Origin of the sequence: uncultured Capnocytophaga sp. (assembly GCF_963525585.1) — a bacterium.
Classification (GTDB): domain Bacteria; phylum Bacteroidota; class Bacteroidia; order Flavobacteriales; family Flavobacteriaceae; genus Capnocytophaga.
The window spans coordinates 1-57671 of the sequence record NZ_CAURLX010000007.1 but is presented as its reverse complement, the minus strand read 5'-3'; the positions used below and the strand labels follow the sequence as shown (position 1 = coordinate 57671).

Sequence of the window (57671 nt, the reverse complement as noted above, 5' to 3'; positions counted from 1 at the left end):
TATCTTCTTGCAATTTTTTTCTTTTTTTATTTTCTTTATTATTGGAATGAGTCATTTGCAGGTGTATGGAGTGCTCATAGGCAATATTCTTTTGGATTATTCCTATCTTGGCTTGTTTTTATGACACTTATATCTATCTTTTTTCTGGGAGAAACATTTATTAGGTTATTATTAGTTCCTTTCCGCACTAAGAAAGAGAAAAAAATTCCATCTCGGCGTAGGTTTGTGAGCCTTATAGGCTTGGGAATTGCAGCGATTCCTTTTGCTGGAATGTTATATGGAATGCTTAAGGGAAAATATGATTTTAGAGTAGTAAAGCATACACTTTATTTTGATGATCTTCCTGAGGCATTTGAGGGTTATCGCCTGATACATATTTCGGATATTCACTCAGGGAGCTTTGATAATCCTGAAAAAGTACAGTATGGGATAGATATGATAAATGCACAAAAGCCTGATATTATTTTCTTTACAGGTGATTTAGTAAATAATAAAGCAGAAGAAATGCTTCCTTGGATATCGCATTTTAAGCAACTTCAAGCTAAAGATGGTATTTATTCAGTGCTCGGGAATCACGATTATGGTGATTATGTGAAATGGAACACCCAACAAGAAAAGGAAAAAAACTTACAGGAACTCAAGAAAATACACCACGAAGTAGGGTTTCAGTTGTTAAATAATGAATCAGCATATGTGTCACGGGAGGGACAAAGAATAGCTGTTCTAGGAGTAGAGAATTGGGGTAAAGGATTTATACAAAGAGGTGATCTTAAGCAAGCTTTGGAAGGAGTACCTAAATCTGATTTTAAGATATTGCTTTCTCACGATCCTACTCATTGGCAATATCAAGTAATTGAGGATCCTACATTTATCCATTTAACTTTAAGTGGTCATACTCACGGAATGCAATTTGGAATAGAAATCCCTGGGATAATTAAGTGGAGTCCTGCAGGATGGCGTTATAAATATTGGGGAGGTATTTATCAAGAAAAAAATAGATATATTAATGTCAATCGAGGTTTTGGATACTTGGCTTTTCCAGGACGTGTAGGGATGCCTCCTGAAATTACAGTTATAGAGCTGAGAAAGAAACATAAAGAATCTCAATTAGGTAACTAATCGGATTCAATAAAAAAGTTTTTATACTTTAAAAAAAGGATTTTTATTTGAATTTTCCGGAAAAAATAAGTATCTTTGTCGTTAATAAATAAAAAAATAACAAGAAATGCAAAAGACATTTAGAAAAATTACACTTACATTATTAACAATGATGTCTGTGGTAGCTTTCGCTCAAAAACCTAAAGTACGTATTATTGCAACAGGTGGTACTATTGCAGGGGTTAGTAAGTCTGCTACTGAGACCAACTATAAAGCAGGAGAATTAGGAATATATCAGTTATTGGAAGCTGTTCCAGAGGTTAAGAATCTAGCAGATGTATCAGGAGAACAATTAGTAAAGATAGGTTCTCAGGATATGAATGATGATGTATGGCTGAAACTAGCAAAACGAATTAATGAACTACTTAATAAGGAAGGATATGATGGAGTTGTAATTACTCACGGTACAGATACGATGGAAGAAACAGCTTACTTCCTTAATCTTACAGTTCATAGCTCAAAACCAGTGGTGCTTGTTGGAGCTATGCGTCCCGCTACAGGAATGAGTGCAGATGGTCCTTTGAACTTATACAATGCAGTAGCTGTAGCTGCTGATAAAGAAGCCACAGGAAAGGGTGTTTTAGTGTGTATGAATGATATTGTCCTTGATGCTAAGGATGTTATAAAAACAAATACTACTTCTGTAGATACTTTTAAAGGAGCTGTTTATGGACCTTTGGCTTATATTCATAATGGTAAGGTTTTCTTCTCTCGTACTCCTACCAACAAACACACAACACAATCCGTTTTCAACGTGGATAACCTTAAGTCTTTACCCAAAGTAGGAATAGTTTATAGCTATTCCAATGTATCAGAACTTCCAATGAAAGCTTTTATTGATGCAAAATTTGATGGTATTGTACATGCAGGGGTAGGAAATGGTAATTTTTATCATACAATATTTGACCTAGCCGTGAAAGCACAGCAAAAAGGAATCCAGATAGTTCGTTCTTCACGTGTTCCTACAGGAGCTACTACTCTTGATGCCGAAGTAGATGATGCTAAATATCAATTTGTAGCTTCTCAGGCACTCAATCCTCAAAAAGCACGAGTGTTACTTATGTTATCACTTACAAAAACAAAAGATTGGAAGCAAATACAGCAATTTTTTAACGAATATTAATTGCAGATGCCAATAATGACTAATAATTATTATTGGTATTTATTATTTTATAAAAAATCAGAAAGATGAAAAAGATATTTACATCAGCAATATTTCTATTCTCTATAGGAGCTTTCGCTCAAGAGGATTTACAAGGGCAAATTGACCAATTAAAAGCAGAATTGCAACAAATAAAGAATACCCAAGTTACTGAAAATATACAAAAAGAGGAGCCCTTACAAAAGTTTAATGTATTCTTTAACTTCCAATCTAGCTTTGATGGAATTAATATGCAAAAATATACTTCAATAGGTTCCAACACCAACAAAGTAGAATTCCGTGCGCGTCAGTTGCGTTTGTAAATAAAAGGAAATCTCACAGAACGTATTTTCTATCGCTTTCGACATAGATTGAACAGACCTACTTCTGCAGCAGGATTGGATAATCTAGCCAGAGCTACCGATATGCTTTATGCTCGTTTCCACCTGAATGATAAGTTTTCCGTCACAGCAGGGAAAATGTGTCAGGCTTGGGGAGGATTTGAATTTGATATTAACCCTATGAATATCTATGAATATTCAGATTTTATAGATAATATGGATAATTTTATGCTTGGAGGAATGCTTACTTATCATCCTAATGAAAATCACGAGTTTAATATCCAAATAACAGATGTTCGTAATAATACCTTCCAAGAGCTCTATGGAGATAATACTCTTGGAATTAAGGAGAGCAAAAGTCCTTTGGCATATATATTCAATTGGAATGGTAGCTTTTTTGATAATGTATTACAAACACGTTGGGCTTGGGGAATGCAACAAGAAGCAGAGAACAAACTCAATACAATGCTAACCTTGGGGACTCGCCTGAATTTGCCTAAGTTTCAAGCTTTTTTTGATTATATGAGAGCAGATGAAAGCCTTGACAGATTGCGATATGCTTCTGTATATACCTTGGGAACTACACCTAAATACTTGGAAGATACCTCCTATAATACATTTGTTCTTAAAGGAGAATATCAGCCAGCAGAGCAAATAAATCTATTTGTACAAGGGATGTATGAGACTGCCAATGCAAAAGAGACTAAGCTCCCTACAGCAACTTATGATAATGAGAGAAAATCCTTTGGTTATTATGCTGGAGTGGAGTATTTACCTTTTAAAGACCAAGATTTACGTTTTTTCTTGGCTTATATAGGAAGAAAATATGATTATAAATATAATATTGATAGCAATATCACTGTTACCAATAGAATTAGTATAGGAATGATGTATCGTATTAAGGCATTTTAATGTTATAAAATAAATATAGTAATGAGAAAAATATATAATAATCTACTATTTAGAGTGTTCTGTGGTGTTCTGATAGGAATTTTGCTTGGGAAAATAGCTCCAGAGTGGTTCTATAGAATACTTCTTACATTCAGGAATCTATTTGGGAGTTTTCTTAATTTTTCTATTCCACTTATTATAATGGGGCTTGTAATGCCTTCAATAAGTGATCTAGGGAAAAGTGCAGGGAAACTATTACTTATTACTATAGGAATAGCTTATTCTTTTACTCTTTTTTCAGGATTTTCTACTTACTTCACAGCGGAATCTATTTTTCCTTATCTACTTAAGGGACAGCATATTAGTGAAATTGGGGAAAGAGTTCCTCTAGCTCCTTATTTTTCTATAGAATTGCCTCCTATATTGGGAGTGATGAGTGCTCTGATACTTTCATTTATATTAGGAATAGGTCTTTCTTTAAGAGAAAAATCAATACTATCAGAGATGATAAAAGAGTTTGGAGATATCATTAATTGGCTTATCAGTAGGGCTATTATTCCCATATTACCTTATTATATTATGGCTTTTTTTGCTGAGATTACCTTTGATGGAAAAGTAGTTTCAATAATAACTGTATTCTTCAAGCTTATAGGGGTACTCTTTATAATGCATTTCGTTCTTCTGATAGTACAGTTCTTAATTGCGGGAGGTATAGCGCGCCGGAATCCTTTTAAAGCCTTATGGAGGATGCTTCCAGCTTATGCCACAGCACTAGGAACTCAGTCGTCAGCAGCAACTATTCCTATAACAATGAGGCAAGTGGTAAAAATGGGTGTTTCAGAACGAATAGCTGGTTTTGTAGTTCCTCTTTGTGCTACGATACATCTTTCAGGAAGCACTATGAAAATTACAGCTTGTGCAATGGCTTTGATGCTTATAGAAGGAATGCCTTTTGATATAGAACTATTTGCAGGTTTTATTATGATGTTAGGAGTTATTATGATTGCAGCTCCAGGAGTACCAGGAGGAGCCATAATGGCATCATTGGGGCTTCTTAATTCTATGTTAGGTTTCTCTGAAGCGCAACAAACATTGATGATAGCACTTTATGTAGCTATGGATAGTTTTGGGACAGCTTGTAATGTAACAGGAGATGGAGCAGTAACTCTTATTGTAGATAAGATAGAAAAGTCTTAAAAAAATAATTGTAATAAAGAAGGCTACTTGAAAGAGTAGCCTTCTTTTATTATATAAATATCTAAAAGGAAATTCCTATGCTAGTAAATATATTTCTACCCATTCTGGGAATATTTCCCCAATCAGCATAGGTGCTATAGTAAGTATCCATTATATTTTCAACCCCAGCTTCCGCTTGTAAGTGGATTTTCCCGATAGGAAAGTGATAATTAGCTGATAAATTATATACGATATAAGCTGGTGTCTTATCCTCTCCATATTGAGGGCTATAAGCGGTTTGTGTAAAATCACCATTGACGGCAAAAGTACATCCAAACTGATTCTTTCTATAATTGATACTGGACTGATAACTTAAAGGACGTATAAAAGGCAGATTTTCATTATTGAAATCAATTCCTTTGGCATAATTAAGGCTACCTTTCCATTGAAAATCCTCAAGGAAGGAATAACGGAAGTTTAGTGAGCTGTTGAATATTTTAGCATATTCTAGGGCTTCATATTTTTTCACTCCTACTGAAGCGGCATTCATAGGGAAAGCAACATTGAGAATTTTCCCTAGAATATAATTTTCAATATAAAAATAATTACATTTAAGTTCCATTATGAAAGCTTCTTTCTCAAAAGAAATTCCTCCATTAATTTCATAAGAAATTTCGTTTTTCAGATTAGGCGTTCCTATGTAATCATATCTATCGAAGCTATTATATATATAATATCCGTAAGCCTCAGAAACAGAGGGAGCTCTATGCCCATAGCCCATTCCTAAGGAAAATGTAATGGGAGTTAGCTTTATTTGATAGGAAGAATGTAAGCTGGGGAGAAATCGTACTCGTTGTTCAGGAGAATCAGCTGTATTTTGGTTAAATACACGAATAAAATCTAAATATTCTATGTGATTATGATGAACTCCAATAGTTCCTCCAAAGATAAGTTGTTCTCTTTCACTCATATCCCATTGGTTAGATACAGAAATTCCTCCATAGTTGGTAGTTACCCCAGGCCAAGTGAAAGCAAATCCTTTTACCTTACTTCTGTCTCTTGGATACATTGTCATTTCTGCTAAGGAATAATTTGAGTATCCATTAAGCTGAATATCAGTAGTATGGCTATCTGTTTTGAAAAGAAGTTTAGAAGTAAGTCCATAAGTGGTACTCCAGCCGGGCATATCCATATGCACAAGATTCTCAGGACGAGTAGTATCATCCATATAATGTTCTATTGCATTGAAGTAGAATTTTGAATCCCATACTTTTAATGATTTTTCTTCAAAAAGTTGCTTGAAAGAAACAGAAGAAATTAATGCACGGGCAAGCCATGTATCCATAGGTAAAGCGGGATATCCTACATCTTTAGCTACATCAAAAATGGCATCTGCTTTTACAGCTGAGAGGTCTCCTGTTTTATAAGCTAATCCTAAGGAAGTATTATATTTTTCGAAATGAGAATGTTTCACTCTATTTCCTCTTCCATCTTTATAGTTTTCGGCTTTACGATAGGCGGCAGTTCCATCAGCTACAAATTTAGAAGATGAATAATGAATATCCGCTAAGGCAAACCGATGATTATTATTCTCTTGAAAGCCTAATTGGGTATTTCCGCCAAGCTTAGGTTCTTCAGAAAAAGCAATTTGCTTGCGTCTCAAGTCGATACCTCCTGCAATTGTAGCTCCATGCATACCTCCTTCTTGTCCTGAATGAATATCAATTTTGGAGAGATTATTAGTTTCTACATAAGAAGTTACAGGGTCCATTTTGTCAGTACAAGCTCCAAATACGTGCATTCCTTCAATAGTAATAGTAGAGCGTTCCGTATTCATATTATTAAGCATAGGCTCCCAAGCATAGGCTCCTCTTTTGATAAAGCTGATATTATTAGAAGTTGCCAGATATTCATCTACAGAGCAAGCAAGTTTTACTTCCGACTGAATACGTTCCTTACGTAATTTCTCTTCGATGACAACCTCTTTAAGGCTTACAATAGTATCTTTCTTTCTTGTTTGACCAAAGGAAAATATACTTGATAATAGAAAAATATATATCGTGATTTTTTTCATATCTCTAAGAATTAAAACAAGATATCAATATGAAGTTCGCTTTGTTCTCCAAACACTCCCATTTGGACTCTTCTAGAAACTTCAGTTCCTTTTATTACATTCCTCAGATGGTTCTTAAGGATAAAATTCAGTGTCCAATACCCAGTCATCGTATAATTAACTCTTCCATGATAGAACCCATCTTCTTTCTGTGTAAGGTGTTCATTATTAGGCGAAGAATGATTTCCCATATCTTCACCAGGCATACGAGGATCAAGTTCTAGGATATAATTATTAGCTACGGAATAAATAAATTTATTAGGATTAGGTTTTCCGTTAATAAGCTCAGGAAGAGAGGAAGTTTCCTCTTGTACCCATATTCCTGCAATCAAGTTATTGATGGCAACTTTAGGAAGCTCAGGTGCTATAAGAGCAATATAATATTGCTTTCCATCATTTCCTACAAACTGTGTCATATTCAGGTTAGGATTACGAGTATCCAAAACTTCTATCTCTTTCTCTGCTTTATAGGTTATGTTATCAATGACATAATTCAAATAAATATGCCAATTTGTCTTGATTCCAGAATGAGTACCATTCAGTACGGAATAGTTTTTTGGAGTGTCAAAGACAGCAAAACCCTTGAAAATAAGATTATCATCTTCATTACTGAGTACCCGACTATGAGGAGCAGAAGTGAGCCTACCATTCTCATCAGTACGAGTAACTAAAAGCTCTACTCTCTGGACGTTTAACCGTTCAAAAGTGTTAGCAGTAACTATTTTTACAGAAAGCTCATTGTAACCACGTAAGAACTCTCCATCAGAGGCTTCTATAGAGATAAGGTGGTTATTATTGTTGATGTGTGTAGCTTCTTCTTGGATACCACGAGCTCTAAAATTAAGGCGATTACCAAAAGGCGTTTTTTCTACAGTACAAGAAAAAAACAGAAGAACTATAAAAAAAGGAATAAATTTTACAAATTTCATTTTATTTATATTAATAATTAAATATTATAAAAATGCATATTTCTAGCTTGATGAATAAGCTAAAAAATTAGAAATTGAAATACTTTTGAAAATTTGTAAAATTATATGATAGGAGGCTGTTGAATTTTTACAGGAATAGACTCCCAAATTGGATATTTATAATAAAAATTAGGTGTAATATCAGAAATACCACTAATAAAAGGCTTGAATGTAGGAAATTCTATAATAAAAAACTCTGTTTGTAGTTTGGTAAAGTCAAATTTGAAATCATTTTGCTCAGAAGTATTCTCGGAAGAAACCTTCGCTAAGAAACATTTTCCATCACAATGTTCTTTTACATTGTATTTATTTTCACAAAAAATTGAAATAAAGTGATTAGGATTGATTAAGTAATAAGAGAAAAAAAGCCCTCCTCGAATAGCACTAAATAGTGTTATACAAGTGAAAAATAAAATAAAAAAGCGAGAGCATTTTTTCATTATTAATCTTACCTTATTTAAAGAAAGAATCTACAAACTCATATTTGTTAAATACTTGTAAATCATTAATACCTTCTCCAACACCAATATACTTCACTGGAATTTGGAATTGATCAGAGATACCAATAACAACGCCTCCCTTAGCTGTTCCATCTAACTTAGTGATTGCAAGTGCTGTAACTTCAGTTGCTTTTGTAAATTGCTTAGCTTGTTCGAATGCATTTTGCCCAGTAGACCCATCAAGGACTAAGAGAACTTCGTGAGGAGCATCTGAAAGGAGCTTTTGCATAACACGTTTTACCTTCGTAAGCTCATTCATTAGGTTTATTTTGTTATGCAATCTTCCTGCTGTGTCAATGATAACTACATCAGCTCCTTGAGAGATGGCAGAAGATAGAGTGTCATAGGCTACAGAAGCTGGATCACTTCCTGTTTGTTGCTTGATAATAGGGACTTGAACTCGGTCTGCCCATACTTGTAATTGATCAATAGCAGCTGCTCGGAAAGTATCGGCAGCTCCTAGGATAACTTTTAATCCTTTTTGCTTTAATTGATAAGCAAGTTTTCCTATAGTTGTGGTCTTTCCAGCACCATTTACTCCAACAACCATAATTACATAAGGTTTTTTGTTGGTAGGAATAGAAAAATCAGTTTCCTCACCCAAATGTGTTTCAGAAAGAAGATTTGCAATTTCTTCTCTTAGGATTTTATTTAGTTCATTAGTTCCCAGATATTTATCTCTTGAAACTCGTTTTTCTATACGGTCAATAATTTTCAGGGTAGTATCAACTCCTACATCACTACTGACCAAGATACCTTCTAATTCATCTAAAACATCATCATCAACTTTTGATTTTCCTGCAATAGCACGGGTTAATTTATCAAAAAAAGAAGTTTTGGACTTTTCTAATCCTTTATCAAGGCTTTCCTTCTTCTCAGAAGAAAATAATTTTTTGAAAAAATTCATAACTTTTGATTTATTTAAAACCTATTTTAGGGCTATTATCCTCTTCTTTGAAACTTTTTGTTTCCATATTGGTAAGTTCTGCTAGCGAACAAGGTTGTGTAATATTGGGTTGCTTACCTATAGAACGTAAATAATTATTACACTTTTCTACAGAAAGTTCCTTGAACTTATATTCAGCAATGAGTCTTCCTTTTCTAAGGAGAGCAGAATCTATTTTAGAAATATCAGAGTTAAAAGTGCATATGAGCTGACATTCTAGAATATCAGAAAGCATACCATCAGCAATATTCAGAATAGATGATACTACATCAGTATTACTATTGTATGCAGTACGCTCAGCAATATAGTTTTCGCAATCCTCTAGTACTAATACAGAATTTTTGTGATCAATTAACACACCTATAAAAGATGGATCTGTCAAAGAAGCTATCATAGATGTAGGAACAAAAATGAATTTCTTATTAGGAATCTGACTAGTGAGCCATTTTATATAATTAGTTTTACCAGATCCTGCAATTCCGTGGAAGAGTACAATTCCTTTGTTCTCATCCGTGATGCTTTGTTTTACACGATTATGTACTTCGATGAAATCATCATTATACATTTTATCAAAATCAATACGAAAAGGTTTTATGGTATGTGTTTTTACATCAAATCCTTGTTGTGTTCTTAGTAAAATAGATACTTTGGCTTTCTTGGGAAGATATTTTTCTAGATATTCAGCAAAGAACATCTTTAAATTCTCCCGAATATTAGGGTCTGTATTATTATAAAATACATAATTTACCTTATAAAGTCCTTCTTCAAACATTTCTGAGTCATAATCATTAGAAAGATTATGAGAAATGAGGATAAAAACGTCTAATTTGGGATGAAAGTAACATTCTTCATCTTCATAAAGTTTATTATTCTTAGAAGAATAGTCTAAGGTATGAAAATCGGTACATTTTATAAAATGTTGTAACTTATCTCGATGAATAATAAGATCTTCATTTGCTAGATAAACATCACACAATATATCAGACAGAAGATAACGGAAAGGAGCTTTAGAGGTTAGGTAACGATTCTTATCCATTAACTGGACTTGATCATCACCATTAAGTTCTAAAACTCTTATTTCTCTATAGAATCTGGATTCTTTTATTTTCATTAATTATTTATAATTTTTAGTTTTTTAACAAATCTGGACGCATTTTTTCTGTACGTATATAGGCTTGTTCCTCCCGCCAATTTTCAATAAGAGGAGTGTTTCCACTGAGCAGGATTTCAGGTACTTGCCATCCTTTGTACTCAGCAGGACGCGTATAGATAGGAGGGGCTAACAAGTTATCCTGAAAGGAATCTGTAAGAGCTGAAGTTTCATCAGAAAGAACTCCAGGAATGAGCCGAACGATGGCATCACTCAGAACAGCTGCAGCCAATTCTCCTCCAGAGAGAACATAATCACCAATGGATATTTCCTTGGTTATGAAATGTTCTCGGACACGCTCATCTACTCCTTTATAATGCCCACAAAGAATAATGATGTTCTCTTGTAAAGACAAATAATTAGCCATAGGCTGATTCAGAGTTTCTCCATCAGGAGTAAGGTAGATAACTTCACTATAAGTACGCTCCGCCTTAAGAGAAGAAATACAAGCATCTATGGGCTCTATCATTAATACCATTCCTGCTCCTCCTCCAAAAGCATAATCATCAATTTGCTTATAGTTTCCTAATCCATATTCTCGTAAATCGTGAAAATGAACAGAGGCAAGACCCTTTTCTACAGCACGCTTGAAAATGGAATGCTCAAAAGGACTTCGGAGTAATTCAGGGACAACAGCTATAATATCAATCCGCATTATGAACGATGTTTGTTAATTTCATCCTGTAATTGCCTACGTACCTTTTGTTCTCTTTCTATGGATTTTGTTCGGTATTCTTCATATTCATTCTGAAGATCTTCAAAGTCCTTTAAGGTACTTCTGGTAGTACTGTTGGATTTTGCAAATTTAGAAATAAAAACTATTAAAAGAACTCCTAGAACAAGAATAATGCCCCATACAATAGAAGAATAAATATCTTTTTCTAAAGGAATTCCAAAGAAATTTATACTATTTTTTTGAGTAACTTCTTTTTCAAGATTTTCTTCAAGAGATTCAATTTTAGATTTTAATTCTCCAATATGGTTAGATTGCTTATAGATTGTATCTAACTTTTCTTGTAATAAATTTCTTTGTTGGTATATACTATCAAGCATATTTTTTTTGATAGCATAGAGGCTTTCTTTCTTTACAATTTTGTATTTTTCCCAATTTCCTGATTTCTCAATTAGTTGGTCAAATTGCCCTTCAATGGTTGTAGGATATTGTTTTTCCTCTTGAGGAGTTTCCTTAGGTTCATTCTGAGCAGAAATAAGTAAAGGTAAAAATAAGTTAAAACTTATAATTAAAAATCTTCGTGTCATTCCAATTAAATTTTTTACATTTTTATTCAACGGCAAAAATACTATTTTTTTTGATAACAAGTACAGGTTTTCTTTCATATTAACAAATTAATATGGAAGGTTTCTATTTTTAGTAAATAATATAAGAGAAAATCAACTATTCTTTTCCAGAAAGAATAAGGACAAACTCTCCTTTGGGAGGATTTTTTGTGAAATAATCTAGCACTTCAGACAATTCTCCTCTTACGGTTTCTTCATATATTTTAGTAAGTTCACGACTGATGCTAGCCTTTCGGGAGCCACCAAATAAAGCTATAAATTCATTCAGAGTTTTTGTTAATTTGTGAGGAGAAACATAAAAAATCATTGTTTTAGTTTCTTCCTTGAGGTTTTGTAGTCTCGTATTTCTTCCCTTTTTGTCTGGTAGAAAGCCTTCAAATACAAATCGGTCATTAGGAAAACCACTATTTATGAGAGCTGGGACAAAAGCCGTTGCCCCAGGGAGTGATTCCACAGGAATATTTTCTAGAATACATTCACGAACTAATAAAAAACCAGGGTCAGCAATAGCTGGAGTTCCAGCATCACTTATTAAGGCTATTTGTTTGCCTTCCTTTAATTGCTTAATAAAATTCTGCAGATTCTGATGCTCATTGAATTTGTGATATGATAGCATAGGAGTATTTATTACATAATGTTGTAATAATTTCTTACTCGTACGGGTATCTTCAGCTAAGATGATATCTACCTCTTGGAGAATACGCAGAGCTCTTAGTGTGATATCTTCCAAATTACCTATGGGAGTTGGAACAATATATAGCTTTCCCATTATCCAAATCGTTTAGAAATAATTAAGAAAAATCGATCTTCATATTCTTCCTTACCTTGCCAGTTATTAAAAGAAGGTTTTACTTTATTAAGGATAAAATCCCAACATTCATCAGGAGAATGAAGATTATTAAGCATTTCAATAGCTCTATTATAGGCATCAGTATTTCCGTTAAAAAGATGAGAAATAAACGCAATACGATCATTCAGCCCTATCTGGAGTTGCTTGACAGAGATACTGTCATTCAGAGTCTTCTGATGAGATTCTTTGTAGGGTGCTTTTTGTTCAAAAACGATTTCTTTTTCAGGTGCTTGAGCACGAATTTGTTCCCAATCATTAGAAGAAGGCTTCTCCTCTCTTGGTTTTTCAGAAATTTTCTCCTGAGGAAGAGAATTTTCTCGGTTAGGCTTAAGGGTTTCAGGAAGATTTTTTTCTAAAAAGTGAAAGATTAAAGCACGCTCATAGAGCCTATGCAATTCTTTAACTAAAAGACCTGAATCATCTAAGAAAGCAGGATTGGTTAATATTTTCTGAGCAATTTGCACAACCTCCATTTGAATTTCTTCTTTCATACAGCAGATTGAATTTTATATTGAAGATAATTTTAATTGGTGCAAAGATACAAAAATAATTATAGATAAGTGGCTCTGGATAGTATTTTCTCTTTATTCTTAAATTATTGCCAAAATTTAATTGGTTTCAACACAAATAATTTACGAACAGAATTTCTTTTCTAAGAAGAAAAAATTATATTTTTTTATTTTTATAGTTGATAAATACTAAAAAATATGTACTTTTGCACACAAATACACTGCTACTTAAACAAATTGTAAAATGAAAATAACAGAACACATCGCTCAAGCAAAAGGTAAAACTCTTTTCTCCTTTGAAATTGTTCCTCCTAAGAAAGGAAATAATATAGAAGATTTGTATAAAAATATAGAACCTCTATTAGAGTTCAAACCTCCTTTTATTGATGTGACTACTGCACGAGAGGAATATTATTATAAAGAACATCCTAACGGATTACTAGAAAAAAAGCTCACTCGTATGCGCCCAGGGACTGTTGGTATTTGCTCTGCAATACAGCATAAGTATGATGTAGATACTGTTCCACACGTATTATGTGGAGGTTTTACCAAGGAGGAAACTGAAGACTTACTTGTGGATTGTTTCTACTTAGGGATTGATAATGTTATGGCTCTGAGGGGAGATGCAATGAAAGAGGAAAGATATTTTCGTCCTACAAAGAATGGAAATGCCTATGCTCTTGATTTAGTAAAACAAATAGACAATTTAAGAAAAGGAATTTACCTCCACGATGACGTTGAGGCAAATACAAAAATGGACTTTTGTATAGGAGTGGCAGGATATCCTGAAAAACATATTGAATCTCCATCAAAAGTGTTTGATTTAGAAAAGCTTAAGGAGAAAGTAGATAATGGAGCAGATTATATTGTTACTCAGATGTTTTTTGACAATAAAAAATACTTTGAATTTGTAGAAAAGGCTAAACAAATGGGCATAAATGTTCCTATTATTCCAGGAATTAAACCTATTAGTGTAAAAAAACATCTTAATATTATTCCACAAGCTTTTTTCTTAGACTTTCCAGAAGAGCTTGTTAAGGAAATAGAAAAATGTAAAAATAATGCAGAGGTAAAACAAGTAGGAGTGGAGTGGGCTATTCAGCAAAGTATTGAGCTAAAACAAGCAGGAGTTCCTTCTTTGCATTATTATTCTATGGGAAAATCAGAGAATATTATTCAGATTATATCAAAAGTTTTTTAATTACAGAGAAGTCTATTTTCTCTATTGCAAATAAATCATAATGAGAAAGATACTGTTTTTTTTCTTATACTCTTCTGCTATATTCTCACAGAAAAATAATGTAGAAGGATTCTATAATACAAATGAAAATAACTATGATACAGCCATTAAGCTTAATAGTGATTACACCTATGATTTTATAAATTCATCAGGATATTATACTGTAGAAGGAAATGAAATAACACTTATACCCAAATTTTCATTTGAAATAGAAAAAAAACAAGGAAAATCCTCGCTTTTGCAACTTACATTCAAGAAAAAAGAAGATGATTTTGATCCAACAAACCCTTTCTATTTGTATGTCGGTTATGAAAATGATAAAGGTGAAATAGAATACCTTTGGGTTGCTAAAAAATATTCTCCAGGACGAGAAATATCAATAGAAATTCCTCGTACAAAAAATCTTTACTTAGTAGATGCTAAGCGAAAATACTATTCTTCAGCTCAACAGAATAGGCAGGTAACTATTGAAAAATTTGTTATAGGAGAAGAAACGAATGCTATAGATGTTTTCTATATTGGAGGGGCTATTTATACAAAAGCTTTCTATAATGAAGAGGATCAGTATCTTATTATAAAAGATAATGATATTAATCGCTATGATAGGGTAATTCCTAACAGCTACCAGAAGCCTGTATCAAGCAAGAAAGTATCTGGATGGGAACACCTTGTTGAGGTTCCTGGTATAACTGTTCCCTTTGAAAGAGAAACCAAAACTTTAGAAAAAAAGGTTGATGAGGAACTTCCTATTCAAGCTGAATCCATTCAAAAAGCGATACAATTGGCTTCAGAACAAAATAAGCTTTTAGCAGTTTTTTATCAGCCTAAAGTTGCTTTAGCATCAAAGCTGTACAAATGGTTTCTTATAAAAAATCCTGAACCCAAATACCCTCACGGAGTGCTTTATTATCAATTCTATCTAGCTTCTGCAGATGACTATAATAAGTGGCTTAAGAAAAGAGGAATTCCCAATGATAATGTTTTAGTTTTTTTGGATAGTGATGGAGAAAAAGTCTTTTATGATAAGTTTAATATAGAAAAAGATGAGGAAGATAGCCGAATAATGGATGAAGAGTACCAAAAATACTTCTGTAGCTTATCTTTGGCTAGGAAATTAGATAAAATATTAGGCAATCCTTCCTCTCCTTTGAAAGAAGTGGAGAAAGTTCTTTATCAAGCTACTGATGGTTATGAGTTAAATGCCTATCTATTTGCAAGAGAACGACCAGATGTAAAGGAAAAAGAAGGCTCACATCTTACAAAAAAGAATCTGGAAACACATAGGTATAGTAGTAATTTATACAGAAATCGTATAGCAATGTATGATTTGAAATTAACTCCAAAACAATTTCTTTTTCAGTGGAAAAGACTCATAGATAGCCATAAAGAAGATAAAATTCTAGATACTGATTATGCAAGATTATTATCAAAGGCTGAAAATGAACGGCTTTTTGCAGCTATTTTTTATTCAGGTTCTATTCCTAATAGAGCTGACTTAGATGCTGTTGCCTATCAAGTAAAGTTTTATCAAGCAATTGAAGATTACAATGAACAACAAATAAAAGCAGAGCTGTATGGAAAAATTCCCTCTAGTAAGTCTCATATGGAAAACACACTTCATAAGATAGCTTCATCTGGTATTGTACCAATAAAAAAAATTAGTCAAGTATATGCTCAAGGGGTTCAGAAAGGAGTTTTTTCAGAGAGTAATTATATTGATTTTCTTTATAAATATGATTTATCCGAAGCAATTAATATTTTTGAAAAATACTATAACAATCTTACCTCAACAGAAACACATATTATTGTAGCTCTAGATAAGGCATATACACAAAATCCTTCTAATAATTGGCATTTTTTCAAAAAAAATTTTGCCAACAGAGCTAATAATATAGCTTGGAGCATATATCAGGCAAAGATTAGTGATAAAGAAACCATTCAAAAAGCAATTCTTTGGGTAGAGACCGCTCTTTCTCTCTTTCCTGATGATAAATATTATCAGGATACATTAGAAAAATTACTCGAATTTAAAGAAAAAACAAATGTTAATTGACACACATACACACTTATACGTAGAAGATTTTGATACAGATTATAAAGAAGTAATACAACGAGCTATGCAGCAAGGTGTAGAATATTTCTTTCTACCTGCTATCGATGCTCAGTATACAGAAAGAATGTTTCGTTTAAAAAGAGAATATCCTCAGCAGATGTTCTTGATGAATGGTTTGCATCCTTGTAGTGTAAAGGAGAATTGGAAAGAGGAACTTTCCCACGTAATATCTTTGATGAAAACTCATAGGAAAGATATTTATGCCATAGGAGAGATAGGAATAGATTTCTATTGGGATAAAACTTTTTTAGAGGAACAAAAAACAGCCTTTCGATTACAGATAGCTCTTGCAAAAGAACATTTCTTACCCATTGTAATTCATTGTCGCGAAGCCTTTGAGGAAGTCTTTGAAGTATTGGAATCTGAAAAGGATAAGCAATTATTTGGTATATTTCACTGTTTTTCAGGGAATAAAGAACAAGCAGAAAGAGCTATTTCCTTTGGGTTAAAATTAGGTATAGGAGGAGTTGTAACTTTTAAGAATGGAAAACTAGATACTTTTCTTAACGAGATTCCTTTGGAAAATATTGTTCTGGAAACAGATGCTCCTTATTTGGCTCCTGTTCCTTTTCGAGGAAAACGCAATGAAAGTAGCTATCTTACTTATATTGTAAAGAAACTAGCAGAGATATATAACCTCTCTGAAAATGAAATTATTAAGCAAACTACAAAAAATGCAAAGGAAATTTTCAGCATTTAATCTTTCTAAATTAGGAAATTTTATGTAACTTTGCAAAGTTATTCAACATAGAACATTTTGACAGATTTTTCTCAGATACGTCCTTTTCACGATAGTGAGATTTCGGAGATATTGAATTATATAAAAGATAATCCCACTATTCTTCAGCTATTGCAGTTTGGCTTCCCTGAACTAGACAATCAGGAACAGATGCAATTGTTACTTTCTTGTAGGAAAATTCGAGATTTTCAGTCAAGAATAATGTATCCCATTATCAAGAGAGCCATTAGTAAGAGCGTAACAGAATTCTCTGATCAAGGTTTTGATAGGTTGAATACTTCTAATGCCTATTTATTTATATCCAATCATCGTGATATTATCTTGGATACCTCTTTTCTTAATGTATTATTATACGAAAAAGGATTCAAGATGACAGCTTCCGCAATAGGGAGTAATTTGGTAAAAACCCCATTTTTATCCGCTTTTGCTAGAATTAATAGAAATTTCATTATACATAGGGGGCTTCCTGCTAGAGAAACTTTACAGAAATCACAAATCGTTTCTCAATTTATAGCTCGTTGCCTTTTAGAAAAAAATCGTTCTGTATGGATTGCCCAACGTGAAGGGAGAACTAAGGATGGTAATGATAGGACGCAACAGGGAGTTATAAAAATGCTTTCTATGAATTGTCCTAAGAATGTCTCTCTGATGAATTATTTCAAGCAACTCCATATCGTTCCTATGGCTATCTCCTATGAGCTGGATCCTACAGATGTACTCAAGATGCCAGCGTTGTTGGCTCAGCATCACGGTAAAGAGTATGTAAAGAGTGAAAATGAAGATTTCAATAATATCGTACAAGGATTTGTAGGGCAGAAGGGCTGTGTCCATATCTCTGTAGGAACTCCTTTGTATGAGGAATTGGATATTATAGAAAAAGAAGAAGAACATATAAACAAACAGATTCAAGCCGTCGTAGAGCTTTTGGATACTAAAATTCATTCTCAATATAGATTATTTCCAACAAACTATATTGCCTATGATATTCTTACTAATCAACAACAGTTCAAAGAACAATATACAGATAAAGAAGTAAGACAATTTGAAAGACGATTGGAAAATAGGAGTAATGTGGAGGAAGATATTTCTAGAACAAAATTCTTAGAAATGTATGCTAATCCTGTTATTAATAAGCTAAAGCTATGACTAACAAAACAAAAATTCTCCTCATCTATACAGGAGGTACCATAGGTATGGTAAAGGATTATGAAACAGGAGTCTTACGTCCCTTTCGATTTGAAAAAATAAAGGAGAGACTTCCTGAGTTATCACAATTGGATAGTGATATAGAACATATTTCTTTTGAGCCTCCAATTGATTCATCTGATATGAATATTGAATATTGGAAGCGAATTGCTTATAGTATAGAAAAAAACTATCACAAATTTGACGGATTTGTTGTCTTACACGGAAGTGATACAATGAGTTATTCTGCTTCTGCATTAAGTTTTATGTTAGAAAATTTGGCAAAACCTGTTATTTTTACAGGTTCTCAGTTACCAATAGGAGACTTAAGGACAGATGCTAGAGAGAACTTGATTACCTCCATTCGATTAGCAAGTCTAAAAGAGAATGGTAAATCTGTAATTCAGGAAGTTTGTTTGTATTTTGAGTATAAGCTCTACAGGGGCAATAGGACTATGAAAATAGATGCTGAAAATTTCCAAGCCTTTGACTCACCTAATTATCCTGTTCTTGCTGAAAGTGGAGTTCATCTAAAGGTGTATAAAGAATATCTGAAGCAAACTCAAGAAGAGGAGCAATTAAAGATTTTCACAGAATTTAATCCTAATGTAGCATTCCTAAAGATTTTTCCTAATATTACAGAGTCTTTTTTAGAAGGTATTTTGAATATTCCAGCTCTTGAAGGAGTGATAATGGAGACTTTTGGTTCAGGGAATGCCCCTACGTCAAGTTGGTTCCTGAATACTATAGAAAAGGCTATTAATAGAGGCGTTGCAATTGTAAATATTACTCAATGTATGAGAGGATTTGTGCTTCCTAATAAGTATGAAGCAGGTTCTCATTTTGAGAATATAGGAGTAATCAATGGAAAAGATATTACAAGTGAAGCTGCAATTACTAAGCTGATGTATTTATTAGGCAAAGGGAAAAATAGTAAAGAATTGAAAATCAGTTATGAAAAAGCTATTCAAGGAGAGATATCATAAAATTTTACTAAAAAATGTGTCAATTGAATTTTTTGTTGTAATTTAGCGACTTGTAAAACAATACTTTTAGAGAGGTGTCCGAGTGGTTGAAGGAGCACGCCTGGAAAGTGTGTATACGTCAAAAGCGTATCGAGGGTTCGAATCCCTTCCTCTCTGCTTTATTTAATGCATAATCATAATATTTAAAAAAATAAAAATGAAGAAAGTATATTTAAAGTTTGTGTTAGCAGCACTGTTTTTTATAAACATTACTACTACTTTTGCTGCAGAAAATGATGTTCCTCATCAAGGTTTTAAAGAGTATTTTATTAAGGGAGGTCCTGCGTATATGGCACCTATCTTATTGTGCTTAATTATTGGATTAGCCGTGGCTATTGAGCGAGTTATTTATCTAACAATGGCTACTACAAATACAAAAAAATTATTAGAAAATGTAGAAGATGCTTTAAAGAATGGAGGGGTAGAAGCTGCTAAAGAAGTTTGTAGAAACACAGCTGGTCCTGTTGCTTCTATTTTTTATCAAGGGCTTGATCGTGCTAATGAAGGTATTGATATAGTTGAGAAATCTGTAGTTTCCTATGGAGGTGTTCAGATGGGACAATTAGAAAAGAATATATCTTGGATTTCTTTATTTATTTCAATTGCACCTATGTTAGGATTTATGGGAACTGTAATAGGGATGATTCAAGCTTTTGAAAAAATTAGTTTAGCAGGAGGGCTTGATGCATCATTAATTGCAGGGGATATTCAAGTAGCATTGCTTACTACAGTATTTGGGCTTATTGTAGCTATGATTTTGCAGGTGTTTTATAACTATATAGTAGCCAAGGTAGATAGCCTAGTAAATGATATGGAAGATGCTTCTATCTCTCTTGTAGACCTATTAGTTACCTACAAAAAATAAATTCTAATCCCTTTTAAAATTTAATCTATGTACAAAATAGCTAAAATAATTGTTTTTATTTTAGGCATTTTGGGGCTTATATTTTGTTTTTGGTTAATGTTAAGCTCTGAAGATGTTAAGAATGATAAAACAAATATTCCAATGAATGGAATGTTCATTACTGATTATGTGTTACTTGCTATTTCAATAATAGCAGTACTTGTTTCAGCAACAATTAATATACTCACTTCTCCTAAATCAATCAAAAAAACATTGATCTATTCAGGGGTGTTTTTGGGAGTACTTCTTATATCTTATCCTTTGTCTTTTGTATTGTTTGGTACAGATAAAGTTTATCAATGGATAAGTGCTGGAATTACAGCTACTTACTTACTTTTAATAGGTTCCTTAATTGCTGTAATTTTTTCTGTTGTTAAAAGAACTTAAAAAAAACAAATGGCAAGACGATCAATACCCGAAGTAAATGCTGGTTCAATGGCAGATATCGCATTTTTATTGTTGATATTCTTCTTAGTAACCACAGATATAACCTCCAATGCTGGTATCGCTGCGAAACTACCTCCTAAAATTCCACCTCAAGAACAACAAGAACCTCCTATAAATGAGCGAAACTTATTTGTTGTATTAGTAAATAAACAAAATCAGTTATTGGTAGAGGATAAGCTGTTAGATATCAAAGATTTGAGACAAACAGCAAAAGATTTTTTGGATAATGGAGGAGGTCAAGGTAGTGATGGATGTAGTTATTGTCAAGGGAAAAAGGATATTTCTTCTTCTGATAACCCAACTAAAGCTGTAATTTCTTTGCAAAATGATAGGGAGACAAATTATGAAACCTATATAGCTGTGCAAAATGAGCTTGTAGCAGCTTATAATGAGCTAAGAGAAAGAGAAAGAAAAAGGCTATTCCCTAATGAGGTTACCTATGCAGAGATGGATGCTGAATTTAATGCTGCAAAAACTTCTGATGCAAGAAAAAATGAATTGAGACCAAAACTAGAGAAATTACAAGAATTATTTCCTAGAAAGTTGGTTGAGGCAAGTGTTAAGAGAGATAAAAATTAATAGTATGGCAAAGTTCAATAAGAAAAAAACAGATGGGGTTCCTCCTATATCAACAGCATCTCTGCCTGATATTATCTTTATGCTTTTATTTTTCTTTATGACAGTTACACAATCTAAAGATGGAGAAATAAAGGTAGTTAATGATGTTCCTACTGCTAATCAAGTACAAAAACTAGATAAAAAAGATCCTGTAATATATGTATATGCAGGAGAGCCTTTGGCTAGGTATCAAGATAAGTTTGGTAAAAATGCAAAACTTCAGATAAATGATGTTTTTGTAGATGTAGATAAGGTAGGTACTCCTATCCTTAAATATAGGGAAGGACTTCAGGAAAGATATAAAGAAATTTTTATTACATCTCTAAAAATTGATAAACATACAAAAATGGGAATCATAGGAGATTTAAAAGAAAAATTGAGAGAAATCAATGCCTTGAAAATAAATTATATCACAAAAGAAGGAACTCCAAGTATTCTAAGTGATTAGGAATATAAAAATAATTATTTTGTAAAATCATAATTCATTAATCCGTAAAATAAATATTTTGCGGATTATTTTTTATAAATAGAACAATGAAAATTCTTCATACTGCCGACTGGCATTTAGGAAAGAAAATAGATAGGTTTTCTCGAATAGAGGAACAATGCTTAGTTATGGAGGAGATAGTACAAATAGCAGACCAACACAAAGTTGATGCAGTTATTATTGCTGGAGATCTATTTGATAATTTTACTCCTAATATAGAAGCTATAGAGCTTTTCTATAAGACACTTAAAAGGTTATCATTAGGTGGAGTACGTCCAGTAATTGCCATTGCAGGAAATCACGATGCTCCAAAACTTATTGATGCTCCAGATCCTTTAGCCCGTGAATGTGGAATAATTCTTATAGGCTATCCTAATGCAATAGTTAAGAATACTGATTCTTCTTATTTTAGAATATCATTTTCGAAAGAGGGCTTCTTTGAAATTACATTTTCTCAATATAATTATCCCTTAAGGATTATTCATACTCCTTATGCGAATGAGTCACGTATGAGAGAAGAACTCAAGGGAGATAAGCAAGAGAGTATTAATCAGATTTTATCAGAAAAATGGAGTGCTTTGGCAGAAGAATTTTGTGATACAAAGGGAGTGAATATACTTACAGCTCATTTATTTATGAATCCGAGAGGAGGAGAAGTATTAGAGGAACCAGAAGGAGAACGTCCTATAAAAATAGGCAATGCAGATATGATTTATACAGATATTATTCCTCCTCAGATACAATACACAGCTCTAGGACATTTACACGGATTCAAAAACATAGGAAGTAAAGAAAAACCTATTGTATATGCCTCATCTCCATTATGTTATAGCTTTAGTGAGGCAGGACAACAAAAATATGTTGCTATAATAGAAGCAGAACCTAATAGAGAAATAAAGTTAGAGAAAATACCTCTTAAAAATGGTAAAGCACTTGTCCGGAAAACATTTGATTCTATTAATAAAGCTACTAATTGGTTAGAGAGAAACCCTGATACTTGGGTAGAATTGACAATTGAGATGGAGCAGTTTTTAAAAAAGGAAGAACAAAACCAGCTTTATAATGTTCATCAAGGAATTGTTTATTTGATTCCAAAATTAAAATATAAAGATGATACTAAATATACTCATCAATTAGTTCAGCAAGACATTAATTTTGAGAATGTTATCCCTTTATTTGAGAACTATTTCAAGTATAAAAATAGAGGTATCGCTCCTAATAAAGAGATTTTAGAATTATTTAATGAAATTCTTACTATAGAATAATGTTACCACTACGACTCACAATAGAAGGAATTTATTCCTATCAGGAAAGACAAACTATTGATTTTTCGGCTCTTACTCAAGCAGGCTTATTTGGAATCTTTGGAATTGTGGGTTCCGGAAAATCATCCATTCTTGAGGCAATAACTTTTGCTCTCTATGGAGAGACTGAACGACTGAATAGTAGAGATAGAAGAAGTTATAATATGCTGAACCTCAAGTCAAATCATTTTTATCTTGAATTTGAATTTCTAAACTTTGAAGACAGACATTTCCGAGTGATTAGGGAATTCAAACGAAGTAATAAAAAGTTTGATGACGTGAAACCCACTGTAGTACAATATTATGAGAAAAAAGGAGAAAATTGGCTACCTTTAGAACAGGCTTTTCCTCAGAAAATAATAGGACTGAGTTATGATAATTTTAAAAGGACAATCATTATTCCCCAAGGTCAATTCAAAGAATTTCTAGAACTTGGAGCTAAGGATAGAACCGAGATGATGAAGGAGATATTTAATTTGCACAAATTTGATTTATCAGATAATATAGCAAAAATTAAAAAGGAAAATGGGGAAAAACTGAGTTTTAAAGAAGGTTTATTGAAAGGATTTGAGCTAGTAGATGAGAACATTATTGGGCTGCAAAAGAAAAAATTCTTAGAAGAAAAGGAGAAGCTGAAATATATAGAAAAAGAATTTATACAACTAAAAAAAGAATATGAACAATTAAAAACACTAAAAAATGATTATGAACTACTGAATATCAAGAAGAAAGATTTATTAAATTTCCAAAAACAAGAACCTGAAATACAAAATTTACAAGAAAAAATAAATATTTACGAAAAAATAGAGAAATTATTTAAAAATTTATTAGAGAATAAATTAAAAATACAAAAAGAAGTTCATTTATATCAATCTAGAAAAGAAATAGAAGAAAGAAAACTTCAGGAAATAGAGGAACAACTTACAAATCTTACTCAAAAAATTGATTCTATACAAGGAAAATATGATCAACTTCCTCAGACAAAAATAATAGAAGAGGATTTGAGACAAATACTATCTATAATTCCCCTAAAAAATCAGATTATCACAGAGGAGAAAAGGACTAAAGAAGGAAGTGCTAAAATAAAAGAGGAAGAGAAAAAGTTTAAAGATCAGAAAAGAATATTAGCAGAACTTGAAACTGATATAGATAACCTTAAAAAACAACGTATAAATCACAAACTTTTACTAGAAATAGGTAATTGGTATGAAAAATATAGTATTTTCAGAGAAAATGAGAGTAATCAACGTGCTAAAATAATCAAAATAGAAGAAGAATTAGAATCTATATTAGGTAAACTAGAAGAAATTATGACTTCAAAAGGGCTTCTTTTAATAGATTATAATAAAAAAATTATATTAGAGAAAGAAAAATTTGAAAAAGAAAAACAAAGTCTTAATCAAAGGATAAATCAGCTTGAAGTACAAAGCCAATTAGCTCGTTATTCACAAGCTTTGCATCAGGGAAAGGCTTGCCCTTTATGTGGATCCTTGGAGCATCCTCATATTACTCATTTTGAGGATGTTAGTAGAGAAATGGATGCTATAAAGGAAACAATAAAGAATATTGATACAGAGCAGGAAGAACTCCGCCAGACGATCTCTCTGATAGAAAAATACATTGAAAAAAAACAAATCTTTGAAGCTCAACTCTCTTTAGAAAAGAATATATTAAAGCGCATAGAGGAGGATTTATCAGGGCATCGTGCGGGCTTCGTATGGAAAGAATTTTCTTTGGAAGATAATACTCTTTTTCTTGAACAACAGAAGTTTGCTACAGAGCTTGAAATTCAGATAGATGAAAAAGAAAAATCATATAAAAAATTATTTAAAGAAACAGAAGAGCTTCAGCAAAAAATAGAAAAATATAGAATTTTGCTTAATGATATTTATAATAATATAGCTTCTTTGCAAGGGAATATTTTGAGTAAGAAAGAAAGTATAAAAGTCCTTGATTATGAAGAATATGGAGAGAGGGAATATAACTCTCTTGAAGAAGAATTTAAGGAAATAGCATTTTTAAATATACAAATAGAGCAAGATTATCAAGAACTTATAGAAAATAAGAATAAAATAAATCTTTTATATTCCCAAAATAAAGTCCAATTGAAAAACACTTTGGAACTTCTCGAGAAAAATAGAAAAGAATATTCTATTATAGAGGAACAAATTAAAAAAGAACTTGAAGAGGGGGGACTAGAGATAGAGAGAGTAGAGGAAATTTTAAAAAATCCTATTTCAGTTGAAGAAAATCGCTTGAAGATACAGGAATTTTATGTTCATTATAAAGTAATTCAAGAACATATTGCACAATTAGAGAGAAAATTCTCCGAAAATCCATTTAATATTGATATTTATCTTAAAATAGAAGAGGATTTCATTTCTAAAGAAGGAGAAATGAAATCGGCTAATGAAATTTGTATAAAATTAGATACTGAGCTTCGGCAACTGGAGAAATCCTTTGAAGAGAAGAAGGAAATTATAAAAGAAGTGGAATTCTACAGACAAAAAAATGAAAATATAAAACTTCTTGATAATATTTTCAGAGGACAAGGATTCATACAATATATTTCATCTATTTATATGCAACAGTTGTGTGAATATGCTAATGAACGTTTTCGCCAAATGACTAGAGGACAATTGAGTTTGCAAGTAAATGAAAATAATGAATTTGAAGTAATTGATTATCTTAATGAAGGGAAGACAAGGAGTGTAAAAACGCTTTCAGGAGGGCAGGCTTTTCAGGTTTCTTTAAGTTTAGCTCTAGCCCTAGCCGAAAGTGTGCAGAGTGAAGCCATAACTAAGAGAAATTTCTTTTTCATTGATGAAGGATTCGGTACTCAGGATTTGGATTCTGTAAATATTGTCTTTGAGTCAATTACAAAACTACTGAAAGAGAATCGGATAGTAGGGATTATCTCTCACGTGGAGGAACTAAAAGAACGTATCCCAATTTCTCTTACTATTACGAAAGATATTGAGCGTGGAAGTTTGATAAATATGTCATAAAATTATTGATAACTGACATATTTGTAGAAAAATTGTCAGCTTAGAAGTATTTAAGAGTGTCTTTCTAATATAAATATGAAATTAGTTCTATTTTTAGGTACAAAGAAGAGGAATAATGACTAAAAGGATGTAAAATACTATATTTTATAGTAGAAAAAAGAGATATTCTACAAATATTATAGATAATGTAAAAGTAAAGAAAGCTGACAAAATGACATATTTTAAAAAATGGCATACTTTGTGAGTATATAGAAGTAAATTTATAAAAGATATAAAATGAGCGTAAAATTAAAACCTTTAGCTGATAGAGTGCTTGTAGAACCAGCACCAGCTGAAACTACCACAGCCTCAGGTATTATTATCCCTGATACTGCACAAGAAAAACCTCAAAAAGGGAAAATAGTTGCTGTAGGAGCAGGAACCAAAGAGAATCCTATTACTGTAAAAGTAGGGGATACTGTCCTCTATGGAAAATATGCTGGTACAGAGCTAAAATTGGAAGGTAAAACTTACCTTATAATGAAAGAAAACGATTTGTTAGGAATCTTAGAATAGTCTAATATAATCGTTATGTTCTACACTTTACAGTTAAATGCAAAATTACAACCTTTTCATAGACACGATCTGGAGGATCTCATAGACGAATTTCTCTCTGAAGAAGGTTTAGGAAGTACCTCAGGAGGGGGAACCCTAATGTCCAAAGAGGGAGAGATAGAGTACTGTGATATAGAAATTGAACTCAATAATACCTTTCAGGCAGTAGAAAAATTACTACAAAAATTAGAAGAAGTTGGTATTCCTAAAGGATCTAAACTATATAATGAAGACTTCTCTCAGGAGGTAGGTACATTAGAAGGGTTAGCTATTTATGTGAATGGAACAGATTTGCCTAAGGAAGTGTATGAAACTTCTGATGTTAATGTAGTTTTTGACTCTGTTAGTGAAATTTTGAAAGATGTCTTGGTATTTACTTCCTATCATGAAGGAAGTAACGATACAGCTTTATATTTCTATGTAAAAAGAAGTTTTATGGAGGCTAAGGAACAAATCAAGGATTTTATTGCTTCTTATCCCTTGTGTGAAAAGTGTAGAATTATTCAAATCGCTTAAACAAATAATAAAAAAAATTAAAAAATAAAAAACATGGCAAAAGATATAAAATTTGATATTGATGCACGTGATGGCTTAAAAAGAGGGGTAGATGCCCTTGCCAATGCTGTAAAAGTAACTTTAGGACCTAAAGGACGTAATGTTATTATTAGTAAATCATTTGGAGCACCTACAGTTACTAAAGATGGGGTAACTGTAGCTAAAGAGGTAGAACTAGCTGATTCTCTCGAAAATATGGGAGCACAGATGGTTAAAGAAGTAGCTTCAAAAACCAATGACCTCGCTGGAGATGGTACTACTACCGCTACTGTTCTTGCTCAAGCTATTGTGCGTGAGGGACTTAAAAATGTAGCTGCTGGAGCCAATCCTATGGACTTAAAGCGTGGTATAGATAAAGCTGTAAAAGCTATTGTAAATGAACTAGCTAAGCAAAGTCAAAAAGTAGGAGATTCTATAGATAAAATCCGTCAAGTAGCTGCTATTTCAGCAAATAACGATGATACAGTAGGTGAACTTATTGCTGATGCATTCAAAAAAGTAGGTAAAGAAGGTGTTATCACTGTAGAAGAAGCTAAAGGTACCGATACTTATGTAGATATTGTAGAAGGTATGCAGTTTGACCGTGGTTATCTTTCTCCTTACTTTGTGACCAACTCAGAAAAAATGATTGCAGAGCTCGACAATCCTTTTATTCTTCTATATGACAAGAAGATATCAACAATGAAGGATTTGTTACCTGTACTTGAGCCTGTAGCTCAATCTGGAAAATCTCTTCTTATCATTGCTGAAGATATTGATGGCGAGGCTTTGGCTACTTTAGTTGTGAATAAGCTTCGTGGAGCGTTGCGTATTGCAGCAGTAAAAGCTCCTGGTTTTGGAGACCGTCGTAAAGCTATGCTTGAGGATATAGCTATCCTTACCGGAGGTACTGTTATCGCCGAAGAAAGAGGCTTTACTCTTGAAAATGCAACAATAGATATGCTTGGTCGTGCAGAGCGTGTGGCTATCGACAAAGATAACACCACCATTGTAAATGGAGCTGGTAAGAGCGAAGATATCCAAGCTCGAGTAGGGCAAATTAAAGCTCAAATGGAAGTAACAACTTCTGATTATGACAAAGAAAAACTTCAAGAACGCTTAGCTAAATTGGCTGGAGGAGTAGCTGTTCTTTATGTGGGAGCTCCTTCTGAAGTAGAAATGAAAGAGAAGAAAGACCGTGTAGATGATGCACTTCACGCAACTCGTGCTGCGGTAGAAGAAGGTATTGTTCCAGGAGGTGGTGTTGCTTTATTACGTGCAAGAGCAGTACTTAGCAAAATTAAAACAGATAATAGTGATGAAATCACAGGTATCCAGATTGTTAATAAAGCAGTTGAGGCTCCACTTCGTACAATTGTTGAAAATGCAGGAGGCGAAGGCTCTGTAGTGATTGCTAAGGTTTTAGAAAGCAGAAATTCTTTCGGTTACAATGCCAAAACAGAGAAGTATGTGGATATGTATCGCGCAGGAATCATTGATCCTAAGAAAGTTACTCGTGTAGCTCTTGAAAATGCTGCATCAGTAGCAGGAATGATTCTTACAACAGAATGTGCCTTGGTAGATATCAAAGAAGATACTCCAGCAATGCCTCCTATGGGAGGTGGTGGAATGCCAGGTATGATGTAATAATTAATTTAGATAAACTTACCCCCAGAAATTTACTTCTTGGGGGTAAGTTTTAATATTTTTATGAGGATTAAAAAATAATAAAAATCCTTCACTCCTAAAATAAATTTTGTAATTTTGCCCTCGTAGTATTTATTTTAAATTTAAATATTATTACAGATAATAAAAAGCTATGATATAGCTTTAAGGAATTTTATAAACATAGGTCTTATTCAATATTAGTCTTATGTAAATCATATCACTACAGATAATGTCTCAACAAAAAACTAAAAACAACGATATCAATATCTTAAGGAAACTCTTTGGCTATGCTAAACCTTACAAATGGATATTTGCCTTGGTGGCATTCCTATCCATCTATATATCAGGAGCAAGTTCCCTGAGAGCTTATATATCCAAGGAAATTATCAATAATTATATCGTACCCAAGGACTACGAAGGCTTATTATATGCCAGTTTACTCTTGGTAGGGATTCTCCTATCAGAAATTATCTCTCAGATTTCCTTTGCTTACTACTCAGGATGGATAGGACAAATGGTAATTTATGATATCCGGAAGAAGTTATTCTCAATGATGCTTCGTTTTAATATGAAGTATCACAACCAATCCTCTGTTGGGGTATTGATTACTCGTGCAGTGAATGACTTGGAGCGTATTGGAGAGATTTTTAGCGCAGGATTCTTTGAGATTATTTCGGATATACTCAAAATGCTACTGATTATGTCCTTGATGTTGCTCACCGATTGGAAATTATCACTCCTCACCTTCCTGACCTTACCAATTATTATTTATGCTACCCATCTCTTCCAGAAGGCGAGCAAAGCTGCCTTTACAGACATTCGTCGAGAGGTAGCTAACTTAAATTCTTTTGTACAGGAGCGCATCACAGGAATCAAAGTAGTCCAACTATTCACCCGAGAGGAGCAGGAGTACAAAGCCTTTCAAGAGATTAATGAAAAACATAAAAAAGCGTGGTTGCGCAATATCCTCCAGAACTCTATTTACTTTCCTATTGCTGAAATATTAAGTTCTATTGCTATTGCTTTGGTTATATGGTATGGAGGATTACAAGTTGTCCATCATGAAATGGCTAGCTTAGGGGTGATCTTTATGTTTGTTCAATTAGTTCAGGAGTTGTATCGTCCATTGCGCCATATTGCAGACAAATTTACTGTCCTACAAATGGGGATGGTCGCCTCCGGACGTGTTTTTGATATTATGGACGAAGGCAAGGAAACTCAAGAAGATGCTCAAGGAGGCATCTGCCGAGATATAGAAGGAAATATTCAATTTGACAAGGTTACCTTTGGTTACAAAAAAGAAGAAGAAATACTTCACGGAATCAGTTTCTCTGCCCAACAAGGAGAAACTATAGCCATTGTCGGGGCTACTGGAGCAGGAAAATCCACTGTGATACAGCTTCTCTCTCGTTTTTACAAAGCCAATTCTGGAAAAATACTCATAGATGGGGTGGATTGCAACGACTATAATTTAGAAAACTACCGCAAACAGATAAGCGTTGTCCTCCAAGATGTGTTTTTATTTGCTGATAGTATCTTCTACAACATCACTTTAGGAGATGAAAATATCTCTTTAGAGCAAGTGAAGGAAGCGGCTAAGGAGATAGGCATCCACGACTTCATAGAGCAACTACCTAACGGATATTTCTTTGATGTGAAGGAGCGGGGAGCCGTACTTTCTGCCGGACAACGACAGCTGATTTCCTTTCTACGTGCATACGTACACAAGCCAAAAATACTTATTCTTGACGAGGCTACAGCTTCGGTAGACTCTCATTCGGAAAAACTTCTACAGCAAGCCACAGAGAAAATTACTCAAGGACGCACCTCTATTATCATTGCTCATCGCCTCTCCACCATACGCAAATCCGATAAAATTATCGTGATGAACAAAGGAAATATCGTAGAAGAAGGCTCCCACGAACAACTACTTCAAGTAACCAATGGTTATTATAAAAACCTATATGATATGCAGTTTTCAGTTTAAGTAAATATTTTATTAATTAATTCACTCTCTACAGCCCTTTTTTTTCGAAATAGAAAAATTACTACCCTAATAAGCATTTCATTTAGTGAGTAAACAGTAAAATAATCAATCATCTAACATTCCAAATTTTAATATTTTATATTTGGCAGCAAGGAAAATAGTTAGTACTTTTGGGGCGTTAAACTAAAACATCACGAATGTATGAATAATACCTTTTTTAAAAAGAAAGAATTTACAGAATTCTTACCTAAAAATGGAGTAAAGAGTATTGATAGTTACGTTAATTACGTAAACAATGCTGACAAACAATTCAGACATAGACTTTTTGAGTTAGTTGAAAATATCTACAATGCAAAAAGTTTAGATGCCCTTGATGAGTTGAGAGAAATAGGAGAAGAGCTTTTTGAAATTATAGAAGTTACTTCTAAAACTCATTATCGTGCAGGGTTTATGAAGTACCTTGATTTCATTGAAGAGAAAATCTGCCTTTCTGATGAAGTTTCAGTTGCAACTATCTCTTTAAATGATATAAAGAAAGAAGTAGAAGAAGAAAAAACATATAATACCAACAGTGCTTATATACACTATTCTTCTACTTTTGTTAGAGACACTCTATTTCGTAGGCTAATTTCACAAGACCGTTATAATAACAATGGTCATCTTATTTTCCCTATTCGTTTTATAAAACAATACTTTTATAAAACGGGACACGGACAAACTTTTGACAAAATACTTAATCATCAAATAGATAACATTATCTATTTTGTAGGGACTACCGCTAAAAAAGTCAAAGATTTAAAAGACTTAGAAATTGAGTATAGTAATGGACAGGTCTTTATAAATAAGGAAAAGGTTTCTACTAAAACAGAAGTTGATAATTTAGTAACTCTATTTGTAAAATCAGGTAAACTTAAAGAAATTGTTATCGATCACATTGAGCCTATTAGTCTCTTATTAGAGTCTTTAGATAAAAACGAATTTCCTCAACTATCACTTATCACAGATGAATTTAGAAAACGAGTGAAAGGGGGAAATCTAGATAGAGATTCAGTACGCCTATTATCTACTAGAATTGCAGATGACGAGTCTTTTAGAAATAGGATTCATTTTGACAAGTTAGAAGAAGAATTTCAGAAAATTAATGCAAAAATGAATTTACAGCTAATGCATAGTAGTTATAATAGTAAGAAAGGAGTAAAATAAGTAACATTACTTATTTAACTAAAAAAGAGTGCCAAAACAATTTTTGGCACTCTTTTTTTACTATAGTATCACAAAATGATACAGCCTCTATATTATCTTTGCCCTCAATAAGTTATAATATCACACAATATGAAAACCTTTCAAGAACTTTTGCAAGTTAGTGTTCCCCAAAAAATGAAGCTTCCCGTGCCTTTAGGCATATCTGTTGAAAAAGTGAAATTCGTAGATATTGCTAAAATAAGTCCTATACTTATTGAGGGAAATAACCCTGATGAAAGACAACTATTAGTACAAGAAATATGCTGGACAATGCTCTACCATAAGCATTCTAAAAATGTACAAATATTCTCTATCAATGCGCAAGATGAACAAAAAATGTTCAAAATACTTGCTATTTTACAAAAAAATAGCAAAACGATATAAAAAACAGCATAGTAAGTGCTATAAAGCTCCTCACATCATTGTATTTATAGAAAATATAGAGAACTTTGTCATTACTCACTTTGAGACTTTAAAAAACATCTTCGAAATAAGTCAGAAAGTAGGGGTTTACTTTGTATTATCAATCGCTAAAATAGAAAGGAAACACTATTTGTGCATTATTTTGAGTTATTAGGACTGTGTAACTATCTTCTAATAGTCGCTGATAACTTAGTTCTAGATCAGATGTTTGGGGAGCTCTTCTCTGATAATTTTAGAGTTTATTCTGGAAGAAATCAGATAATAATCCAATAATTTTTTATAACTTTGCTCTAAGTTGTTTGTTGTATTCATCTATTTAAAAATCAATTAAATATATAATTTTTTAATCAAATAAATAATCTTTTATTTTTTTCTTAATAATTAATAATGGGTTATAATAAAAAATAATGAGTCAGATTTTTAATAAACAAAATAATTTTCTCTTTGCTTTGATATCTATGATTGTTTTAGCAAAGATTATACCTTATAGGGAAGCTTATAATACTGTTTTTGACCTTAATAAATTTATTGATTGGGGAATTTGTATTATATTCTTACTATATGGATTGAAGTTAAATATTAAGGAAATTCTTCGAGATATAAGGAATTGGAAACTTCATCTGGTGGTACAGTTTGGTACATTTTTGTTATTTCCACTATTAGTATTTCTCTTATATCCCTTTTTTAAGGGAACAAATTATCAATTGGTTTGGCTTTCTATTTTCTTTTTAGCGAGCTTGCCCTCTACAGTATCCTCTTCAGTGGTGATGGTTTCTATAGCCAAGGGGAATATAACTTCAGCTATTTTTAATGCTTCTATATCAGGGCTTATAGGAATTATAGTAACTCCTCTTCTGATGGGGGCTTTCTTAAAACATACAACTGCAGATGTAGATCAGATGACAATTATTCAGCAATTATTATTGAAGGTATTGTTGCCCATTATATTAGGGTTACTTCTGAATCCTACATTAAAAAAAATAGTAGATAAATATAGTAAATGGATAGGGCAATTTGATAAGTTTATTATATTGCTAATTGTATATGAAAGCTTTTCCAATGCCTTTGTTGAGCAGATATTTCTTTCTGTTCCACCTATTATTTTTGTTATTATTTCTTTTATTTCAATAGGTTTGTTCTTTGTGGTATATGCTGTACTTAAGTATATTTCTCAGATATTGCATTTTAATCAAGAAGATATAATTACAGCTACTTTCTGTGGCTCTAAAAAATCTTTGGTACACGGAAGTTTATTTGTAATGGTCTTGGGAATTCCTGAGTCAGAAAAAGTGATTTATTTACTTCCGATAATGCTTTATCATAGTTTTCAGCTTTTTTATGTAAGCTGGCTTGCTAACCGATTGGCACAAAGGAAATAACTTTTATAAGAATAATATTACATTTTTTGTTATATGAACCGGATTGATTTTATAAAAACCTTAGGGCTTGCTTCTACAGGACTTATTTTACCTAAAAATTTGCTAGGGAAAAGCTTAGTGAAGATTTATGATAACTATATTCGAGGAATGCAATATTATCATTATTCAAAAGTTAAAGAATCTCTTAAAGAAGGGGATATATTGCGCCTTAAGCACGAGGAAGGAAACATATACGATGCATTTGCTGTTGAAGTTTATTATCAAGAGTATAAATTGGGATATTTGCCTGCTTATGAGAATATAGTAATAGCTAATATGCTTAATGCAGGAGTAGAGCTAACAGCTCAGATAAGTAAACATAGTCCTAAGAATGACTATTATGAATATGAATCTCTGGCTGTAGAGGTATTTGCAGAACTTATTACGCCTACTCCTCAGTTAATCACAGCTTTACAAAACGCACGAGCTAGTGATGTTGAGGATATTTATAGACAGGGATATTTCTCATAATTAATCTTAAATAATATTCTTATATACTTTAGAATTATATGTAATTTCTACTTTTAATAAAAAAAGCCCCGAAGATAGTCGAGGCACTAAATGTTTTCACAACGGAATAATCCTTATTGTGAGTTACTTTCAAAATCTAACGCAAAGGTACAACTTTTTTTGGAAAAACAAAAATAAATTCCTAATTTTTTTATTGTATTAATTCCACTCCTAAGTGAGATTAGTAGATATTTATTTTCGAAGAAATTTGATAATATTTCAAGAATTTTTTTATAACTTTGCCACAAGAAGTTTACTGTATTTAGTTGTTTGGATATCAATCAAATATATCTTTTTGGTTAAATAAGTAACTTTTTTCTTTTTCTAGTCAAAATATACAATTGAAGTAATATATTAGGTAGTAATAGTTTTTGAATAAATTCTTGATAATTAAGTATAGATGTTTTGAAAAAAATGATTACCTTTGCTTCCTGAAAAAACAAACAAAATATAAAATTATGGCAAACATAAAAAAAATAGCTGTACTTACCTCTGGAGGTGATGCTCCAGGGATGAATGCAGCTATACGCTCAGTAGTACGTACTTGTGCCTATCATAATGTAGAAGTATTAGGAGTATACCGAGGTTACCAAGGAATGATTGAAAATGATTTTACACCATTAGATGCTCGTAGCGTACGAAACTTAATCAATCGAGGAGGAACTTTTCTTAAATCAGCACGTTCCAAAGACTTCCGTACCCCTGAAGGACGTAAAAAAGCCTATGAGAACCTTGTTGCAGCAGGTGCAGATGCTTTGGTTGTTATTGGAGGAGATGGCTCTTTTACAGGGGCTTTGCTTTTTAATCAAGAATTTGGATTTCCTGTAATAGGGATTCCAGGTACCATTGATAATGATATCTATGGGACAACTTATACTCTTGGCTATGATACAGCTCTTAATACAGTTGTGGAAGCAATTGATAAAATTCGTGATACAGCTAGTTCTCATAACCGAATGTTTTTTATTGAGGTGATGGGGCGTGATGCAGGTTTTCTTGCTCTTAATTCAGGTATAGGAGGAGGAGCTGAGAAAATTCTTATTCCAGAACATCATAGCACCTTGGAAGAATTGGTGAATGAAATAGAAATCAATCACAACAAAGGGAAGATGTCCAATATTATTGTAGTAGCGGAAGGAGATACAACAGGGAAAAATGTATTTGAACTTAAAAGATATGTAGAAAAACAGAATCCAGATTATGATATACGGGTATCTGTATTGGGACATATTCAGAGAGGGGGAGCTCCTACTTGCTTTGATCGTGTATTGGCAAGTCGTATGGGCGTAAAAGCCGTGGAATCTCTTCTTGAAGGCAAATCTAACTATATGGTAGGAATCAATAATGACAAGATAGACCTTACCCCACTGGAGAAAGCCATAAAAGGAGGTGAAAGTAAACTTGATCCTGATTTGATCCGTATTGCAGAAATTATGAGTGTATAAATTAAATTTTTAATTTTGCAAAAAATAAATAGAAACTTTTTTATTAGCTTTACCTCAACAAATAGAATCATTTTTTAATGAAAATAGCTGTTATTGGCACTGGATATGTTGGTTTAGTTTCAGGGACTTGCTTTGCAGAAGTAGGGAATACAGTTACTTGTGTAGATGTTAATGAAGATAAAATAGAAAAACTCAAACAAGGGATTATTCCAATCTATGAACCAGGGCTTGAAACAATGGTGCTGAATAATATAGCTAATAAAAACCTTCTTTTTACAACAGATATAGCTCAGGCTATTAAGCAAGTGGAGATTGTTTTTATAGCAGTGGGAACCCCTATGGGAGAGGATGGTTCTGCAGATTTGCAATATGTTCTCTCTGTAGCTCAATCTATTGGAGAAGCTATGGAGAATCATCTAATTATAGTGAATAAATCTACGGTTCCAATAGGAACAGCTGATAAAGTAAAGGAAGTTATTCATAATGTTTTAGAAAAAAGAAAAATTTCAATTGATTTTGATATTGTTTCTAATCCTGAATTTCTTAAAGAAGGAAAAGCAATTCAAGATTTTATGAAGCCAGATAGAGTAGTTATAGGAGCTGAAAGTGCTTATGCTTTTGAAAAAATGAAAGCTCTTTACTCTTCTTTTTTCTTACAACACGAACGCTTTATCACTATGGATATTCGTTCAGCTGAGATGACAAAATATGCTGCTAATGCAATGTTAGCTACCAAGATATCATTTATGAATGAAATAGCCAATATCTGTGAGCGTGTAGGTGCTGATGTGAACAAGGTTCGCTTGGGAATTGGTTCTGATACTCGTATAGGATATAGCTTTATCTACCCAGGCTGTGGATATGGTGGTTCTTGTTTCCCAAAGGATGTGTTAGCTCTGAAAAAATTAGCAGAAGAGGTAGATTACAAAGCTGAGCTTATAGAATCGGTAGACAATGTTAATAATCGCCAAAAATATGTTGTTGCTAATAAGGTAATAAAGAAATATGGAGAGGATCTTTCAGGGAAAACATTTGCTGTATGGGGATTGGCGTTCAAACCTGAAACAGATGATATGAGAGAAGCCCCATCTATTTATATTATCAAAGAACTTATAAAAAGAGGAGCTAAAATACAAGCTTATGATCCAAAAGCAGTATATGAAGCTAAGAGTTTTTATTTGAAAGATTATGATATTGAATATGTAGATGGTAAATATGAAGCTCTCAAAGGAGCAAATGCTCTACTTTTACTTACCGAATGGAAGGAGTTTCGTTCTCCTGATTTTGAAGAAATAGGCAAACAGCTTCTTGAAAAAGTAATTTTTGATGGTCGAAATCAATATAATGCTTTCGATTTGCCTAATAAAGGATTTGAATATATACAAATAGGAGTCTAAGATATGAAGATATTAGTAACAGGAGGTGCAGGGTTTGTTGGTTCAAATCTTTGTGAAGCCTTAGCTAAAGACCCTAATAACGAAGTCTATTCATTGGATAACTATTTTACAGGAAGTCGTGAAAACCATATAGAAGGAGTAACTTATATAGAAGGAAGCACAGAACATATTTTTGAACTCATAGACTTTACACCCGATTTGGTATATCACTTAGGGGAATATTCACGAGTAGAGCAAAGTTTTGAGGATATAGACAAAGTTCTACTTTTCAATAAAATAGGAACTCTTAAAGTATTAGAGTTTTGTAGAAAACATCATTGCAAACTAGTATATGCGGGAAGCAGTACTAAGTTCGGTGATGGAGGATTAGGAAAAGACCAGAGTCCGTATGCGTGGAGCAAGTCGTCCAATACTGAACTGATTATCAATTATGGCAATTGGTACAACTTAGATTATGCTATTGTATATTTCTATAATGTATATGGTAAGGGAGAGATAAGTACAGGCAAATATGCGACCCTTATTGCGCTTTTCATTGAAAAGAAGAAGAAAGGTGAACCTCTAACAGTAGTAAGCCCCGGTACGCAACAACGTAATTTTACTCATATAGATGATATAGTATCAGGTCTACTAATTGTAGGAGAAAAAGGCAGTGGTGATGGGTATGGCATAGGTAGTCCTGAGACTTATACCGTATTAGAAATTGCTCATTTATTTGGTGGTGAGATACAGATGCTACCAGAGCGAAAAGGCAACCGTATGACTGCCGAAGTTATTACCCAAAAAACAGAAGAACTTGGCTGGAAAGCTAAGAAACATATAAAAGAATTTATTGAAGAGAAAAAACATTGTTTATAATATATTTTGAACCAGCATACTATATATCTAAAAAATAATAAGTCTTATACTTGCGATGAGAATACCTCTTTGCTAAAAGCCGCTTTAGATAATGATATTAGCTTAGAGTATTCGTGTTTTGAGGCGCGTTGTAGGAGTTGTAGAGTGAAAGTGCTTGAAGGAGAGGTAGAGAACCTACAAGATGAACAAGTACTTACCACTGAAGAGAAAGCTGCAGGCTATGTGCTGTCGTGCAATGTAATACCCCGCTCTGATATAAAATTAGCGGTAGAGGATTTAGGAGTAAAGCTACCTAAACCCCAAGTGAGTCCTTGTAAAATAAGCAGTATTGCAATTGTTACCCCTAATATTGTAGAGGTAGTGTTGCGTTTGCCTCCTAAGGTAGATTTTCAGTTTTTAGCGGGGCAATATCTAGATATTATCAGAAATGGACATAAGCGCAGCTATTCTATTAGTCATAGTCAGTATGAAGGCAGCCAGCTGAAACTCTTTATTCGCAATTATGAAGGGGGACTATTTAGCAACTATTGGTTTAATGAGGCTAAGCCTAATGATTTGCTTAGAGTAGAGGGACCTTTGGGTACTTTCTTTTACCGACATAATGAAGTATGCACCGATATTGTATTATTAGCTACAGGTACTGGTATTGCACCTATAAAAGCCATTTTAGAACAGCTGCAAGCCAGTCCGGAATTATTAGTTAATAAAAAAGTGTGGCTTTTGTGGGGAGGAAGAAAAAAAGAAGACTTATTTTGGAAGCCTGATTTTACCTTTGCTCATTTTGAGTATATACCAGTATTGACTCGTGAGGACGATTGGCAAGGAGCAAAAGGGTATGTGCAAGAGATAGCTTCAGCACAGGCTATCAGTTGGCCTACAGCACAAGTGTATGCTTGTGGTAGTGAGGCAATGATACAAAGCGCTCAAGAACTTCTCACTAAACAAGGATTGAAAGAAGAAAACTTTTTTGCTGATGCATTTGTTGCAGGCAAATAAGTGATTAATTTTCAAGCAATAAGTAGATTAATTTTTATGAAAGCAGTAATTTTAGCAGGAGGTCTCGGCACACGATTGAGTGAGGAAACAGCCTTGAGACCTAAACCAATGGTAGAAATAGGAGGAATGCCTATTTTATGGCATATTCTCAAAATATATTCGCACTACGGCATTAATGAATTTATCATTTGTTGTGGTTATAAAGGCTATATCATCAAGGAATATTTTGCTAATTATTTTTTACATCAATCGGATATTACTTTTGATATGGCAAACAATGAGATGCACGTACACCAAAAACGCGCTGAACCTTGGAAAGTTACTCTTATAGATACAGGTGAGCACTCTATGACGGGAGGGCGCCTTAGAAGGGTATTGCCTTATATAGCTAATGAGGAGGCTTTTTGCTTTACTTATGGCGACGGAGTAGCTGATATTGATATTGCTAAATTAGTAGCTTTTCATAAAGCACACGGTAAGGAAGCAACCCTTACAGCAGTCTATCCCCCAGGTAGATTTGGAGCTTTGGATATAGTAAATAATCAGATTATGAAGTTCCAAGAAAAGCCGAAAGGAGATGGAGCGCTTATTAATGGAGGGTTCTTTGTACTATCACCTAAAGTAATAGAGCGCATAAAAGGTGATAGCACTATTTGGGAACAAGAACCACTAAAAGGCTTAGCCACAGACGGACAGTTGATGTGCTATAAGCACGAAGGTTTTTGGCAACCAATGGATACGCTCCGTGATAAAACGCTTTTGGAAGAATTATGGCAAAACAACAAAGCACCTTGGAAGGTATGGCAATAGGAAAAGTAGATACTCATTTTTGGAAAGGTAAGCGTGTATTTATCACAGGGCATACGGGCTTTAAAGGTTCGTGGCTATCGCTGTGGCTACAGCAGATGGGTGCTGAAGTAAAGGGATTTTCCTTAACTCCACCAACAAATCCGTCTCTTTTTGTTGAGGCTAAAGTAGCACAGCAGATGCAGAGTGAGATAGGTGATATTCGCGATTTTAGCAAACTCTCGGAGAGCATACGTACTTTTAACCCCGATATATTACTACACTTAGCAGCACAGCCTTTGGTAAGGCTTTCGTATAAAGAGCCTATTGAGACTTATAGCACTAATGTGATGGGGACTGTGAATGTACTTGAAGCTTCGCGCTATGCCTCGCACTTAAAAGCAATAGTGGTAATTACTACTGACAAATGTTATGAAAACCGCGAATGGGAATGGGGCTATCGTGAAAACGAACCTATGGGTGGTCACGACCCTTATAGTAACAGTAAAGGTTGTGCCGAATTGGTAGTTTCGGCTTACCAACGGTCGTTTTTTCACACCCCTGATACAGCAGCCGTAGCCTCAGCACGTGCAGGTAATGTGATAGGAGGCGGAGACTGGGCTGAAGATAGATTGATACCTGATATTCTGCGCGCTTTTGAGAAACAGCAATCGGTAATTATCCGCAATCCGCTATCTACTCGTCCGTGGCAACACGTATTGGAACCTCTTTCAGGCTACTTAGTGCTAGCACAACGCTTGTGGCAAGACGGGAAGGCCTTTGCTGAAGGTTGGAATTTTGGTCCTAAAGACGATGACTGCCAGCCTGTGCAGTGGATACTTGATAAAATGGTACATTTCTGGGGAGATGGAGCGCACTATGAAATAGACAAAAGTGAACAACCCCACGAAGCTAACTTTCTAAAACTCGACTGTTCGAAAGCTGCAATGTGCCTAAAATGGCACCCAAAATGGCGATTAGAGCAAACCTTGGAGCAAATAGTGCATTGGCACCGTGCGTGGCTAGAAGGAGCTGATATGCAATTAAAATGTTTGCAAGAAATAGAGAAATACAACAATTAAAACTAACAACAAAAAACACTATAATATAAATGAGTTTAGATACAATTAGGCAAGAAATAGCTCAATTAGTTGAAAAATACGCCCAAGAGGCTTACAAATCGAAATCTTTTGAGGCAGGAACTACTATTATACCGCCTTCAGGTAAGGTATTAGGAGCCCAAGAACTAAAAAATATGGTAGATGCATCGCTTGATGCTTGGCTCACCACAGGACGTTTTAATACAGCTTTTGAACAGAAATTGGCTGCTTTTTTAGGGGTAAAATATTGTATTACGGTAAATTCTGGTTCTTCAGCTAATTTAGTAGCCTTTAGTGCACTTACTTCACCTAAATTAGGCGAACGTGCTATTAAAAAAGGTGATGAGGTAATAGGTGTAGCAGCAGGCTTCCCTACGACAGTGAACCCTATTATTCAGTTTGGGGCCATACCAGTGTTTGTAGATGTAGACCTACACACACATAATGTAAATGCTGACCTTATAGAACAAGCCATTACCCCTAAAACAAAGGCGATTATGCTCGCCCATACCTTGGGGAACCCTTTCAACCTAGAGAAAATAAAAGCTCTTTGTGATAAATATAGCCTTTGGCTTGTAGAAGATTGCTGCGATGCTTTGGGTGCTACCTATAACGGACAAAAAGTAGGTACTTTTGGCGATATTGCTACCTTGAGTTTCTATCCAGCTCACCATATCACTATGGGCGAGGGAGGAGCCGTTTTCACTAATAATGCAGAGCTAAAAACCATCGCCGAGTCTTTCCGCGATTGGGGTCGTGATTGCTATTGCGCACCTGGGAAAGATAACACTTGCAACTGTCGCTTCTCACAACAACACGGCGATTTGCCTTTTGGTTACGACCATAAATACGTGTATTCACACATAGGTTACAACCTAAAAATTAGCGATATGCAAGCAGCCTGTGGCTTGGCTCAGTTAGACCGAGTAGAGGAGTTTATAGAAAAACGCCGTAAGAATTTTGCTTATCTAAAAAATAGATTGCAAACACTTACTGACTTTTTATATCTGCCAGAGGCAACTCCCAATAGCGACCCTTCGTGGTTTGGCTTCCCTATAACCCTTAAAGAAGAATCTGGTACTGCACGGGTAGATTTGCTCCGTTTCTTAGACCAGCATAAGATAGGTACGCGTTTGTTATTTGCAGGTAACCTTACTAAGCAGCCTTATTTCAAAGGAGTGGAATTCCGTGTAGTGGGAGACCTTACTAATACTGATATTACGATGAACCAAACCTTTTGGGTAGGTATTTATCCTGCTTTAGGGGAAGAACATTTAGAGTATATCGCTGAGAAGTTAGAAGAATATTTTGGGGTGAATTTTTAGCAGTTACGGCAGGTAAGCAGATTATGAGAGTACTTTTAACAGGAGCGACAGGTTTTTTGGGGAGCCACTTGCTAAAAGCATTGGTAAGTAAGGGTTATGAAGTAGTAGTACTCAAACGTTCTACCTCTGATATGTGGCGTTTAAAAGGTTTTGAAAACGCTTTTAAAAGCTATGATATAGATCGTGTGCCCTTGCAAACGGCTTTTGAAGAGCAGGCTATAGATATTGTTATTCATACAGCTTGTGCGTATGGTAAAAAAGGAGAAAGCATGCAAGAAATACTAGAAACAAATTTAATGTTTGGTGTCAAATTGCTAAACACTAGTATTTCTTTTAATTCTAAGTCTTTTTTTAATACTGGCACTTTTTTTAATATTGGAGCTTTATCATATAAATATTTAAATTATTATGCTTTATCTAAAAAGCAATTTGAAGAGTGGCTGCAAGTAGCTTCTGATAAGATACAAGTAATAAACCTAAAATTAGAACATATGTTTGGCGAGCAAGATGGTAATGATAAATTCACTACTTGGATCTTGAATGAACTCAAACAACAAAAACCAACCATACCGCTCACAGCTGGCACACAAAAGCGTGATTTTATATATATAGATGATGTGGTAAGTGCTTATCTTACTTGTTTAGAACAAGCGACACAATTAAAAGCCTTTAATGATATAGAAGTAGGTACTGGAGTACTTACCCCTGTAAAAACTTTTGTAACACTAGTAAAAAGTACATTAGAAAAACTAAAAGGTAGTCCTATTGAAACCCAATTGAATTTTGGAGCACTTCCTTACCGAGAGGGAGAAATTATGGAACCTCAAGTAGATAATAGTGTATTATGCTCTTTAGGGTGGCAACCTAAAAGGACTCTAGAAGAAAATATAGAAATATTTGTAAAAAAAGAAATTAAATAGAATATCTCACAAAATTATTATGTTTTTATAGATAAAAGTAATTATATTGGTTAACTAAATACTCTGGAGATTTTACTACTTTCATTTTTTAGAAGAAGTAAATAACATAATTACTAATAACATTTAATCAGTTCCCTAAGATTCATTAAAAATCTAATATTCAATTACAATTTCTATTATTGGGTATAAAATCTCTATCAGACTTTTGTTTTGTAAAAAACAAATTAGACATCAAAACTCATTTCTTTAGAGATGGTAAAATAAATTTATCAAAATATTACAAAACTATCAATACATAGAGAAAAAAGATGAATATAAAAAGAATACGAGAGACAGTCTTTGATAAATTAGGAATAGATGGAGCTATACTCTACACCACCTCTGCAAGGATTATCCAAGCAGGAGGAGGTATTGTTACCGTTTTTCTGATTGCTAAGTTTCTTTCAAAAGAGGAACAAGGATTCTATTTTACTTTTGCTTCTGTATTGGCTATTCAAATATTTTTTGAGTTAGGTTTAGGAGGTATCCTTACCCAATTTGTAGCTCACGAAATGGCTCATATAAGAATAAAAAATAATACTTTTGAAGGGGATAAAAAGCACATTTCTCGATTGGCTTCTATTTTACATTTTTCAGTAAAGTGGTATGCCGTTTTTGCTTTCTTATTGCTATTAGCACTTACTTTTGGAGGAGGTTATTTTTTTTATAGAAACACTGTGGCTATCGAATATATCCAATGGAAGGCTCCTTGGCTAATAGTAGCTTTTTTTGCTGGAAGTAATCTATTGCTATCTCCTATAATGGCAATTTTACAAGGGATGCATAAAGTAAAGGAAATGGCTCGGTTAGCACTCATTCAGCAAATTACAGTAATGAGTATTTCTTGGTTGAGTTTAGTATTAGGGGCGAAATTATATGTGGTGGCGATTAATGCAATGGTAGGGTTTATAGTACTTGTAAGTTTATATTTAGGAGGAGGCTATGCTAAGATCTTATATACATTGTGGAAGCAACCTCTCGTTGAAAAAATAAGTTATTGGCAAGAAATATTTCCATTGCAGTGGAAAATAGCTCTTAGTTGGGCAAGTGGCTATTTTATTTTTCAGGCTTTTAACCCTATTGTATTTGCTTTTTATGGACCAGTAGTAGCGGGACAAGTAGGTATGACACTTACTATTTTAAATGCTATTCTCTCGTTAGTAGTAAGTTGGACATCTACTAAAATACCTTTGTGGTCTTCTTTGATTGCTAAAAGAGAATATAAAGAATTAGATAATTCTGTAGAGAGTACTCTTACCAAATCGAGTTTAGTGGCTGTGTTAGTAATCTTAGGAGCGCTTGCATTTATTATGGGACTACAATATTTTGATTTCAGCTTAGGAAATCGTTTTTTGCCCTTACCGTTATGTGCCGTATTTTTTCTATCAGTACCTTTTAACAATATCATCAATACGTGGGCAACAGCATTGCGGTGTTTTAAGAGGGAGCCTTTTTTGTTCCAAGCCTTTTTTATTGGGCTCTGTTGTGTATTTGAAATGTATATTACTGCCAAATATTTTACTATTGAGACGCTTATTTGTGGATATCTCATAATAGTAACTTGTGTGAGTTTGCCTATGAGTTACTATATCTTTAAAACTAAAAAACAGAAGTACTATGAGTCAATATAAAAAAATATTGAGTATCTGTATTCCTACTTATAATAGGGCAAAAATATTAGACAACGCTCTAAAAGCTATACAAAAAGAGCTGAAAACAATTGATTGTAATGAAATAGAACTTATTGTATCTGATAACTGTTCTCCTGATAACACTGAGGAGGTAGTACAGAACTATATTCAAACGGGAATGCCTATTGTTTATAGCAAAAATCCTACTAATTTAGGTATGGATGGTAACTTTGTACAATGTTTTAAGAAAGCAACAGCTCAATATGTTTGGGTTTTAGGGGATGATGATTTTTTAAAAGAAGGAGCTTTATCTTTCTTATTGGCTAAACTTAAGAATACTGATTATGGATTGATTCACCTCAAAGTTTTCCCTAAAAGAGATGAAGAAATACAAATATATCAAACTATTGAAGAATATTTGAGTGATATCAGCTATTGGATAACTTTTATAAGTTCCAATATTATTACTACTAAATTTGTAGATAAAATTAATTATAAAAAATATATAGGTACTCATTTTATACAAATACCATTTTATATAGCAGCAGCTAAAGAAAGTCAGAAAAATTTAATGATTAATAGACGGATTTTTGAAGATGCTGCTGATGGAGCTACTAATGGTGGTTATAACTTTTTTGAAGTATTTGTGGTGAATTACCTCACCATTCGCCGAGAAATGTTGGCAGACACTAAAAATGAGGTTTTTTATTATAAGAAAGAAAAAAAACGTTTTTTTAATGAATTCTTATTAGATTTTATAAATAAGATATATTTCAAAAAAGATAAAGGAAGATTCAAGACAGAAGGAGGTTGGAGAATACTATTCCAATATTTTGGAGGAAATATCTATTTCTATAAAGGAATACTGAAATTGTTATTAAAAAGAATACTGAGGAGATGAAAATACTTGACTATTTAAGGATTATCAGAAGTATGTTGGGTGATATCAAGCGTTCTTTTCAAGAAAAAAAACGTGCCTATCAATGGAGATATAATAATAAGCATAATTATACAATAATCAGAAACATATTAGGAGGAAATCCTATTATTACAATAGGAGAGGGAACATATGGAGAACTTAATATACTCTCTTATGAAAATAAAGAAGAAGGCTTAGAAATAGGGAATTTTGTGAGTATAGCCTCTAATGTATGGTTCATATTAGGAGGTAATCATCAAATGAATACATATTCTAATTATCCTATAGCATCTAAGTTTATAGAACTTTGCCCTGAAAAGGATGCCCTAACTAAGGGAAAGATAATAATAGAAGATGAAGTTTGGATTGGGGCGAATGTTACTATTTTATCTGGAATAACTATAGCAAAAGGAGCTATAGTAGCTGCTGGCAGTGTAGTGACTAAAGATGTCGCTCCTTATAGTATAATAGGAGGAAATCCTGCAAAAATTATAAGATATAGAAATAATAAGGAACTTAGACTTATGCTACCTAGTTTAATAGATATTCCAAAAAAGGTAGTATTAGAAAATATTGATTTATTCTATAAAGAACTCTCAGAAGAAGTTGTACAACAAATAAAAAAAATATCTAACAGATAAAAAATAGTTATTTTATTAAACTATACTATTATAATACTTAATATAATCAGAGAAAATGAAAAAAGTAGTTTTTACAATCTGTGCAAAAAACTATTTAGCACAAGCATTAACTTTGAAAGAATCTTGTTTAAAACATAATAAAGATGTAGACTTTCAAATTTTTTTAGCTGATAAAGTAGAAGAAGAAGACATTCCTAAAGAATCTTTAGTATTGCTTGATGAAAATTGGATTTCTTATTGGAAACAAATGGCTTTTAAATATAATGTTATTGAGTTTTCTACTTCAATAAAACCTTTTTGTTTTAATAAGTTATTTAAAGAAGGTTATGATAAAGTGATTTATTTAGATCCTGATATTTATGTTACAGACTCGTTAGATACTATTTTTGATTACTTAGATCATAAATCTATAGTATTATCTCCTCATTATTGCCATATTCAAGAGAATTATACAGGTTCAGTACCAGAAGAAGAGTTATTATTTGTTGGTATATATAATTTGGGTTTTGGTGCAATTAAAAATGATTTAATAGGTAAAAAAATTATAAAGTGGTGGATGAATCGTTTAGAAGATAAATGTTATGCCGATAAGATAGATGCTTTACATGTAGACCAACGTTGGATGGATTTTATTCCTGCCTTTTTCCCAAATGATACCTATATAACACAACATCCAGGAATCAACCCTGCTATATGGAATCTGCATGAAAGAGAACTTTTAATACATGAAAATAAGTATTATATCAAAGATTTGATAACAAAACAAGAGTTCCCTTTATTATTCTTCCATTTCTCAGGATTTGATCCTTTCAATGAAAAAGTTCTAAATAGGAGGCATCCTAAATATAATACAGACATTTTTCCATCTTATATCCCTCTTATAAAAGAATATATTGAGGCTGAATACAAAAATGGATATGAACTATATTCAAAAATGACATATTCTTTCAATGCCTTTAATGATGGAGAAAATATAATGCCAATACATCGTAGATTATTTAGAGTAATAAATGATTCTACTGTAGAAGATCCATTCCAACAGAATAGTAATTTTAGAAATATATTAAAAAAGAATCGATTATTATCTAATCGCAAAACTTATGCTTTTTCTTCTCTATCTCCTACTGAAAAAAAGAAAAAAGGGAAAGTTGAATCTACTATGAAAACAATATTTTATTTGATTAAAAAAATAGTAGGAATACGATTTTATAGTAGCTTCATTAGTTTCTTAGGTCAATTTGTCCGATTTGAAAATCAAATATTTTTAATAAAGAAGAAATGAATGTATCAGATAAAAATATTGTGATATGTATGTTAGCAAGAGATTGTGCTACATCCATTACAAAGAATATTCCTAAGCTAGAGAGACTACGTTCTTTTTTCAAAAATACAGCCGTTGTTATTATTGAGAATGACAGCAAGGACAATACAAAGGAAGTATTAAGAAACTGGGAACAAAACTCAGTTGGAGTGAAAAGTATTCTCCAGGATTTTGGCACATTAACTATAGCTTCTTCTGAAGATAAGGAGATGAGAAGTTATAATAGAATAGAAAAAATGGCCTCCTATAGAAATATGTATATAGAATACATAGAGAATAATATTAATTTTCCTATTGATTATGTTATCGTCATAGATATTGATATCTTAGACTTTGATATAATGGGAATAATAAAAACAATAGAAGAAGCTCCTAATGATTGGGGAGGACTTTTTGCAAATGGTACTCAGAAACTTTGTTTATTTGGAAAAATTATTTGCAGAAGACAATATGATTTATTTGCTTTTAAAGAAAAAGAAGATAGTATCATTACACCTTATGAAATGTTCCTACAGAAGAGAAAATTAGATAGAATGATAGACAAAACCTCCTATTTAAATTGTTTTTCAGCTTTTGGAGGAATTGGAATATATAAGTACGAGGCCATCAAAGGATTAATATATGCTGCTGAAAAAAACCCCAACTCAGAAGGGGAATATATAGCAGAACATATTCCTTTTCATAAAGGAATCATAAATAGAGGATATTCAAATTATATATCAAAAAAGCTAAAAGTTGATTATGGAGAAGGTCCTTTGAAAATGTTTATTAGAGTTCTTTTCCCTTAAATTTTATATTATGAATAGTAACCTCGAGGCTGAAAAAGCAATTCGATTTACATTAATCTTAAATATTATATATATCACTATAAGCTACCTATATGCCGTAATAAAAAAAGAATATAATGGAGATTTTCTTGAATATGATGTTAGACTAAGTGAGCTAGTATTAACCATTATTTGGATAGTTTCTACATTTCCTTTTTTATTTCTATGGAAAATTTACAAATCATACAAGAGGAAAAGTAATAAAATAAAGAAAGTTTATATAAATATAAAGACAATACAAATATTTGTTTTCTTTTTGCTCATATCTCATATTTTTATTAGTTGGTTTTTTGGGGTTGGTAAAGCTCTTGCTCCGATTTATGAAGCGCCTCCTTTATTTAAGCTTTTCATACAAATCATTTTACGTTTTGATCCCAATATTTGGGCGACTTTTCTAATCTTTGTCATTCCAAAGCAAAAATATAAATCCATTATTATTACTATTCTATTATTAATTCTATTAGGAATTGTAAAAGCTTTTATAGGAGTTGTATATTCTTGTCTAATTCTTTTAGTAGTGAAATACTATGCTGAACTAAGTTTTTTTTTAAAAAAATATCTTTTTTTCTGTATTATAGGTTTTATAATATTTCCTACCTTAATAGAATATGCTTATAATCAAAGAGATGTGTTAAGAGGTGTTGGTGAAGGAAATATTAAGTATGAAACAAATACGCTCATTGCTGGTAAATTTGCTGGTCGTTTATCAAGTTTTTCTAACACAGCAATTCTGATAGATAGAGCCGCTTTTTATTATGTTGCAGCACAACAATATAACACTTTTTTTTATGTAAAAAGAATGTTAGCAACTATAGATAGTGCTAAATTTGGAAAAGAAAAATCACCTGAACAAATCTTAAAAGAGGACACGCCTGAAAATGTTTCTTTTATGCTAGGGACTATTGGTATTTTAATTTTTTCATTATACAGTTCTCCTGTAACATTAATAATCAATATTATTGCAATAATATTGATTTGTTTCTCTGTTTTTACAATAATAAGAAGAATAAACTTTTCTATGAATCTCGAATTTGGATTTTTAATACTATCAGGACCTTGTGTTAGTGGTGTTTCCATCGAATTTTTCAATTGTTTATTAGTATGTATTATCATGTTCTTTACATTATTAATACTTAGAACTTTACACCTAATCTTTTCAACCAATATTTATAAACAAAATGCAAATTAAATATATAGATACTCTTTGTACAGATGGTAATCATCTATTATTTAACGCTTCATTGTTAGCAATGTTACAAAAAAAAATTAATAAAATTATTTTGTATGGCGAAAAATGTAATGCTAATGATGAAATAAATATATTAAAAGAAAATCAGATTGATACTAATAATATTGATGTAAAGAATATTTGGCTACCTATTGCAAAATCACGACTTTCAAATTTTCTGTTATATCTATGTAGTTTTTTTTATAACTTATGGTTTATTATAATTGCTAAGAAAACTGATATATTAGTTTTTAATTATAATAATATGTTAGCTGTTAGAGCTATGAATATACTTAATAAAATATTTCATAGAAAAATCCTTATTTTTTGTCATGGAGAGATGGAATATTTAATTGCAGATTATTCTTTTTTTGGTCCTTTTAATAGACTCCTATTTAAATTAGGGCGATCTTTTTTCTTAAATAAAAAAATACATATAGAGAAAAATATAAAATTTGTTGTCTTAGGAGATTCTATTTTAAAAAATATAAAGAAAACGACCCCATCCAATATTTCAAATAGCTTCATTACAATAGATCACTCTTATTTTTTTAAAAAAGATATCAAAAATAAAGACACCTTTTCTGATTCTATAAAAATAGGTACTGTTGGATTATTTTATAAAAAAAAAGGAGCTGATGAGTTTTGTTATTTAGTATCATTAGTTAATAATAATAAAATAAAATTTTCCATCACAGGTAAAATTTTTTATGCTTTAGATAAACTTAAAAAATTAAATATTGATTTGCCTAATAATTTAGGGAAAGGAATTGTTCCAAGAGATGAATTAGAAGCAAGAGTAAAGAAATTGGACTTTATTCTATATTTATATCCTACAGACTCTTATCAACTAATGGCTAGTGGCGCTATACTAGACGCCTTAAGTTTACAAAAACCTATTATAGCCTTAAAAAATGATTATTTTGATTATATTTTTAAAAAGTTTGGAGAATTTGGGTTTCTTTTTGAGTCCGTAGAAAAAATAGCAGATTTTTTAAATCATAATAACTTAAAATCAACTCAAAATTCATTCGATTATCAATCTATACAAAATAGACTTTCCATAAGTACTATTTCTGAGGAATTAAATGAATCCCTAAAAAAAATAAAATTTATTACCAATGATTGATTATAAAGTATCTATTATTATACCTATATATAAAGCTGAAAAATTTATAGAGCGTTGTGCGAAATCTCTATTGAATCAAGACTTTAATTCTATAGAGTATATCTTTATCAATGATGCTACACCTGATGATAGTTTTAAAATTCTTAAAAAAATTGTGGATCAGTGTGATAGAAAGGGAGATATAAAATTATTAGAGAATGAGTATAATTTAGGAGTAGCAAAAACCCGCAAAAAAGGAATGTTAGAGGCATCAGGAGAATATGTAATTCAAATAGACTCTGACGATTGGATAGAATCTAATATGATTAGTATCCTATATAACAAAGGTAAAAAGGAGAATGCTGATATTGTTGCATGTGATTATTATGTTAGCTTTATCACAGGAAAAAAAACATATAGAAAAGAGGAATATAAATCTAATATTGATTTCAATATAAAGAATATAATGTTGGGGCGAGTACATCCCTCTTTCTGCAATACACTTATAAGAAAAGATTTTTACTTAAATAATAATATTTTACCTCAAGGTAAAGTAAATATGGGAGAGGATTACGAAATGATGTTAAAACTTTTTTTGAGCACAGAAAAAGTGTCATATATTCCTAAAGCTTTTCTATACTACACACAATATAATGAAAACTCTATTACCAAAACAATGAATAAAGAATATATTAATGATACAATTCATTGTATTAAGGTTTTTGAGGAAATACTAAAACCAACAAAAAATAGGTATATTGAGGAATTTAGAACTATGTTAGTTTTTTGGAAAAAAATGTTTATTTTAGATAAAAAATATACAAAGTACTTTTATTTAATTCATCCAGAGGTAAATAAATTTAAATATATATTTAACAACAATGGATATGGGATATTTCAAAAAATAACAATAAGTTTTATGTTATTGAAAATGCCTTTTATTACAAGAGGTATTTATAAAAGCTATAGATGGTTAAAAAAGAAATATAAAGTATAATAAAATGAAACAAGGTTTAATATCTATTATTACTCCTATGTATAATGCTGAAAAATACATAGGACTAACTATACAGTCAGTTCTTTCACAAACATATAAGAACTGGGAGATGATTATTGTAAATGATGGTTCAAAAGATAGTTCGGCTAAAATTGTAGAAGACTACGTACAAAAAGATAGTCGTATCAAACTAATCAATCAACCCAATGCAGGTTCTGCTACAGCAAGAAATAACGCTTTAAGAAATGCACAAGGTCAATATATCTGTTTTTTAGATGCAGATGATTTGTGGGATGCTGTTTTTTTAGAAAAACAAATTAATTTTTTAAAAGAAAAAAATGCAGCTTTAGTTTTTTCTTCTTATAGAAGAATAGATGAACAAGGAGAACAAAAATTAGAACCTTTTATAGTTCCAGAGTCTGTAACATATAAAGCTTTGCTTAAAACTTGTTCTATTTCTTGCCTTACTGCTTTATATGACAGAGAACAAGTAGGGGAACAATACTTTAAGGATGAATTAAAAAGCTTGAGAGATGACTTTGTTTTTTGGCTACAAGCCCTTAAAAAAGTAAAAATTGCTTATGGGAATATAGAGGTTTTAGCTTCTTATCGCGTTTTCGCAAGCAGTACTACAGGAAATAAAAAGAAAGTAATTAAACCTCAGTTCATGGTTTATTACAAAGTTGAAAAGTTAGGTTTAATAAAAAGTTTACACTATTTAAGCTGTTGGGCTATAAATGGTTTCTTAAAATATAGAAAATAATATGGATTTAATTATAGGTGCTGGTGTATCTGGTATTTCATATGCAACATTTACCAACAATGATTATTGTATGGTAGAGGCTACCAATGAGATTGGGGGATATTGTAAAACAGTAAAAAGAGGAGAGTTTGTTTGGGACTATTCTGGTCATTTTTTCCATTTTAGGGATGAAAAATTAAAGGAATTAATATGTAAATACATAGATCCCAAAACACTTAAAAAAGTTAAGAAAAATACAAAAATTCTATATAAAGGTAAATATATTGACTTTCCTTTTCAAAAAAACATACATCAACTTGAAAAAGAGGAATTTATAGATTGTTTATATGACTTATTCAAAGCAGATGAATATGGGGATATAGAATCTTTCAAAGACATGGTATATGCCAAATTAGGCAGAAGTATTGCTGAAAAATTTCTCATTCCTTACAATGAAAAACTTTATGCTTGTGATCTAAATAGTTTGGATGCCGATGCCATGGGAAGATTTTTCCCAAAAGCTAATAAGGAAGAAATTATTTTAAACTTTAAAGAGCAAGCAAGTACTTCCTATAATGAGTACTTTGTATATCCAACTGGAGGAGCTATTGAATATATTAATTCCCTTTATAAGAATGTTGATGATACTAAAGTCTCCTTGAATGAAAAAGTAATAAAAATAGATATTCATAACAAAATCGCTTATACAAACAAACGAGAAATAAAGTATGACAACCTAATTTCCACTATACCTTTTCCTTTATTATTAGAACTTTGTGATATTTCCTACACTAAAGAATATTTTACTTGGAACAAAGTATTAGTTTTCAATTTAGGCTTCAATAAAAAAGGATCTGACACAGAAAGTAGTTGGGTATATATTCCTGATAAAGAAATCTGCTTCTATCGCATGGGATACTATGATAATATCTTGGGAACTTCAAAAATGTCTCTATATATAGAAATGGGTTTCCCTAACAATTCCATTATAGAAGATGAACAAAAGTACCTACATAAGCTACTTGAAGATCTAAAAAAGATAGGGGTGGTAAAAGATGAAGAACTTATAGATTATCATTCTGTGGTAATGGATCCTGCCTATGTCCATATTAATCAGAAAGGAATACAAACTGTAGAAAAATATAAAAAACAATTGGCTAAAGATAATATTTATTCTATCGGGCGTTATGGAAGTTGGACATATTGTTCTATTGAAGATAATATTATAGAAGCAAAAGATTTAGCAGAGGGAATAAGAACTCTACACTTTAACATAAACTAAAAATAACATTTTTAAAAGAGAGGATATTGTGTTACTATTTTATTAATTTTTCATCTGTTAATAATTTAAAAATAAAAGAGATGACTATGTACAGCCTATAAATTTGTATGAGTGAGAGGCTACTAGAACTCATAAAAAGTACACCTAATAGAGTTACTAAAATAGTTTCAGAGTCTGATAAAGGTATCTATGATGCGATGAATAAAGGTATAGCTCTTGCTACAGGAGATATTATAGGAATCCTTAACTCTGATGATTTTTATATTTCAACAGATGTAATAACATCGGTTGTAAAAGAGGTATTGCAAGGAGGCTATGATGCTGTATATGGAGATTTAGAATATGTAGATGAGGAAGATACTGATAAAGTTGTTCGTTATTGGAAATCTAAATACTATAAAGCAGGATTGTTTAAGAAAGGGTGGCACCCTGCACATCCTACTTTTTTTGTAAAAAAAGAAGTATATGATAAATATGGTAACTTTAATCTGAAATATAAAATAGGGGCAGATTATGAAATAATGTTACGTTTTATAGAAAAGAATAAAATAAAAGTAGGGTATATACCTAAAACTTTAGTAAGGATGCGTGTAGGAGGTGCTAGTAATCAAAGTATTAAAAACATTATTAAAGCTAATAAGGAGTGCTATAAAGCTTGGAAAGACAACGGTTTATCTGTTTCTCCTTTTATTTTTTTGATGAAACCTCTCTCCAAAATTTTACAATATCTAAGAAGATAAATAAGATTCTATCCTAAGAATGAAATATTTATTCACAAAATATCTTTATATTTGCAAGGGAATTCTATTTCCCTTGTTTTATTTTTGAGCTAAACCATTTACAAGCTATAATACTATCTCTATGACAGATACCTACAAGACTATCAGACAGCCTGTTACTGACATTATCTATAAGGATAAGAGCAGTAAGTTTATAGGCTATTTGTACCCTATCACCACTGAGGAGGAGGTGAAAAAGCACTTGGAGGCGGTTAAGAAAGAACACTTTTCTGCGCGGCATTGGTGCTATGCCTATCAGTTGGGCAAAGAGCACTTTACCTATAGAGCGAATGACGATGGCGAACCCAGCGGCACGGCAGGGCTACCTATCTACAGGCAGATACAATCCTTTGAGCTAACCAATGTCCTACTGATTGTAGTGCGCTACTTTGGTGGTATCAAGCTGGGTGTGGGCGGACTTATTACCGCCTACAAAACTACCGCTCAGCTCACCTTACAAGAGGCTGAGATAGAGGAACGCACCATTGACCTTACTTACAAAATTGTCTTTGATTATAAGGATATGAATAAGGTGATGAAAATCATCAAGGATAGGAACCTGACTATTGTTTCCCTGACCTTAGAACTGAACTGTACCCTTCTTATAGAGGTACGTAAGGCTGAAGCCAGCTATGTAGAACAGCTTTTTGAACAGCTTTATGAAGTTACTATCACACCGATAGAGGGATAAACTTAGTAAAAATTAAATGATAAAAGGATGGACACACAAGTAGAAGATATTTTAGATAGGATATTACAATCTTATCCTCAGGACGTATTTACAAAAAATATTGAATTTATAAAAAAGACCAATGCTAATTTAGAGAATGTAGATACCCTACAGAGTATAAAAACATTGGCAATATTATTAGAAGTATTGGGAAATGCAGAATTAGCTTTACAAACCTCTAGTATAATTGATAAAATAGAGTTTACAGGGGATATGCTTATCTGGGAAAAAGTGAGAGATGTTCTGATATTAGAATACTTCATATATCAAGAGAGGAAAGAATTTCAAAAAGTTAAAGTCCTTATGGACAAAATGACTCTAGTATTTGAAAGAGGAGATGAAGCTCAACAACGTAAATCTAAGAGAATATTGGATAGGGTGCTAAATGGATCTCTATTACATACGGAAGAAATAGAAAATGCAATAAAACGCAATGATATTAAGGCAGAGATTCATCATCATTATCTTCAATATAATATACTTAAATATATGAAAATTAGAGGCGGCTCAGAAGCTTATCCTATTGAAAAGTTGGATTCTATGATTGAGGAGGAAAAGCAATTTATCGTAAATCATATTGATAAGGCTTCTTTTTAGTAATTTTATATATCATTAGCTAAATGAATTATTGTATTTTATAACTTAAATATAGATTTATGCTCAATCTTGTAGTATAGCTTTCAACTTTTATTTATATAAAAATGGATTCCGTAAGTATGGAATCCTATTTTTTTATATATTAAAGTATGTTTAAGTAGTACAGATTATAAATTTATATATATAAAAATATATTTCGGAAATATATAATTATAGATTTATATATGTAAAAATACGTTCAAGTAGTGCAGATTATGAATTTATATATATAAAAGTATATTTCGGAAACATATAATTATAGTTTTATATATGTAAAAATACATTCAAGTAGTGCAGATTATAAGTTTATATATATAAAAGTATATTTCGGAAACATATAATTATAGTTTTGTATATATAAAAGTATATTCTATTAGTACAGATTATAAGTTTATATATATAAAAATACGTTATAATATTAATTTATAATAGTTTTATTATATATAAAAGTATAAATAATATTTATAAAAATAATTTTTTAATATTTTTAACAATAAAAAAATAGTTTTTTATTGTTTTATAAGTAAAAAAACGTATATTTGTGCGATGAATAATATCATTTGTAATAATTAAAGGTAAAATATATGAAAGTTGTATTGGATATAAAGAATATTAAGTTAGAGAAATTGAATAGTGTGGAGTATGCTCACTTTATCAAAAGTATGTTGGACTTAGTCAAGAATGTAGGTTTAGAGCATCTGAACTTAGAGCAAGAAGTCTATAATAAACTTCTTAAATATCAGGAGTATCTTACTGAAGCTACGCGTCAAAGTAGATATAGCAAAGAAACGAAGAAGATTAATGAATGGGATAAACAAAGAAGTAAATATATGGTATATTTATTATCTTCTTTTAAGCTAGAACAAAAAAATCCTTTAGAAATTAGAAGGGAGGCAGGTACTATATTATATGGAGCACTTAAGAACTATGCAGGTATTCACACTTTGCCTTTAGGACAAAAGACACAAACTATTGAAGGCTTCCTTTTAGATATAAAAAAGCCTGAATTAGCTCCTCATTTGAATACTTTAGGATTAGGAAATACAGTAAGATTGCTTACAGAGGCAAATGCTGAATGCTATAAATTTACTACTGGAAGAGCTGAAAATCAACTTTCTAATGTACTTATCAACTCAAAAAAAGTACGTAAGGAAGCCACAGAATTATATAGGTATCTTGTAAAATGTGTTTCAGGTCAGCATATGGTATCGCAATCAGAAGAAAGTGCTAATTTTATTAAACTACTTAATAAATTAGTATCTGATACAATGAGTTCCAATAAGCAACGTTTATCACAAGGAACTAGTAATAAGAAAGTAAATAAAACTACTGAAATAAAAAATTAGGTAGAATAAAGAACTATTATGGCAGGAAATACATTTGGGAATCTTTTTAGGCTTACTACCTTTGGTGAATCGCACGGAGAGGCTATAGGTGGCGTGATTGATGGTTGCCCTGCGGGAATCGCATTGGACT

Annotated in this window: 54 protein-coding genes, 1 tRNA gene and 1 pseudogene (1 of these 56 running past the window's edge); 47 read left to right on the top strand and 9 right to left on the bottom strand. The window is 32.3% G+C overall.

What is annotated here, in order from left to right:
* The 4 genes and pseudogenes from RYK20_RS03165 to RYK20_RS03150 form a co-directional block, all read left to right on the top strand.
* Nucleotides 1-1119, top strand: partial view of a metallophosphoesterase gene (locus tag RYK20_RS03165; protein ID WP_314894395.1) — the 3' portion only. It extends 108 nt beyond the left edge of the window; 1119 of the gene's 1227 nt are visible here — the last part of the coding sequence; its start codon lies off the left edge, out of view; the stop codon is at nucleotides 1117-1119.
* Nucleotides 1120-1225: 106 nt separating this feature from the next.
* Nucleotides 1226-2281, top strand: coding sequence for an L-asparaginase 2 (gene ansB / locus RYK20_RS03160; protein ID WP_314894394.1), 1056 nt, complete (start codon nucleotides 1226-1228; stop codon nucleotides 2279-2281).
* A gap of 65 nt (nucleotides 2282-2346) precedes the next feature.
* Nucleotides 2347-3552: pseudogene (locus RYK20_RS03155) on the top strand (porin).
* A 21-nt stretch (nucleotides 3553-3573) separates the two neighbouring features.
* The gene (locus RYK20_RS03150) at nucleotides 3574-4728 is read left to right on the top strand and encodes a dicarboxylate/amino acid:cation symporter (RefSeq protein ID WP_314894393.1); all 1155 of its coding nucleotides are present in this window, start codon (nucleotides 3574-3576) and stop codon (nucleotides 4726-4728) included.
* A 61-nt stretch (nucleotides 4729-4789) separates the two neighbouring features.
* On the opposite strand, the gene RYK20_RS03145 is transcribed toward RYK20_RS03150, so the two are convergent.
* The 9 genes from RYK20_RS03145 to RYK20_RS03105 all read right to left on the bottom strand — a co-directional run bounded on the left by RYK20_RS03145 (nucleotide 4790) and on the right by RYK20_RS03105 (nucleotide 13024).
* The gene (locus RYK20_RS03145) at nucleotides 4790-6781 is read right to left on the bottom strand and encodes a TonB-dependent receptor (RefSeq protein ID WP_314894392.1); all 1992 of its coding nucleotides are present in this window, start codon (nucleotides 6779-6781) and stop codon (nucleotides 4790-4792) included.
* A gap of 11 nt (nucleotides 6782-6792) precedes the next feature.
* Entirely contained in the window at nucleotides 6793-7749 is a 957-nt protein-coding gene (locus RYK20_RS03140; RefSeq protein ID WP_314894391.1) for a hypothetical protein, read from the bottom strand.
* A gap of 101 nt (nucleotides 7750-7850) precedes the next feature.
* On the bottom strand, nucleotides 7851-8228 hold the full coding sequence (locus RYK20_RS03135) for a hypothetical protein (RefSeq protein WP_311455890.1): 378 nt from the start codon (nucleotides 8226-8228) through the stop codon (nucleotides 7851-7853).
* Nucleotides 8229-8241: 13 nt separating this feature from the next.
* Nucleotides 8242-9195: a signal recognition particle-docking protein FtsY gene (gene ftsY / locus RYK20_RS03130; RefSeq protein ID WP_314894390.1), complete on the bottom strand. Its 954-nt coding sequence runs from the start codon at nucleotides 9193-9195 to the stop codon at nucleotides 8242-8244.
* A 10-nt stretch (nucleotides 9196-9205) separates the two neighbouring features.
* Nucleotides 9206-10345 carry an AAA family ATPase gene (locus RYK20_RS03125; protein WP_314894389.1) on the bottom strand — a complete coding sequence of 380 codons (1140 nt, stop codon included), beginning with the start codon at nucleotides 10343-10345 and terminating at the stop codon, nucleotides 9206-9208.
* 16 nt (nucleotides 10346-10361) lie between these two features.
* Nucleotides 10362-11039: a tRNA (guanosine(37)-N1)-methyltransferase TrmD gene (trmD, locus tag RYK20_RS03120; protein WP_314894388.1), complete on the bottom strand. Its 678-nt coding sequence runs from the start codon at nucleotides 11037-11039 to the stop codon at nucleotides 10362-10364.
* Nucleotides 11039-11722 carry a hypothetical protein gene (locus tag RYK20_RS03115; protein ID WP_297980197.1) on the bottom strand — a complete coding sequence of 228 codons (684 nt, stop codon included), beginning with the start codon at nucleotides 11720-11722 and terminating at the stop codon, nucleotides 11039-11041. The genes trmD and RYK20_RS03115 overlap by 1 nt, the downstream gene beginning before the upstream one ends.
* A 58-nt stretch (nucleotides 11723-11780) precedes the next feature.
* Nucleotides 11781-12452 carry a 16S rRNA (cytidine(1402)-2'-O)-methyltransferase gene (rsmI, locus tag RYK20_RS03110; RefSeq protein ID WP_311455881.1) on the bottom strand — a complete coding sequence of 224 codons (672 nt, stop codon included), beginning with the start codon at nucleotides 12450-12452 and terminating at the stop codon, nucleotides 11781-11783.
* On the bottom strand, nucleotides 12452-13024 hold the full coding sequence (locus tag RYK20_RS03105; protein ID WP_314894387.1) for a hypothetical protein: 573 nt from the start codon (nucleotides 13022-13024) through the stop codon (nucleotides 12452-12454). The genes rsmI and RYK20_RS03105 overlap by 1 nt, the downstream gene beginning before the upstream one ends.
* 262 nt (nucleotides 13025-13286) lie before the next feature.
* Between RYK20_RS03105 and metF the strand changes: the two genes are divergently transcribed.
* The 43 genes from metF to RYK20_RS02890 all read left to right on the top strand — a co-directional run.
* On the top strand, nucleotides 13287-14243 hold the full coding sequence (gene metF / locus RYK20_RS03100; protein WP_314894386.1) for a methylenetetrahydrofolate reductase [NAD(P)H]: 957 nt from the start codon (nucleotides 13287-13289) through the stop codon (nucleotides 14241-14243).
* Between the two features lie 40 nt (nucleotides 14244-14283).
* A complete protein-coding gene (locus tag RYK20_RS03095) occupies nucleotides 14284-16335 on the top strand; it encodes a hypothetical protein (protein ID WP_314894385.1) in 2052 nt (683 codons plus the stop codon).
* Complete coding sequence (locus RYK20_RS03090) at nucleotides 16325-17095, top strand: TatD family hydrolase (protein WP_314894384.1); 771 nt, start codon at nucleotides 16325-16327, stop codon at nucleotides 17093-17095. Before RYK20_RS03095 ends, RYK20_RS03090 begins: the two co-directional genes overlap by 11 nt.
* 57 nt (nucleotides 17096-17152) lie before the next feature.
* Nucleotides 17153-18280, top strand: coding sequence for a 1-acyl-sn-glycerol-3-phosphate acyltransferase (locus RYK20_RS03085; RefSeq protein WP_314894383.1), 1128 nt, complete (start codon nucleotides 17153-17155; stop codon nucleotides 18278-18280).
* The gene (locus RYK20_RS03080; RefSeq protein ID WP_314894382.1) at nucleotides 18277-19305 is read left to right on the top strand and encodes an asparaginase; all 1029 of its coding nucleotides are present in this window, start codon (nucleotides 18277-18279) and stop codon (nucleotides 19303-19305) included. The genes RYK20_RS03085 and RYK20_RS03080 overlap by 4 nt, the downstream gene beginning before the upstream one ends.
* A 68-nt stretch (nucleotides 19306-19373) precedes the next feature.
* Nucleotides 19374-19461 (top strand) — tRNA-Ser (locus tag RYK20_RS03075).
* Nucleotides 19462-19501: 40 nt separating this feature from the next.
* Entirely contained in the window at nucleotides 19502-20209 is a 708-nt protein-coding gene (locus RYK20_RS03070) for a MotA/TolQ/ExbB proton channel family protein (protein WP_314894381.1), read from the top strand.
* A 27-nt stretch (nucleotides 20210-20236) separates the two neighbouring features.
* The gene (locus RYK20_RS03065) at nucleotides 20237-20635 is read left to right on the top strand and encodes a hypothetical protein (protein ID WP_311455870.1); all 399 of its coding nucleotides are present in this window, start codon (nucleotides 20237-20239) and stop codon (nucleotides 20633-20635) included.
* Between the two features lie 9 nt (nucleotides 20636-20644).
* Nucleotides 20645-21274, top strand: coding sequence for a biopolymer transporter ExbD (locus RYK20_RS03060; RefSeq protein ID WP_297980168.1), 630 nt, complete (start codon nucleotides 20645-20647; stop codon nucleotides 21272-21274).
* Between the two features lie 4 nt (nucleotides 21275-21278).
* Nucleotides 21279-21761, top strand: coding sequence for a biopolymer transporter ExbD (locus RYK20_RS03055; RefSeq protein WP_311455868.1), 483 nt, complete (start codon nucleotides 21279-21281; stop codon nucleotides 21759-21761).
* A gap of 86 nt (nucleotides 21762-21847) precedes the next feature.
* Nucleotides 21848-23065 (top strand): exonuclease subunit SbcD, encoded by a 1218-nt coding sequence (locus tag RYK20_RS03050; RefSeq protein ID WP_314894380.1) that lies wholly within the window; start codon nucleotides 21848-21850, stop codon nucleotides 23063-23065.
* Nucleotides 23065-26112 carry an AAA family ATPase gene (locus RYK20_RS03045; protein ID WP_314894379.1) on the top strand — a complete coding sequence of 1016 codons (3048 nt, stop codon included), beginning with the start codon at nucleotides 23065-23067 and terminating at the stop codon, nucleotides 26110-26112. The genes RYK20_RS03050 and RYK20_RS03045 overlap by 1 nt, the downstream gene beginning before the upstream one ends.
* A gap of 276 nt (nucleotides 26113-26388) precedes the next feature.
* A complete protein-coding gene (gene groES, locus RYK20_RS03040; protein ID WP_297979281.1) occupies nucleotides 26389-26667 on the top strand; it encodes a co-chaperone GroES in 279 nt (92 codons plus the stop codon).
* Nucleotides 26668-26682: 15 nt separating this feature from the next.
* The gene (locus RYK20_RS03035) at nucleotides 26683-27222 is read left to right on the top strand and encodes a hypothetical protein (protein WP_314894378.1); all 540 of its coding nucleotides are present in this window, start codon (nucleotides 26683-26685) and stop codon (nucleotides 27220-27222) included.
* Nucleotides 27223-27255: 33 nt separating this feature from the next.
* The gene (gene groL / locus RYK20_RS03030) at nucleotides 27256-28887 is read left to right on the top strand and encodes a chaperonin GroEL (RefSeq protein WP_311455862.1); all 1632 of its coding nucleotides are present in this window, start codon (nucleotides 27256-27258) and stop codon (nucleotides 28885-28887) included.
* 250 nt (nucleotides 28888-29137) lie between these two features.
* Complete coding sequence (locus RYK20_RS03025; RefSeq protein WP_314894377.1) at nucleotides 29138-30895, top strand: ABC transporter ATP-binding protein; 1758 nt, start codon at nucleotides 29138-29140, stop codon at nucleotides 30893-30895.
* Between the two features lie 201 nt (nucleotides 30896-31096).
* Nucleotides 31097-32098 carry a hypothetical protein gene (locus RYK20_RS03020; RefSeq protein ID WP_314894376.1) on the top strand — a complete coding sequence of 334 codons (1002 nt, stop codon included), beginning with the start codon at nucleotides 31097-31099 and terminating at the stop codon, nucleotides 32096-32098.
* Nucleotides 32099-32227: 129 nt separating this feature from the next.
* A complete protein-coding gene (locus tag RYK20_RS03015; RefSeq protein ID WP_314894375.1) occupies nucleotides 32228-32521 on the top strand; it encodes a hypothetical protein in 294 nt (97 codons plus the stop codon).
* A gap of 446 nt (nucleotides 32522-32967) precedes the next feature.
* The gene (locus RYK20_RS03010) at nucleotides 32968-33939 is read left to right on the top strand and encodes a bile acid:sodium symporter (protein ID WP_314894374.1); all 972 of its coding nucleotides are present in this window, start codon (nucleotides 32968-32970) and stop codon (nucleotides 33937-33939) included.
* A gap of 33 nt (nucleotides 33940-33972) precedes the next feature.
* Nucleotides 33973-34449, top strand: coding sequence for an HIRAN domain-containing protein (locus RYK20_RS03005; RefSeq protein WP_314894373.1), 477 nt, complete (start codon nucleotides 33973-33975; stop codon nucleotides 34447-34449).
* 497 nt (nucleotides 34450-34946) lie between these two features.
* Nucleotides 34947-35933, top strand: a complete 987-nt coding sequence (gene pfkA, locus RYK20_RS03000; protein ID WP_314894372.1) for a 6-phosphofructokinase — start codon at nucleotides 34947-34949, stop codon at nucleotides 35931-35933.
* 77 nt (nucleotides 35934-36010) lie between these two features.
* A complete protein-coding gene (locus RYK20_RS02995) occupies nucleotides 36011-37330 on the top strand; it encodes a UDP-glucose/GDP-mannose dehydrogenase family protein (protein WP_314894371.1) in 1320 nt (439 codons plus the stop codon).
* A gap of 3 nt (nucleotides 37331-37333) precedes the next feature.
* A complete protein-coding gene (locus tag RYK20_RS02990; protein WP_314894370.1) occupies nucleotides 37334-38188 on the top strand; it encodes an NAD-dependent epimerase/dehydratase family protein in 855 nt (284 codons plus the stop codon).
* A gap of 6 nt (nucleotides 38189-38194) precedes the next feature.
* Nucleotides 38195-39184: a 2Fe-2S iron-sulfur cluster-binding protein gene (locus RYK20_RS02985; RefSeq protein ID WP_314894369.1), complete on the top strand. Its 990-nt coding sequence runs from the start codon at nucleotides 38195-38197 to the stop codon at nucleotides 39182-39184.
* 36 nt (nucleotides 39185-39220) lie between these two features.
* The gene (gene rfbF / locus RYK20_RS02980) at nucleotides 39221-39994 is read left to right on the top strand and encodes a glucose-1-phosphate cytidylyltransferase (protein ID WP_314894368.1); all 774 of its coding nucleotides are present in this window, start codon (nucleotides 39221-39223) and stop codon (nucleotides 39992-39994) included.
* A complete protein-coding gene (gene rfbG, locus RYK20_RS02975; protein WP_314894403.1) occupies nucleotides 39985-41052 on the top strand; it encodes a CDP-glucose 4,6-dehydratase in 1068 nt (355 codons plus the stop codon). Before rfbF ends, rfbG begins: the two co-directional genes overlap by 10 nt.
* A gap of 29 nt (nucleotides 41053-41081) precedes the next feature.
* Entirely contained in the window at nucleotides 41082-42395 is a 1314-nt protein-coding gene (rfbH, locus tag RYK20_RS02970; protein WP_314894367.1) for a lipopolysaccharide biosynthesis protein RfbH, read from the top strand.
* Between the two features lie 23 nt (nucleotides 42396-42418).
* Entirely contained in the window at nucleotides 42419-43315 is an 897-nt protein-coding gene (locus RYK20_RS02965; protein WP_314894366.1) for an NAD(P)-dependent oxidoreductase, read from the top strand.
* A 308-nt stretch (nucleotides 43316-43623) separates the two neighbouring features.
* On the top strand, nucleotides 43624-44985 hold the full coding sequence (locus RYK20_RS02960; protein ID WP_314894365.1) for a polysaccharide biosynthesis protein: 1362 nt from the start codon (nucleotides 43624-43626) through the stop codon (nucleotides 44983-44985).
* Nucleotides 44972-45886 carry a glycosyltransferase family 2 protein gene (locus RYK20_RS02955; protein ID WP_314894364.1) on the top strand — a complete coding sequence of 305 codons (915 nt, stop codon included), beginning with the start codon at nucleotides 44972-44974 and terminating at the stop codon, nucleotides 45884-45886. Before RYK20_RS02960 ends, RYK20_RS02955 begins: the two co-directional genes overlap by 14 nt.
* On the top strand, nucleotides 45883-46545 hold the full coding sequence (locus RYK20_RS02950; RefSeq protein ID WP_314894363.1) for a CatB-related O-acetyltransferase: 663 nt from the start codon (nucleotides 45883-45885) through the stop codon (nucleotides 46543-46545). Before RYK20_RS02955 ends, RYK20_RS02950 begins: the two co-directional genes overlap by 4 nt.
* A 55-nt stretch (nucleotides 46546-46600) precedes the next feature.
* Nucleotides 46601-47827: a hypothetical protein gene (locus tag RYK20_RS02945; protein ID WP_314894362.1), complete on the top strand. Its 1227-nt coding sequence runs from the start codon at nucleotides 46601-46603 to the stop codon at nucleotides 47825-47827.
* A gap of 29 nt (nucleotides 47828-47856) precedes the next feature.
* Entirely contained in the window at nucleotides 47857-48654 is a 798-nt protein-coding gene (locus RYK20_RS02940; protein ID WP_314894361.1) for a hypothetical protein, read from the top strand.
* A 10-nt stretch (nucleotides 48655-48664) separates the two neighbouring features.
* A complete protein-coding gene (wzy, locus tag RYK20_RS02935; protein ID WP_314894360.1) occupies nucleotides 48665-49882 on the top strand; it encodes an oligosaccharide repeat unit polymerase in 1218 nt (405 codons plus the stop codon).
* Nucleotides 49872-51050, top strand: coding sequence for a glycosyltransferase (locus RYK20_RS02930; protein ID WP_314894359.1), 1179 nt, complete (start codon nucleotides 49872-49874; stop codon nucleotides 51048-51050). Before wzy ends, RYK20_RS02930 begins: the two co-directional genes overlap by 11 nt.
* Nucleotides 51043-52026, top strand: coding sequence for a glycosyltransferase family 2 protein (locus tag RYK20_RS02925; RefSeq protein WP_314894358.1), 984 nt, complete (start codon nucleotides 51043-51045; stop codon nucleotides 52024-52026). Before RYK20_RS02930 ends, RYK20_RS02925 begins: the two co-directional genes overlap by 8 nt.
* Before the next feature lie 4 nt (nucleotides 52027-52030).
* Nucleotides 52031-52789: a glycosyltransferase family 2 protein gene (locus tag RYK20_RS02920; protein WP_314894357.1), complete on the top strand. Its 759-nt coding sequence runs from the start codon at nucleotides 52031-52033 to the stop codon at nucleotides 52787-52789.
* A gap of 1 nt (nucleotide 52790) precedes the next feature.
* Entirely contained in the window at nucleotides 52791-54050 is a 1260-nt protein-coding gene (locus RYK20_RS02915) for an FAD-dependent oxidoreductase (protein ID WP_314894356.1), read from the top strand.
* 107 nt (nucleotides 54051-54157) lie between these two features.
* A complete protein-coding gene (locus tag RYK20_RS02910; RefSeq protein ID WP_314894355.1) occupies nucleotides 54158-54790 on the top strand; it encodes a glycosyltransferase family 2 protein in 633 nt (210 codons plus the stop codon).
* A 121-nt stretch (nucleotides 54791-54911) separates the two neighbouring features.
* Nucleotides 54912-55520 carry a YigZ family protein gene (locus RYK20_RS02905; protein ID WP_314894354.1) on the top strand — a complete coding sequence of 203 codons (609 nt, stop codon included), beginning with the start codon at nucleotides 54912-54914 and terminating at the stop codon, nucleotides 55518-55520.
* Between the two features lie 27 nt (nucleotides 55521-55547).
* Nucleotides 55548-56156: a DUF6707 family protein gene (locus RYK20_RS02900; RefSeq protein WP_314894353.1), complete on the top strand. Its 609-nt coding sequence runs from the start codon at nucleotides 55548-55550 to the stop codon at nucleotides 56154-56156.
* Nucleotides 56157-56779: 623 nt separating this feature from the next.
* Entirely contained in the window at nucleotides 56780-57541 is a 762-nt protein-coding gene (locus tag RYK20_RS02895; RefSeq protein ID WP_314894352.1) for a DUF6261 family protein, read from the top strand.
* Nucleotides 57542-57559: 18 nt separating this feature from the next.
* Nucleotides 57560-57671 (top strand): chorismate synthase (locus tag RYK20_RS02890; RefSeq protein WP_314894402.1); only part of this gene is annotated, 112 nt, incomplete at its 3' end.

Excerpts from the sequence above, each read along its gene's own strand:
- RYK20_RS03090 (WP_314894384.1), top strand. The coding sequence starts at position 16,325 with ATGTTAATTGACACACATACACACTTATACGTAGAAGATTTTGATACA.
- RYK20_RS02915 (WP_314894356.1), top strand. The coding sequence starts at position 52,791 with ATGGATTTAATTATAGGTGCTGGTGTATCTGGTATTTCATATGCAACA.
- RYK20_RS02900 (WP_314894353.1), top strand. The coding sequence starts at position 55,548 with ATGGACACACAAGTAGAAGATATTTTAGATAGGATATTACAATCTTAT.
- RYK20_RS03080 (WP_314894382.1), top strand. The coding sequence starts at position 18,277 with ATGACTAACAAAACAAAAATTCTCCTCATCTATACAGGAGGTACCATA.
- RYK20_RS03095 (WP_314894385.1), top strand. The coding sequence starts at position 14,284 with ATGAGAAAGATACTGTTTTTTTTCTTATACTCTTCTGCTATATTCTCA.
- RYK20_RS02905 (WP_314894354.1), top strand. The coding sequence starts at position 54,912 with ATGACAGATACCTACAAGACTATCAGACAGCCTGTTACTGACATTATC.
- trmD (WP_314894388.1), bottom strand. The coding sequence starts at position 11,039 with ATGCGGATTGATATTATAGCTGTTGTCCCTGAATTACTCCGAAGTCCT.
- ansB (WP_314894394.1), top strand. The coding sequence starts at position 1,226 with ATGCAAAAGACATTTAGAAAAATTACACTTACATTATTAACAATGATG.
- RYK20_RS02940 (WP_314894361.1), top strand. The coding sequence starts at position 47,857 with ATGTTAGCAAGAGATTGTGCTACATCCATTACAAAGAATATTCCTAAG.
- rfbH (WP_314894367.1), top strand. The coding sequence starts at position 41,082 with ATGAGTTTAGATACAATTAGGCAAGAAATAGCTCAATTAGTTGAAAAA.
- rsmI (WP_311455881.1), bottom strand. The coding sequence starts at position 12,452 with ATGGGAAAGCTATATATTGTTCCAACTCCCATAGGTAATTTGGAAGAT.
- RYK20_RS02950 (WP_314894363.1), top strand. The coding sequence starts at position 45,883 with ATGAAAATACTTGACTATTTAAGGATTATCAGAAGTATGTTGGGTGAT.
- groL (WP_311455862.1), top strand. The coding sequence starts at position 27,256 with ATGGCAAAAGATATAAAATTTGATATTGATGCACGTGATGGCTTAAAA.
- RYK20_RS03005 (WP_314894373.1), top strand. The coding sequence starts at position 33,973 with ATGAACCGGATTGATTTTATAAAAACCTTAGGGCTTGCTTCTACAGGA.
- RYK20_RS03025 (WP_314894377.1), top strand. The coding sequence starts at position 29,138 with ATGTCTCAACAAAAAACTAAAAACAACGATATCAATATCTTAAGGAAA.
- RYK20_RS03010 (WP_314894374.1), top strand. The coding sequence starts at position 32,968 with ATGAGTCAGATTTTTAATAAACAAAATAATTTTCTCTTTGCTTTGATA.
- RYK20_RS02910 (WP_314894355.1), top strand. The coding sequence starts at position 54,158 with ATGAGTGAGAGGCTACTAGAACTCATAAAAAGTACACCTAATAGAGTT.
- groES (WP_297979281.1), top strand. The coding sequence starts at position 26,389 with ATGAGCGTAAAATTAAAACCTTTAGCTGATAGAGTGCTTGTAGAACCA.
- metF (WP_314894386.1), top strand. The coding sequence starts at position 13,287 with ATGAAAATAACAGAACACATCGCTCAAGCAAAAGGTAAAACTCTTTTC.
- RYK20_RS03115 (WP_297980197.1), bottom strand. The coding sequence starts at position 11,722 with ATGAAAGAAAACCTGTACTTGTTATCAAAAAAAATAGTATTTTTGCCG.
- RYK20_RS03125 (WP_314894389.1), bottom strand. The coding sequence starts at position 10,345 with ATGAAAATAAAAGAATCCAGATTCTATAGAGAAATAAGAGTTTTAGAA.
- RYK20_RS02895 (WP_314894352.1), top strand. The coding sequence starts at position 56,780 with ATGAAAGTTGTATTGGATATAAAGAATATTAAGTTAGAGAAATTGAAT.
- RYK20_RS03035 (WP_314894378.1), top strand. The coding sequence starts at position 26,683 with ATGTTCTACACTTTACAGTTAAATGCAAAATTACAACCTTTTCATAGA.
- RYK20_RS02945 (WP_314894362.1), top strand. The coding sequence starts at position 46,601 with ATGAAAAAAGTAGTTTTTACAATCTGTGCAAAAAACTATTTAGCACAA.
- RYK20_RS02960 (WP_314894365.1), top strand. The coding sequence starts at position 43,624 with ATGAATATAAAAAGAATACGAGAGACAGTCTTTGATAAATTAGGAATA.
- rfbG (WP_314894403.1), top strand. The coding sequence starts at position 39,985 with ATGGCAATAGGAAAAGTAGATACTCATTTTTGGAAAGGTAAGCGTGTA.
- RYK20_RS02925 (WP_314894358.1), top strand. The coding sequence starts at position 51,043 with ATGATTGATTATAAAGTATCTATTATTATACCTATATATAAAGCTGAA.
- RYK20_RS02920 (WP_314894357.1), top strand. The coding sequence starts at position 52,031 with ATGAAACAAGGTTTAATATCTATTATTACTCCTATGTATAATGCTGAA.
- RYK20_RS03060 (WP_297980168.1), top strand. The coding sequence starts at position 20,645 with ATGGCAAGACGATCAATACCCGAAGTAAATGCTGGTTCAATGGCAGAT.
- RYK20_RS02930 (WP_314894359.1), top strand. The coding sequence starts at position 49,872 with ATGCAAATTAAATATATAGATACTCTTTGTACAGATGGTAATCATCTA.
- wzy (WP_314894360.1), top strand. The coding sequence starts at position 48,665 with ATGAATAGTAACCTCGAGGCTGAAAAAGCAATTCGATTTACATTAATC.
- RYK20_RS03020 (WP_314894376.1), top strand. The coding sequence starts at position 31,097 with ATGAATAATACCTTTTTTAAAAAGAAAGAATTTACAGAATTCTTACCT.
- ftsY (WP_314894390.1), bottom strand. The coding sequence starts at position 9,195 with ATGAATTTTTTCAAAAAATTATTTTCTTCTGAGAAGAAGGAAAGCCTT.
- RYK20_RS03070 (WP_314894381.1), top strand. The coding sequence starts at position 19,502 with ATGAAGAAAGTATATTTAAAGTTTGTGTTAGCAGCACTGTTTTTTATA.
- pfkA (WP_314894372.1), top strand. The coding sequence starts at position 34,947 with ATGGCAAACATAAAAAAAATAGCTGTACTTACCTCTGGAGGTGATGCT.
- RYK20_RS03135 (WP_311455890.1), bottom strand. The coding sequence starts at position 8,228 with ATGAAAAAATGCTCTCGCTTTTTTATTTTATTTTTCACTTGTATAACA.
- RYK20_RS03015 (WP_314894375.1), top strand. The coding sequence starts at position 32,228 with ATGAAAACCTTTCAAGAACTTTTGCAAGTTAGTGTTCCCCAAAAAATG.
- RYK20_RS03140 (WP_314894391.1), bottom strand. The coding sequence starts at position 7,749 with ATGAAATTTGTAAAATTTATTCCTTTTTTTATAGTTCTTCTGTTTTTT.
- RYK20_RS02990 (WP_314894370.1), top strand. The coding sequence starts at position 37,334 with ATGAAGATATTAGTAACAGGAGGTGCAGGGTTTGTTGGTTCAAATCTT.
- RYK20_RS03055 (WP_311455868.1), top strand. The coding sequence starts at position 21,279 with ATGGCAAAGTTCAATAAGAAAAAAACAGATGGGGTTCCTCCTATATCA.
- RYK20_RS02995 (WP_314894371.1), top strand. The coding sequence starts at position 36,011 with ATGAAAATAGCTGTTATTGGCACTGGATATGTTGGTTTAGTTTCAGGG.
- RYK20_RS03150 (WP_314894393.1), top strand. The coding sequence starts at position 3,574 with ATGAGAAAAATATATAATAATCTACTATTTAGAGTGTTCTGTGGTGTT.
- rfbF (WP_314894368.1), top strand. The coding sequence starts at position 39,221 with ATGAAAGCAGTAATTTTAGCAGGAGGTCTCGGCACACGATTGAGTGAG.
- RYK20_RS03105 (WP_314894387.1), bottom strand. The coding sequence starts at position 13,024 with ATGAAAGAAGAAATTCAAATGGAGGTTGTGCAAATTGCTCAGAAAATA.
- RYK20_RS03145 (WP_314894392.1), bottom strand. The coding sequence starts at position 6,781 with ATGAAAAAAATCACGATATATATTTTTCTATTATCAAGTATATTTTCC.
- RYK20_RS03065 (WP_311455870.1), top strand. The coding sequence starts at position 20,237 with ATGTACAAAATAGCTAAAATAATTGTTTTTATTTTAGGCATTTTGGGG.
- RYK20_RS02965 (WP_314894366.1), top strand. The coding sequence starts at position 42,419 with ATGAGAGTACTTTTAACAGGAGCGACAGGTTTTTTGGGGAGCCACTTG.
- RYK20_RS03045 (WP_314894379.1), top strand. The coding sequence starts at position 23,065 with ATGTTACCACTACGACTCACAATAGAAGGAATTTATTCCTATCAGGAA.
- RYK20_RS02955 (WP_314894364.1), top strand. The coding sequence starts at position 44,972 with ATGAGTCAATATAAAAAAATATTGAGTATCTGTATTCCTACTTATAAT.
- RYK20_RS03050 (WP_314894380.1), top strand. The coding sequence starts at position 21,848 with ATGAAAATTCTTCATACTGCCGACTGGCATTTAGGAAAGAAAATAGAT.